39 protein-coding genes and 1 pseudogene (1 of these 40 running past the window's edge) are annotated in these 47,362 nt (G+C 59.1%); 16 read left to right on the top strand and 24 right to left on the bottom strand.

Annotated features, from left to right (window positions below; translation table 11 throughout):
* Positions 1-45 precede the first annotated feature (45 nt).
* The 3 genes from CMG77_RS09375 to CMG77_RS09365 form a co-directional block, all read right to left on the bottom strand.
* Complete coding sequence (locus CMG77_RS09375) at positions 46-537, bottom strand: AHH domain-containing protein (protein ID WP_286904249.1); 492 nt, start codon at positions 535-537, stop codon at positions 46-48.
* A gap of 219 nt (positions 538-756) precedes the next feature.
* On the bottom strand, positions 757-972 hold the full coding sequence (locus CMG77_RS09370) for a helix-turn-helix transcriptional regulator (RefSeq protein WP_265367032.1): 216 nt from the start codon (positions 970-972) through the stop codon (positions 757-759).
* A gap of 71 nt (positions 973-1,043) precedes the next feature.
* Positions 1,044-2,219: a hypothetical protein gene (locus CMG77_RS09365; protein ID WP_286876347.1), complete on the bottom strand. Its 1,176-nt coding sequence runs from the start codon at positions 2,217-2,219 to the stop codon at positions 1,044-1,046.
* Between the two features lie 401 nt (positions 2,220-2,620).
* Between CMG77_RS09365 and CMG77_RS09360 the strand changes: the two genes are divergently transcribed.
* Positions 2,621-3,217 (top strand): hypothetical protein, encoded by a 597-nt coding sequence (locus tag CMG77_RS09360; RefSeq protein WP_286904247.1) that lies wholly within the window; start codon positions 2,621-2,623, stop codon positions 3,215-3,217.
* Positions 3,218-3,491: 274 nt separating this feature from the next.
* Here CMG77_RS09360 and CMG77_RS16195 read toward each other — a convergent pair whose 3' ends face one another.
* Positions 3,492-4,253 carry a GTPase gene (locus CMG77_RS16195; RefSeq protein ID WP_502691824.1) on the bottom strand — a complete coding sequence of 254 codons (762 nt, stop codon included), beginning with the start codon at positions 4,251-4,253 and terminating at the stop codon, positions 3,492-3,494.
* Positions 4,254-5,009: 756 nt separating this feature from the next.
* Here CMG77_RS16195 and CMG77_RS09350 point away from each other — a divergent pair.
* The 3 genes from CMG77_RS09350 (at position 5,010) to CMG77_RS09340 (ending at position 9,488) form a co-directional block, all read left to right on the top strand.
* Complete coding sequence (locus tag CMG77_RS09350; protein ID WP_286806334.1) at positions 5,010-5,789, top strand: hypothetical protein; 780 nt, start codon at positions 5,010-5,012, stop codon at positions 5,787-5,789.
* 168 nt (positions 5,790-5,957) lie between these two features.
* Positions 5,958-7,664 carry a DUF5666 domain-containing protein gene (locus tag CMG77_RS09345; RefSeq protein WP_286904244.1) on the top strand — a complete coding sequence of 569 codons (1,707 nt, stop codon included), beginning with the start codon at positions 5,958-5,960 and terminating at the stop codon, positions 7,662-7,664.
* 117 nt (positions 7,665-7,781) lie between these two features.
* A complete protein-coding gene (locus CMG77_RS09340) occupies positions 7,782-9,488 on the top strand; it encodes a S8 family serine peptidase (RefSeq protein ID WP_286904243.1) in 1,707 nt (568 codons plus the stop codon).
* A gap of 11 nt (positions 9,489-9,499) precedes the next feature.
* Here the strand turns inward: CMG77_RS09340 and CMG77_RS09335 are convergent, their stop codons facing one another.
* The 4 genes from CMG77_RS09335 to pbpG form a co-directional block, all read right to left on the bottom strand.
* Complete coding sequence (locus CMG77_RS09335) at positions 9,500-10,462, bottom strand: hypothetical protein (RefSeq protein WP_286806328.1); 963 nt, start codon at positions 10,460-10,462, stop codon at positions 9,500-9,502.
* 5 nt (positions 10,463-10,467) lie between these two features.
* Positions 10,468-11,175 carry a hypothetical protein gene (locus CMG77_RS09330; protein WP_286806327.1) on the bottom strand — a complete coding sequence of 236 codons (708 nt, stop codon included), beginning with the start codon at positions 11,173-11,175 and terminating at the stop codon, positions 10,468-10,470.
* Positions 11,176-11,241: 66 nt separating this feature from the next.
* Positions 11,242-11,754, bottom strand: a complete 513-nt coding sequence (locus tag CMG77_RS09325; RefSeq protein ID WP_286806326.1) for an RNA polymerase sigma factor — start codon at positions 11,752-11,754, stop codon at positions 11,242-11,244.
* Positions 11,755-11,902: 148 nt separating this feature from the next.
* On the bottom strand, positions 11,903-12,862 hold the full coding sequence (gene pbpG, locus CMG77_RS09320; protein ID WP_286806325.1) for a D-alanyl-D-alanine endopeptidase: 960 nt from the start codon (positions 12,860-12,862) through the stop codon (positions 11,903-11,905).
* Between the two features lie 110 nt (positions 12,863-12,972).
* Here pbpG and CMG77_RS09315 point away from each other — a divergent pair, with 110 nt between their 5' ends.
* The 8 genes from CMG77_RS09315 to CMG77_RS09280 all read left to right on the top strand — a co-directional run bounded on the left by CMG77_RS09315 (position 12,973) and on the right by CMG77_RS09280 (position 25,012).
* Positions 12,973-14,211 (top strand): bifunctional alpha/beta hydrolase/OsmC family protein, encoded by a 1,239-nt coding sequence (locus tag CMG77_RS09315; protein WP_286806324.1) that lies wholly within the window; start codon positions 12,973-12,975, stop codon positions 14,209-14,211.
* A gap of 201 nt (positions 14,212-14,412) precedes the next feature.
* The gene (locus tag CMG77_RS09310) at positions 14,413-16,419 is read left to right on the top strand and encodes an alkaline phosphatase PhoX (RefSeq protein WP_286806322.1); all 2,007 of its coding nucleotides are present in this window, start codon (positions 14,413-14,415) and stop codon (positions 16,417-16,419) included.
* A gap of 146 nt (positions 16,420-16,565) precedes the next feature.
* Positions 16,566-18,248: an Aq_1262 family (lipo)protein gene (locus CMG77_RS09305; protein ID WP_286806320.1), complete on the top strand. Its 1,683-nt coding sequence runs from the start codon at positions 16,566-16,568 to the stop codon at positions 18,246-18,248.
* A 7-nt stretch (positions 18,249-18,255) separates the two neighbouring features.
* Positions 18,256-19,938: a protease modulator HflK family protein gene (locus CMG77_RS09300; protein ID WP_286904240.1), complete on the top strand. Its 1,683-nt coding sequence runs from the start codon at positions 18,256-18,258 to the stop codon at positions 19,936-19,938.
* Positions 19,939-19,942: 4 nt separating this feature from the next.
* Positions 19,943-20,833, top strand: a complete 891-nt coding sequence (gene hflC / locus CMG77_RS09295) for a protease modulator HflC (RefSeq protein WP_286904239.1) — start codon at positions 19,943-19,945, stop codon at positions 20,831-20,833.
* Positions 20,830-21,717, top strand: a complete 888-nt coding sequence (gene hflK, locus CMG77_RS09290; protein ID WP_286806316.1) for an FtsH protease activity modulator HflK — start codon at positions 20,830-20,832, stop codon at positions 21,715-21,717. The genes hflC and hflK overlap by 4 nt, the downstream gene beginning before the upstream one ends.
* A 196-nt stretch (positions 21,718-21,913) precedes the next feature.
* A complete protein-coding gene (locus CMG77_RS09285) occupies positions 21,914-24,052 on the top strand; it encodes a TonB-dependent receptor family protein (protein ID WP_286806315.1) in 2,139 nt (712 codons plus the stop codon).
* Between the two features lie 258 nt (positions 24,053-24,310).
* Positions 24,311-25,012 (top strand): PEP-CTERM sorting domain-containing protein, encoded by a 702-nt coding sequence (locus tag CMG77_RS09280; protein WP_286904238.1) that lies wholly within the window; start codon positions 24,311-24,313, stop codon positions 25,010-25,012.
* A gap of 104 nt (positions 25,013-25,116) precedes the next feature.
* On the opposite strand, the gene CMG77_RS09275 is transcribed toward CMG77_RS09280, so the two are convergent.
* The 5 genes from CMG77_RS09275 to CMG77_RS16190 form a co-directional block, all read right to left on the bottom strand.
* Complete coding sequence (locus CMG77_RS09275) at positions 25,117-25,503, bottom strand: DUF6746 family protein (protein WP_123639095.1); 387 nt, start codon at positions 25,501-25,503, stop codon at positions 25,117-25,119.
* Between the two features lie 101 nt (positions 25,504-25,604).
* The gene (locus CMG77_RS09270) at positions 25,605-27,128 is read right to left on the bottom strand and encodes a cryptochrome/photolyase family protein (RefSeq protein WP_286904236.1); all 1,524 of its coding nucleotides are present in this window, start codon (positions 27,126-27,128) and stop codon (positions 25,605-25,607) included.
* A gap of 60 nt (positions 27,129-27,188) precedes the next feature.
* Positions 27,189-28,319, bottom strand: a complete 1,131-nt coding sequence (mnmH, locus tag CMG77_RS09265) for a tRNA 2-selenouridine(34) synthase MnmH (protein ID WP_286904234.1) — start codon at positions 28,317-28,319, stop codon at positions 27,189-27,191.
* 112 nt (positions 28,320-28,431) lie between these two features.
* Positions 28,432-29,796: a sigma 54-interacting transcriptional regulator gene (locus CMG77_RS09260; RefSeq protein ID WP_286904232.1), complete on the bottom strand. Its 1,365-nt coding sequence runs from the start codon at positions 29,794-29,796 to the stop codon at positions 28,432-28,434.
* A 514-nt stretch (positions 29,797-30,310) separates the two neighbouring features.
* Positions 30,311-31,174: a HAMP domain-containing sensor histidine kinase gene (locus CMG77_RS16190; RefSeq protein WP_502691823.1), complete on the bottom strand. Its 864-nt coding sequence runs from the start codon at positions 31,172-31,174 to the stop codon at positions 30,311-30,313.
* A gap of 968 nt (positions 31,175-32,142) precedes the next feature.
* Between CMG77_RS16190 and CMG77_RS09250 the strand changes: the two genes are divergently transcribed.
* The 3 genes from CMG77_RS09250 (at position 32,143) to CMG77_RS09240 (ending at position 33,513) form a co-directional block, all read left to right on the top strand.
* Complete coding sequence (locus CMG77_RS09250) at positions 32,143-32,412, top strand: EF-hand domain-containing protein (RefSeq protein WP_123639101.1); 270 nt, start codon at positions 32,143-32,145, stop codon at positions 32,410-32,412.
* A gap of 77 nt (positions 32,413-32,489) precedes the next feature.
* Positions 32,490-32,873: a BON domain-containing protein gene (locus CMG77_RS09245; RefSeq protein WP_286806304.1), complete on the top strand. Its 384-nt coding sequence runs from the start codon at positions 32,490-32,492 to the stop codon at positions 32,871-32,873.
* 73 nt (positions 32,874-32,946) lie between these two features.
* Positions 32,947-33,513: a porin family protein gene (locus CMG77_RS09240; RefSeq protein WP_024462261.1), complete on the top strand. Its 567-nt coding sequence runs from the start codon at positions 32,947-32,949 to the stop codon at positions 33,511-33,513.
* Between the two features lie 42 nt (positions 33,514-33,555).
* On the opposite strand, the gene CMG77_RS09235 is transcribed toward CMG77_RS09240, so the two are convergent.
* The 3 genes and pseudogenes from CMG77_RS09235 to CMG77_RS09225 form a co-directional block, all read right to left on the bottom strand.
* Complete coding sequence (locus CMG77_RS09235) at positions 33,556-34,233, bottom strand: gamma-glutamyl-gamma-aminobutyrate hydrolase family protein (protein WP_123639103.1); 678 nt, start codon at positions 34,231-34,233, stop codon at positions 33,556-33,558.
* Entirely contained in the window at positions 34,218-35,201 is a 984-nt protein-coding gene (locus CMG77_RS09230) for an amidoligase family protein (RefSeq protein ID WP_286904228.1), read from the bottom strand. The genes CMG77_RS09235 and CMG77_RS09230 overlap by 16 nt, the downstream gene beginning before the upstream one ends.
* 155 nt (positions 35,202-35,356) lie before the next feature.
* Positions 35,357-38,038: pseudogene (locus CMG77_RS09225) on the bottom strand (TonB-dependent receptor).
* A gap of 581 nt (positions 38,039-38,619) precedes the next feature.
* Here CMG77_RS09225 and CMG77_RS09220 point away from each other — a divergent pair.
* Positions 38,620-39,423 carry a tRNA threonylcarbamoyladenosine dehydratase gene (locus tag CMG77_RS09220; protein WP_286904227.1) on the top strand — a complete coding sequence of 268 codons (804 nt, stop codon included), beginning with the start codon at positions 38,620-38,622 and terminating at the stop codon, positions 39,421-39,423.
* Positions 39,424-39,455: 32 nt separating this feature from the next.
* Here CMG77_RS09220 and CMG77_RS09215 read toward each other — a convergent pair whose 3' ends face one another.
* The 8 genes from CMG77_RS09215 to CMG77_RS09180 all read right to left on the bottom strand — a co-directional run.
* Positions 39,456-40,226 (bottom strand): TatD family hydrolase, encoded by a 771-nt coding sequence (locus tag CMG77_RS09215; protein WP_286806295.1) that lies wholly within the window; start codon positions 40,224-40,226, stop codon positions 39,456-39,458.
* Positions 40,226-41,080 (bottom strand): NHL repeat-containing protein, encoded by an 855-nt coding sequence (locus CMG77_RS09210; protein WP_286806293.1) that lies wholly within the window; start codon positions 41,078-41,080, stop codon positions 40,226-40,228. Before CMG77_RS09210 ends, CMG77_RS09215 begins: the two co-directional genes overlap by 1 nt.
* Before the next feature lie 26 nt (positions 41,081-41,106).
* A complete protein-coding gene (gene acs, locus CMG77_RS09205; RefSeq protein ID WP_024462254.1) occupies positions 41,107-43,044 on the bottom strand; it encodes an acetate--CoA ligase in 1,938 nt (645 codons plus the stop codon).
* A 244-nt stretch (positions 43,045-43,288) separates the two neighbouring features.
* Positions 43,289-43,669 carry an aspartate 1-decarboxylase gene (panD, locus tag CMG77_RS09200; RefSeq protein WP_024462253.1) on the bottom strand — a complete coding sequence of 127 codons (381 nt, stop codon included), beginning with the start codon at positions 43,667-43,669 and terminating at the stop codon, positions 43,289-43,291.
* Between the two features lie 27 nt (positions 43,670-43,696).
* On the bottom strand, positions 43,697-44,551 hold the full coding sequence (gene panC, locus CMG77_RS09195) for a pantoate--beta-alanine ligase (RefSeq protein ID WP_286806291.1): 855 nt from the start codon (positions 44,549-44,551) through the stop codon (positions 43,697-43,699).
* A 176-nt stretch (positions 44,552-44,727) separates the two neighbouring features.
* The gene (gene dnaB, locus CMG77_RS09190) at positions 44,728-46,068 is read right to left on the bottom strand and encodes a replicative DNA helicase (protein ID WP_286904251.1); all 1,341 of its coding nucleotides are present in this window, start codon (positions 46,066-46,068) and stop codon (positions 44,728-44,730) included.
* A gap of 188 nt (positions 46,069-46,256) precedes the next feature.
* Complete coding sequence (gene rplI / locus CMG77_RS09185) at positions 46,257-46,703, bottom strand: 50S ribosomal protein L9 (RefSeq protein ID WP_024462250.1); 447 nt, start codon at positions 46,701-46,703, stop codon at positions 46,257-46,259.
* Between the two features lie 45 nt (positions 46,704-46,748).
* A protein-coding gene (locus CMG77_RS09180; RefSeq protein ID WP_123639107.1) for a YybS family protein crosses the window boundary here: on the bottom strand, positions 46,749-47,362 show its 3' portion. 235 nt of this gene lie beyond the right edge of the window; only the last 614 of its 849 coding nucleotides appear in the window; its start codon lies off the right edge, out of view; its stop codon occupies positions 46,749-46,751.

The following is a 47,362-nucleotide window of genomic DNA, read 5'->3' as shown; positions in this document are numbered from 1 at the left end:
CAGCAGCAATTGCAGCAAACCGCCGCCACTTAAACCGGCGACAGCTCAACCGGCCAGGATAATTGACGCGGACCGGACAAAGTAATTGACGTTAGACAGGTAATAGCCATTCCGGTGAATTCTGCTATGGGGGACCGCCTGACTCAAGTGTTTGGGCATATGGGGCTTTGCAGCGGTGTTGTGAGGAAGCCAAGCCCCGTTCAACGGGAAATCAATCCTCATCTTCACCCAAGCCATAACCGCCCGTAAAGGCACCGATCTGGGGTCCTTACCAGCGATAATGGCATGGCAGTCACACTTCTGGCTGGGCCTCGGGTCCCCACTCGCCGTCATATGGCGAGCCAGGCGCTTACAGTCGTGACTCTCATTCATGAGCTGCTCGAAGGTCATACCCCGGCCCTTGGCCTCATATTCCGCCAATCCTCGCTGTATCTGGGAAAGGGTTTTCAGGTGGTTCCAGTCCAGCAGGCTGGGCTGCTCCAGACGGGCAAACTGGCTGATGGCGTGATTGACGACGTGCTCGTGAGGTAATGACATACGCAGGTCCCTTTTGTGATCTCCAGAGATCCGAAGTGTGTCGGAACCGTGCCATAGACGCAACGGGCCATAATCCGCTAAATCCAGGAATGTGACTGCCGTCACACTGCGCTTTTGAGCAACACAGCCCGTGCCAGAGGGTGAGGCTGCGCCCCACCCCCTGACGCCTGGCCAGACGCTCGCTTACCGTTTCGCATACGGAAGGAAAACCACGCCTTATCAGGCGACGGCGCGGTCGGAGAACGCCGGCTTCTCTTGGTCCCGCTCCTCAATCCGAGCCAGTATCCAATCGTGAACTTCTTGCTCAACCCAGGCAACAGCCCGCCCGCCGAGGGAGACGGAGCGGGGAAATAGCCCGTCTTCGATGTATTTGTAGATGGTGGACCGGCTCAGGCCGGTCAACTCGATTACCTCTTTGAGGCGTAAAAATCTCATGGTGGACTCCTGTAGATCCGTTCATGAGATGTGCCCTATAAGTAAACTATTACCCACGTTCCAGCAGAACTCTACTTCCTCGTGGCCACTATCACTCGTTTATAGTCGTCCTTGCCGCAGTTCGGCAGTACGGTGATCGCGTCGAAACGAGACGTAAGCGTTCCGTCCTGCTTCTCCGGCTTCCCCGTAGCGGGGTCTATCCTAATAGCGAGAGCAGAAATCACCTCAGCTTCCTTGACAGATGCCCAGTAGATGAAATTTGCAACCTTCTCTTTCGTTTTATCACCCTGCGTCTCTACATTTTCGATATCAGCTTCGATACGCTCACGGATAAGTTCGTAGTCCTCCCTTACAAACCCACCTTGCGTATCTTTACCTTCCAGTAGAAGCGCACACGCATAGTCACTAACCTTGCGTCGCAGAAGATCGACACTGGTCTTACTGGCAGATTGCTTTAAGGGATTGCAGACAGGGCTCTTGTCGAGATCAATATCCAGGATGCCGCAAAGTTTAAGCTCCAAGAGCCTAATTTTTTGGTCATTTACTGAAGCCCTTCGCACCCATTTTCGGCCGGAGACCAAGTCTGACGGCTCTTCCGAGGCCAATCGGCGAATCTTAGTATTTATCCTGGTTAGCCTCTCAACCTCTCGAAAAAGTCCGAGAGTCATCGAAACGATATCGGAATCTGAGTAGCGAACAGCGTACATCCGAACCCTGTATAGCTGGCTGCTTTCGTCAATATTCATTCTGACGTAAAGGCTCTTAAGGTCGAGGATATATAGCGACTTCACCTTACCAAATAAACTCGGGCTGGTCCCTCCCGGTGATCTAGCCAGTAAGAGCTTATTTGCCTGGAGCGACTCCAGCATGGCTAGCACCTTACTTCGGCTCGCACCAATTAAGCCCTTCAGGGCGGAAAGGCCCAAAGTCCGAACTGTTCCCGACATATCAGCAAATCGCAGCAGTACAGCTAGAAGCAATGTTTCCTCTGGACCTAACTCCTCGGAGCACCGAGTGTTCATCAGAGTTTCAACCAAGTCTTTATGATAGTCGGTAGCCCCAAGCACCACCTCCTTTTCAAAGCTCCCGTCAAAGCCCTCTGTATATTGGTAATGATACTTCGGCCGTCCTCTACTAGCTTGCCCAGGAAGATGGGGCACTGGCTCTACATACTTGGCTAAGTATCCCCTCCGGACCAAATATCCGGAGATTACCGACCTCAATACATGCGGTTTGACTCCAATCATGGTGCTTAGCTCGGATATAGAATAGTGAACTGCACGTACGTTTTTACTTAGCGTCACCAGCCGACACAAAGCGTACTTCTGGGCTGGAGATAGCCCGGGTGTTTTAATCGTCAATAGCTGAAACAAAGTTAATCACTACCATAGCCGCTGAAAAATTCGGTCTATTCTACACAGATAACAGCTGTTATAGTCTAATATAATTGGTAATATTACTTGTAATGTTTCTTGATGCAATCAAAATATAGATTAACAAAATGAATCAGAAAAATACTTATGATAGCTATAGGAAATGGGAGAGATGGGTAAAAAAAGAGAATGCCCCCGGAACCTCCCAGTGCGTCTGGGCACACAATTATCTTGATGAACGAGGGATACCCCGAATCGCGGAGGCACCTTCCCAGATGGCAATGAAAGAAGAGACTGAGACGGAGGTACTGCTCCAGCGGATACTCCAAGTTGCTGAGCGTGGGTCCTTCGGCCAACAGGAAACGCTGAGAAAAATGTGTCTCGCGTGGAACTCAGTGGCCAAGCGAGCAAGAGATCTCAAGAGCCACAAAAAGCCGTACTCGTTTACGTTGGGCACCCATATCGAAGCGAGACTGAGACGAGTCGCACAGCAATTGAACTTCACGTCTTTACACGAAACCCTGGAGTATTTAATTGACCACGGAGACCAACTAGCGGCACAGATGAAAAAAGATACGCAGGCAGCAATTGAGGCTGAGAAATCCCATCTTCGGCAAAATTACAAGCCGAAGGGAAAGTCAAAGTCGATCAAGGATGTGATGCAGAAAGATGACTCAGCTAAAATCCAAAACTTGGAGCACAACATCCAGTCGCTTGAAGCGCATGTCCAGCACTACTCCGAAATCATTATGAGACAAGAGGTGCTCTTACGTCGCTTTCAGCAACAAGCTGGACTAACAGATGCAGAGATTGAGGAGGAGGCCAAGAAAATAGTGGAGGATGATTTGAGGCAACGAAAAGAAAGCCAGTAGCCGACCATGTCAGCACCGGCGTTAAAGCCCCCAAGGGAGTGAGGAAGCAGTACCTGTGCTACCCATCTATCCAACCAAACCATTATTGGCCACCTTGAACCGCCGGTTCACGGATGTGACAGGTATTCCAAGCGGTATTCCAGAGATTAGTTGAACCAACATTTATACTATAAAATTCAATATCTTATTAATTCTTTTCAGTTTCCCCCGGCACCAATAAACAACCCTCAGATCGCAAGATCTGGGGGTTTTTTATGGGTGGCTCTGCGTCGGCTTACTCCTTGGGCCCCTGACGAAACAGCCCACGCGCCGCGCGCCATGCCGTGCCGGCGGCGCCACGCAACTGGCGGCCCGACAGTTCTCTATTCTCCGCCTGGCGGCGCCGGTGCAGGTATCGCCAGTAGTGGCACCGCTCCGCTTGGGCATAGTATTGGTTAAAGGCGGCCTGTAATGGCTCTCGGGCCTGCTCAGAGTCTGGGTCCGCCAGTGAGAGAGGAATGATCTGCTCGGCCGGAATCGACAGTTGCTCTGCCACCACCGCCAACGAAAGGGCTTCTCCCTTCCGCTCCAGGTGCGTCAGGGCCACCAATAGTGGCGGTTCCGGCTGTCCGGCGCGGCGCCCCAACCAGCGTTGCAGTCGCGCCAGTTGCTCGGCATCGTCTTTCATACCCTCGGCGCCGGCATCGCTGACCCAGATGATGAGATCGGCCGCTGCCACCGCCGCGCGCGCTCGGCGCCGGGGCAACTTTGGCCACGCCGGGGTATCCCACAGTTCGAGCTCGCCCCAGACCGGTGACGTGATTCGTTGGGCGTTGATCCACTTATCACTGGCGTTCGGGTTGATGTCGGACTGGCCGCCGGCCAGTGCCTCGAGCAGGCTGGTTTTACCACTGCCGGCCGGGCCGAGCACCAGCACCTGTAGCGGCTGCCCCGTGCCGGCGGTCAGCTCGCCGCTAAGCAACAGGTTTCCGCTGTACAGCTCAATAGCGTAGAACCCCACTTTGCGCACATATTCCTGCAGCAACCAGCGCTGCATGCGCTCGCTGCCGTAATCCAGAATATGGCCGCCCACGGCGCGGCTGAACTCCTGGTACAGTGCACTCGCCGGGCTGATCAGCGCCCGCCCCATGCGGAACGCATTGTGGTAGCGCGTGGCGGTCTGTTGCAGGCGCCGGGCCCGCACCAGGTTGCCCAGACTGAGGCGATGGCTGAAGGGTACCGTATGCACAATTTCCTGACGCAACTCTCGACTGGCACGCTCGATGATCAACAGTGCGTGGGGTACCGTCAGCTCAAGCAGCGGCCGTTCCTTATCCGGGAAAAAGTGCCCGGCCACCCGCTCCAGCGCATGCTGTCCAAGCAGCCAGAGTGCGGAACCGTCGCTGAGGGCGTATTCCGCGGGGTCCGCGCTCTGCGCCAGAGCCTCCACCTGGGTCCAGGCGCCTTCGGCCGTCGTGGACCAGTGGCCGCTGGGACCGGTGCGCGCGTCCGGAATCCGGCGCTTGTCGGTGCGCGCCAGCCACAGCTGNAGCATCAGCGCACAGCCGCCGCAAATGGCCAACAGCAACAACCAATAGGCCAGGTACCCCGTTTGCCAGAGCCAGACCACGCCGGCCACCGGAACCGCGGTCAGCGGCAGATAGGTCAGCACCAGCGCCAACAGACGCAGGCGACCGAATTGGCGGATCAGGTCTTTCATACCGTCACTATATCAAAGGAGCTTTCTTCACGGTTTGGAGTCGAAGCGTCGTATAGTACTCACCGACCTACGACCGTTTTTGAGGGATGACANATGCCGCTGCTTTCCGGATTCCTGCGCCGCACTCTTGCGCTGAGCGGGCTTACCTCCGCTCTATTGATGGCGCTACCCGCGAGCGCTTCGCAGCCGGAAGACCTGCTCCAGACCCTCGACCAGCTGGAGCACAACCGCCCCGTTCGCGTACAACTGTTATCGGCGCTCTGGCGTGCCGAGGGCAAAGGCGACGACCGGGAGGAAGTCGAGGTGTCGGTGAACACGGTCATCAACCGGGGCACTGATGGCATCAGCGTGACCTACGGCTGGCCACTGCTGGATCGGCTCGATGCCGAAGCGAACCGCCTACTGGAGGACCCGGATGCCCGCACCCCCACCACTGATTTCATGTGGCGCCTGGACCTGAACGAGGTTCGCCCGCTTCTGAATGCCGCCGCCCCGCTGCGCCGGGAAATCCAACGATCGAGCTTTCGGACCCTCGTCACCGACCGCTGGCAGGGCCGGCCTGCCCGCCGTCTGATCTTTGACCGGGACAAAACGGTGCTCGACGAGCGAGCCCGGAAATACGTCAAACAGTTCCACTCCACCCTGGAAGTCTGGGTGGACGAAGCCGGGAAGCCCCTGGCCAGCCGTCTCAATCTTCATGCCAAGGGAAGCCTGCTGTTTGTCATCCGCGGCGAGTACCGGGAGGAGTCCACCCAACACTATCAGGTACTGGATGGTCATCTGATCGTCCGCGAGCGCCAACGCTGGCGGAAAACCGATATTCCGGGCGAGCACCATGAGACCCAACTGACCCAGACGCTCCAGCCTCTGTGAGCGAAGCCATCACCAACCCCCAATATTGTGTGACGCCCCGCACATTTTGAGAAACCGATCCGTCTCGAGGGAATAAAATACGGCGCCAAGCGTTGTCGCTAATGAAACACACGGAAAGGTGGCGCCACGCCGCCTTGGTAATGCGATCAACGACGAAGAGGTCTCGCCATGAAACATCTGAAAAAAAGTGCATTGGCCACATCCATCGCTCTGGCTCTGACAGGCTGCGGCGGCGGCAGCAGTGATTCCGCCCCGAACGCCAACAACCCCGGCGGCAACAATTCAAGCGACAAAGTCAGCTCCTCCGGTGTCATTACCGGGTTTGGCAGCGTTTACGTCAACGGGGTGCGCTACGACACCGCCAACGCCGAGATTGAGTTTGAAGGCGAAGGCCGCATGTCCGAAGACGATCTTCGCCTGGGCATGCGGGTCGAGATCGAAGCGGAACAGGACGGAGACGACCGCCGCGCTACCCGCGTGATGTTCGACAAAGACCTGAAAGGGCCGGTCAGTTCCGTCTCCCCCAACGCCGAGGATCCCACCCTGGGCACCCTGGTGGTACTCGGTCAGACCGTGACCGTGGATGCGAACACGGTATTGAGCAGCGACATTGCCGACACCAATATGGACGGCAGCATTGACCTGAACGACCTGGACAGCAGCCAGGGCCGCGTGGTGGTCGAGGTCAGCGGCTTCCCGACGGAAGAGGGCTTTATTGCCACCCGTCTGGAACGTCTCAACCAGAATGACGACGACAGCGACGACGATGGCAACGAAGCGGAGGTCAAAGGGGTCATCGCCGATCTGGATACCACCAATGGCACCTTCATGATCCGGGATCTGCTGGTTCATTACGACCTGTCCGCCCTGGACGATGACATCGAAGACGGTGAGCTCAGCAACGGCTGGTTTGTGGAAGTCGAAGGCGAGGTTCAGGCCGACGGCAGTCTGCTGGCCAGTAAAATCGAACGNGAAGACGATCGCTGGGACGATGACGATGAGCGCGAAGGTGAGTTCGAAATCGAAGGCATCATTCAGGCCGTCGATACCGACAGCACCCCGAACAGCGTCACCATCAACGGGGTGGTGATTCCCATGGCAGACGCCAGTGCGCTGGTCAGCCTGGTGGGCGTCAAAGTGGAAATCGAGGGATCCTTCAACGCAGAAGGCCGCCTGGAAATCGACACCGATGACGATGGCATCAAGCGCGAGTGGAACAACAATGTGGAGATCTCCGATCGGGTCGAAACCGTCGGCGCCACCAGTTTCACCACCCGCCTGGGCGTGACCGTCACCCCCACCGGCCTGAGCCGGGTGGAAGACGACGATGAGGACGACGGCGATCGCCTCAACCCGGAAGACTTCATGGCTCGGCTGCAAGCGGGCGACAGTATTGAAGCCCGGGGTTATTTCGCCGAAGACGGCACNCTTACCTGGACCCGGATCGAGCGCGATGACGATGAGGACGATCAGGANTGTTCCCTGCGCGGCCCGGTAGACGCCGACAGCATTGATGCCTCCGCCGGCACCTTCACCATCCTGGGTGTGACCATCGATACCNCCAGCATTGTGGACGATGACGCCTTTGGCGATGACGACGACAGCATCCTCGGCCGGGCGAGCTTCTTCACGACCCTCAGTGGCNGTGCGGTGATCGAAGCCGAGAGCGACGAAGACAATGCCGCCGCCTGCTCTGACGGTCTGCTGATTGCCGAGGAAGTGGAGTTCGACTGGGATGACGACGTCGAAACCACCTACGATCGTGACGATGATGACGATTCGGACGATGACAGCGATGAAGATGAAGACGACGATCAGGACGATGATGACCAGGAAGATGACGATCAGGANGATGATGACAGCGCCGAGTCATAAGGCGTAACCACTCGCCGGGCCACAGGGAAAGGGCCCGGCACTTTGCCATCGATTGCCAAACCTGTCGTCCCTGCTCTATTCTGCTTCNCCCCTTCGACGTGAATCGAGCCCATAACCATGCCTGCAAACGGTCTCCTACCCAGCCCTCGCCTGCTACTCGCCAGTCTGCTGGGCGTTGTGTTGGGTGCCGGAACGGTTCAGGCGGACTCGCCCTTTTCCTTCACCAGTTCCTCCCAGACACTCTATCTGGCCCAGGTTGATGACGACGACCTGGATGAACTGGACGACGACATCGACGATGAGCTTGAAGACCTTGAGGACGAGCTGGACGATCTGGATGATGACATCGAAGACGAGTTGGAAGATGACCTGGAGGACCAACTCGACGACGAACTGGAAGATGAACTGGATGATCTTGCAGAAGACGCTGCCGAGGACGCCATGGACGACGATGCGGAAGACCTCGCCGAGGAGCTGGCCGAAGAAGCGGCCGAAGATGAGCTGGAAGACAGCCTGGATGACGACGCCGAGGACCTTGCCGAAGACCTGGCGGAGGAAGCCGCTGAAGATCGACTGGACGAGGATGATTGGGAAGACGAGCTCGACGACATTGACGACGACCTCGAGGATGAGCTGGACGATGATGACCTGGACGATCGCTTCGATGAGGACGATGAACTGGCCGACGCTCTGGAGGAGCGGCTGCTGGACGCGCTGGAAGAGGATCTGGACAGCCTGATCGAGCTCAATACCGGCGACCTCATCGTCCGCAACGAAATGCTGGTNCTGGCGGACGANGAGTTGCTGNAACAGTTAAGCCGCCACCCGGCACTGGACCTCAGAGAGCGACGGCCGCTCTCTGCACTGGGAACCAATCTGGGNAGTTTTGAGGTCAAAGGCGACGTGCCGCTGGAAGCACTTCGCACCGAGTTGCGCGAACGCTATCCGGGGCTGTCGGTCGACTTTAACCACGGCTACGAATACCACCAGGGCCCGACAACCGCGTCCGATGCCCCCCTGACCCTGTCAGCGCTTTACCGCCCCGGCGCGCCCTCCCGTTCGGGTACCGCCATTGGCATGCTGGATGGACCGGTGAATACCCGACACCCTGCGTTTGCCCGTGCGCGCCTGCAACAGAAAGCCTTCGCCGNACGCCCCTCTGTCCGGGATCTGGAGCACGGAACCGCCNTTGCATCGCTGTTGGTGGGGCGAACTAAAGACTGGGAGGGCCTGGTACCCGATGCCGAGCTATACATTGCCTCGGTATTTTCCGAACAGGCCGAGTNTGGCTCTATTGCTACCACCCAGACCCTGATTACGGCNCTGGACTGGCTGGCGTCCCGGCCGGTGGAGGTTATCAATATCAGCCTCTCCGGTCCCGCGAATCAGACGCTGGAAACCGTTCTGGAACAGATCCGATCCCGCGGCATACTGCCCGTTGCCGCCGTGGGCAATGCCGGCCCACTCGCCGACCCGCAGTATCCGGCCGCCTACCCCACCGTGGTGGCNGTGACCGCCGTCGACCGGNCGCTCGACCTCTACCCCTATGCGGTGCGTGGTGATCACCTGGATTTTGCCGCCTATGGCGTCAACCTNACCGNCGCTTCNGGNGANNANGGTTTTACCCNGGTNTCCGGCACNTCNTTTGCNNCGCCNGTGGTCACNGCNCTNNTGGCCCGGCANNTNGCCNATANCGGCTCGCCGGGGCAGGCGCTTCAAGCGCTGAGTGAGGACACGGTGGATTTGGGTGAACCCGGTAAGGACCCGCTGTTCGGCCTTGGACTGCCGGGGAAAAGCCAACTGATAACGCCGGCCTCCCCCTGAGGCCCGACGCCTCAAAGCAGCTCAAAGGTAAAGCGCGCTTCCAGGCGGTTGTCGGTGTAATCCACACTCTCGAGATTGGAGCCATAGTCCCGATGCTCATAGCGCAACTCAAGCTCCAACCGCTTACCCATCGGGATTTCCAGGCGCGCCCGCCACCGCTCACGCTCATCCAGGCGCTGGCCACTGGCGGGAGTCGAGGCACCACTGAGGTACTGCCGTTCCTCGTAGCGCCAATCCAGCTTGAGCGTCGCCCAGTCTGAAAGGCGACGGTTATACAACACACCAAACCGGTGCCCGTCATAATCAAACCGGAACTGTTCGGCGCGCTTGGCATTGAACCGGTAGTTGGCGCTGAGGTAGTGCGCCGTTCCGTCCAGAAAATAATAGCCCGCGAACTGCGCCCGGGTATCGTCGTTATTGCGCTCTGGTGCCTGCAATAAATCGGTCTGTTTGAACGCCAGCTCCCCGCGCAGATACCAGACGCGGTTAAACAAACGGGACGCCTCCAGAGCGATCTGCCGGTTCTCCAGCAGGCGCACGCCGCCCAAATAGGCAATGCTGCCATCGAGGCGCGTGGTCCAACGCACCGCCCCCAGCCGCTGACTCAGGTTGCCGTAACCATAGTGCAGGTCCAGATCATAATCCGGGTGCTGGTCGAAGCGTCGCTGCTCCATAAAATAGCCGGCACCGATCTCGCGCCCACCGCCCAACTCCTGCTCCAGGTCAAGGTCCACCGAGCCGACCCAGGCCGAGCCCGACTCCCGGGACACCGAGTCGAGCTCCTCGACCACCAGATTGTCTTCGTGGCGCGCACCGGCCGACACCGACAGATCCACTGCGTCCCGCAGGCTATTCCACGGGGATTCCTCGGCGAGGGTCGCCGAAGCGGCAAAGCCCAGCAGACACGAACCTATGACATTGAGCCAAGTGGCACCGAGCCAACCGGACCGGGGACGCCATGCGGCGGCCGTCACAGCCCTCATTGCCCCGCCCGGCGCAAGCGGGCCGCCTCTTCCGCCTCGGTCAAAGGCTCACCGGCCTGCAGCCCCGCAAGTACTGCCGCCACGGTATCCGTGGGTCCGGCCGCGGGCCGATAGCCCTCCGGCACGGCGCGGGCTTCAGACACCAGGGTTTGCCACTCTTCCCCGTCGACCCGACAGGCCAGCCCCGACAACGTATCGGCGCCCACTCGCCCGGCGTACTCGCGGCACCATCGGCCCTCGGCGGTCTCGTAGCTGGCCAGCGGCATTACCTGCCAGCCGCGATCAGCGTCCGTTCGGCGCTCACCGCTCGGGGTCTGCTCCAGGGTCTGATAAACAAACCGCTGCATGGCCTCGGCATCCGGTTCTGGGCTTGTCGCCCAGAACAGAACCGCGCTCAGCGCCACGACCACCGACGCGGCCATGGCCCAGTGAGACGGCGCCACCCCCAGACGCCCCGGGAACCGAAGCAGGCGTCCCCGGGCGGGGGCCTTCGCCGTAGCGGTACGGGTCAGCCGCTCTGGAACCGGCTCGTTCAGAACACCGTCCAGGCTGGTTTTGATCCGATCATCCAAGGCGCGCAAACGCGCGAGCGCTGCGCGCGCTTCGGCACTGTCCGCCAGCAGCGCTTCGGCCCGGGCCGTGCCTTCCGGTCCGGTCTCACCGTCGGAATAGGCCATAATCAGTTGAAAATCGGCGTCGTTCATTGTGCTGTCCTGTTTTGTGGTTGAGCTCAAGACAGCCTTGTGGTTCGGCTCAAGGCTGCTTATGGCTCAAGGCTGCTCGTTTGCCTGCTCCGTGGGAGCCAGAAGCTCCTGCACTCGCAGGCGGGCGCGCGCCAAACGGCTCATGACCGTGCCCTGTGGAATCCCCAGTTGCTCCGCCACCTCCCGATAGGAGTGGCCTTCAACGACTACCAGCAGCATCACCGCCCTCTGCTCCTCGGGCAACTGTTCCAGGGCTTTCAGGGTGTGCCTGAGCAGGTCTTCGTTCTCGGCCCGGTCCGCACTTTGAGCATCTTCCCAGTCCGGCATAGCATCCTCCGGCACGCTGACCGGTGAGCGGTTTGCACGACGCAGGTGATCAATCCGCTGGGTCTGGATGATCCGGTACAGCCAGGAGTCCAGTCGGGTGTCCGGCTGCCACTGATCCTGTTTGACCAACGCCTTTTCGCAGGCGGCCTGCACAAGGTCATCTGCCTCCTCCCGACTGGCCGTCAAGCCCAGGGCAAACCGCCTCAGGCGCGGCAACAGCGCCACCAGCTGCGAACGAAAATCCAGTGTCATTCAGGCCTCATATTCCAGACAACGTACCGGGGCGGGTTTTATTCCCCTTTGGCGTAGAATAAAAACTGTGACGCCAAATAGCCAGACAAACAAAAAAGCCACCGGACGGTGGCTTTGAGCGCTGGTATCGAGCCGACACCGGCGGCGGTCAAGGCGATTGAGCGGCACCGCTTTCCGCCACTTGCTGCCCGCTCAAGCGTTCGGCGGTTTCCTGTTCGTAGCGCAACGCCGCCTGAGCCACGGTACTGGCGGTGCCGTTTTCGATCCACCGACGGATCCGACCGGCATCGCCCAAGGGCGTGCGGGTACCGAAAGAGTTCAGCAGAACCACCGCGGTCGGTTCACCATTCATTTCCGTCACCATGACCAGACAGCGCCCGGCCGCCGTCAGGTAACCGGTTTTGGTCAGGTCCACATCCCACCGACCACTGTGCACCAGCGGATTCGTGTTACCAAAGTGCAGGGTGTAGCCCGGCTTGCGAAAACGCACACTGTGGCGCCCGTCGGCACTGAGCTCTCGAAGGGTTTCATTTCCGTAGGCGGCCTGCGCGAGCTTCAGCAGATCGCCGGCACTGGAGACGTTGTCATCCGACAGGCCCGAGGAGTCGACAAAGCGGGTGCGGGTCATGCCAAGGGAGCGGGCCTTCTCGTTCATCGCCTCAATGAAGGCGTCATAGCCCTCAGGGTGATGGCGGGCCAACAGATAGGCGGCATAGTTTTCCGAGGACATCAGGGCAATACGCAACAGATCGCCGCGCTGGGCTTCAGACCCGGGACGCAAGCGGGAGAAGGCATTGGCCGCCGGTGGAAAATGCCGCTCCTCGACCGTCAACCACTCATCCAGAGATGCGCCGGACTCCAGGACCACCAGCCCGGTCATCAGCTTGGTGACCGAGGCGATCGGCATGCTCCAGTCGGCGCGTTTGGTGTAGAACGGGGTTTCGGCACCGATAGGGGCCACCGCCGCACTGACCGAGGCCAACGTCAACCGCTCGGGGTCCGGGGCCTCCTCGGCCAGGGTCACCGGGGCCAGGGGCAAGGTCAGTAGTGTCCCACGGAGCAGGAAACGTGCGATTGACGACGATCTGACTTTATTGATTAGGGTCATGAATCGGAAGGTTCTCTTTTCGTGGGTTCTCGTAACCGGGGTTTATATTAAGGTATTCTAACGTAAGTTTGGCCATCGCGCCGAGCACTCAATCCCAGAATGGAGGTTCCATGCCACGCCAGAAAGTTGAATTCACCAACGCCGATGGCCACAGCCTGGCCGGCGCTCTGGAACTGCCCGACAGCGGCAGCCCCAAGGCCTTCGCCCTGTTCGCCCACTGTTTTACCTGTGGCAAGGATGTGATCGCCGCTACCCGCATCGCCCGTACCCTGGCCGACCAGGGCATCGCGGTACTGCGCTTTGACTTCACCGGCCTGGGCAGTAGCGAGGGCGACTTCGCCAACACCACCTTTTCGAGCAATGTGTCGGACCTCGAGGCGGCGGCAAAGTTTCTCGCCGAAGAGCACCAGGCCCCGGCCCTGCTGATCGGCCACAGCCTGGGCGGCGCCGCGGTTCTGGCGGTGGCCCGAAGGCTGAAGTCGGTACAGGCGGTGGTCACCATCGCCGCCCCGGCGTCCCCCAAGCACGTGGAGCACCTGTTCGCCGATCAGGCCTGCGACATCCGTCAGGAGGGCCGCGCGCCCGTGACCATCGCCGGGCGCACCTTTGAGCTCGGCGCCGAGCTGCTGGAAGACCTGGACAACTGGCCACTGGAAGAAACCGTCGGCGCTCTGCGCAAGCCGCTGCTGATTTTCCACTCCCCGGTGGATCAGGTGGTCAACGTGGATGAGGCGGCGAAAATTTTCCAGGCCGCCAAGCACCCCAAAAGCTTCGTTTCCCTGGACGACGCCGACCACCTGCTCAGCGACCAGAGCGATGCCGACTACGTTGCGCTCACGCTGGCCGCCTGGGCCAGCCGTTACCTGAGACTCGAACCGGTCCAGGCGCAGAGTCACGACCGCCCGAGTGTCGAGGCCGGCGAAGTGTTGATTACCGAGCAGGACGCACACTTCCTGCGCGGGCTGTACACCGCTGACCACCAATGGCAGGCCGACGAACCGAAAGACAAGGGCGGCAGCAATCAGGGCCCCAACCCTTACGACTTCCTGTTGATGTCTCTGGGGGCCTGCACGTCCATGACCTTGCGCATGTACATCAACCACAAAGAGTTACCGGTGGAAAACCTGGAGGTTCGCCTCCGGCACCAGCGCATCCACGCCGAAGACTGCCGGGACTGCGAAACCAAAGACGGCATGGTCAGTGAGATTCATCGGGAACTCAGTTATGAGGGCTCGTTGAGCGAAGAGCAGCACCAACGGATGCTGGACATTGCCGACAAGTGCCCGGTGCACAAAACCCTGAAGGGCGAAATCCGTATTCGCACCACCAACACCGCCCTTGACCAATAACAGTAAAACCCCGGTCCTGACGGACCGGGATCCGCGTTTGATCACAATTCATCAAAACTTCACCCTGCTGTCATTTTTATTCCCGCCAACCGTCATATTTCCCGTTTAACGTTATCGCGTCCGCCAGAGCACCGCTTTCCATTCTGAAAGCCTGCGGGCGCCAAATTCGAAGATAACCCCACAAATAACGGGAGTAACACAATGATGTTCAAGCTGAGTAAAAAAGGACAATTGTTGGCTCTGATTGCCATGGCCTCCAGCCTCGCCGCCTGTAGCGGCGATGACGGCGAGCAGGGTCCGGCGGGCGAACAAGGTCCGCAGGGCGAAGCCGGTGTCGATGGCCAGAACGGCGTTGATGGGCAGGACGGTACCGACGGTCAGGCCGGAGCAGACGGCCAGAATGGTCAGGATGGCGTCGACGGACAAAATGGTGCTGACGGTGAAGACGGTATTGGCGCCGGTCTGATGACACCCGGCCTGACCCGGCTGGCCACCGTGCCACTGGGTGCGGAAGTCACTGGTGCCTATGTGACCGAAGACGGTGACCTGTTCTTCAACGCCCAGCACCCCAGCGGCAGCAACACCGCCCAGGATGCCGACGGCAAAACCTTTCACACCGGTACTGTCGGGGTCGTGCGTGGGGTTAACGTACATCAGCTGCCGCGCAACCTGATTTCCTCGCCCGTACCGCGCACTCAGCAGGAACAGGAAACCATTCAGGTCGCCTACGGTGACTACCAGGTACTCGGGCAAACCGGCGACAACTTTGGTGGCGCGCTCTCTCAGGGGCTGGGCCACGTGCTCGCCACAGACGACACCACCGTCAGTGTTGAAAGCGACATGCCGGATTTCAATGGCTACCTGGCCACCGGCGAAAACGAAGGTTACCTGTTCACCAACTGGGAATCCATTCCCGGTGGCATGAGCCGCATCAAACTGAACAAGGATGCCAACAGCGGTCACTGGTCGGTCGACAACACCGATGTGATGATGCTCGACTTTGGCGACTGGGGTACCATCGCCAACTGCTTCGGCTCCATGTCTCCCTGGGGTACGCCGCTGACATCCGAAGAGTGGGGTAATGAAGGCGACAACACCCACCGCTGGAACAACCCCGAGCGCGCTGGTGAAGGTTCATCGCAAACCGCGCTGGCCCGCTACATTGATTCGTCGGTCAACACCGCCAACGACGCGGCCCAATTCCCGAACACCTACCGCTACCACTACATTGTGGAAATCACCGAACCGACCAGCGCCAACCCGGTTCCGGTCAAGCATTACTCCATGGGTCGCTACGAGCATGAAAACTCCATCGTCATGCCAGACGAGCGCACCGTGTATCTGTCCCAGGACAACTCTCGCGGTGTGTTCTTCAAGTTCGTGGCCGACCAGCCGGGCGATCTGAGCGCGGGCACCCTGTTCGCCGCCAAACTGACTCAAGACGCTGGCAGCAGCGAACCGCTGACCACCGGCTTCGATATCGAATGGATCGAGTTGGCCAGTGGCAACAACACCGAGATCGAAACCTGGATCGCCGAATACGATGGCATTGGCAGCGACGACTATGTGGAAGGCAAGAGCAGCTACCTGAGCGATGCCGACGCCATTGCCTGGGCGAACGGTGACGCCAACTATCCGAGCTACGATACCGCTTACCAGCCAGCGATCGACGCTGGTTACACCGACGCCAACACCTTTGGCGGTCTGGTGACGGCGGGCGAAACCATGGACGATCGCATCGCGTTTCTGGAGTCACGCAAAGCGGCCCGCGCCAAAGGCGCAACCGCCGAGTGGCAGAAGTTCGAAGGTATCAGTGTCAACCACAAGCGCGCCGAAGAGGCCGTGGAAGGTACCGACCTGATCCCGGATGAAGTCGTGGAAGACGCTTACGTCTATTTTGCCATTGCCGATATGGACAACGGCATGGTCGACGATGAGGGGGATATCCAACTGTCGGCCCGCGTTAAAGATTGTGGCGGTGTCTACCGTATGCGTCTGCTGCCCGGATACGATACCGACCGCATTGAACCGGTTGTGATGGGTTCTACCTATCGTTCCACCGCCGACGGCGCGGAGCGTTGCGATGTCAATGCACTGTCCCAGCCGGACAACGTGATTGTTCTGGACGACGGTCGCATCCTTCTGGGTGAAGACGGCTTCCAGACCAACAACACCCTGTGGATGTATGACCCCAAGATCAATAACTAATACACAGCAATAACGATCCGACCCGCTGTCGCGGTCGGCTCAAAGGGGGTGCGATTTTCGCACCCCCTTTTTTATGCACTGTAACAAACCGTTCACACTCCCGGGGGTACCATACGCCACGTAAAAAAAACGGGAGCCGTGACTCAATGATAAGACGCTTTCTCAGCTTGATCTTGGTAAGCAGCCTGACGTTGCTCGTCGGGTGCGATTCGAACACAACCAACGATCGCTCACCAGCCGAAACGAACACCATCGAGTTTGCCGCCGATGCGGTGCAACAAGGCGGCGTCAACGCACAGGATTACCTGCACGCGGGAGAAGCCTACAACCGCGAAGCCCCCATTCCATCCCAGTGCTACACCAAAACCGACGGACGACATAACCCCTGCTACACCTGCCATCAGACCTATGGCGACCGCCGCCCTAACCAGATGCACGACGGTTTTCTTCAGGGCAGCTACGCCTTTTCTGAATTTGGCGAACGCAATCACTGGCAGAATCTGTTCAAGGACCGACGCCCCTACATCGAGCAAGTCTCCGATGAAGCAATCATTGAGTACGTTCACCAGGACAACTACACCGACTTAATTCAGTGGATGCGCTCGGATCAGTGGTCCGGCGAGGAAGCCATCATTGAGGACCTCCACAGAGGTGCGGACGCCTTTGATGAACACGGGCTGGCCAAGGATGGTTCCCGTTGGGTTGCCTTCAACTACAAGCCCCTGCCTAGCACCTTCTGGCCCACCAACGGCTCCACCGACGATGTCATGATCCGCCTGCCAGCGGCTTTTTCTGAAATCGACGGGCAGTTTTCCCGGGATGTGTACTTCGCCAACCTCAGCCTGCTGGAAATGGCCGTTACCGGTACACAGGAGCTGGACACTCCGCCCCTGAACGAAGCGGCGCTGGATATCGACCTCGACGGCGACGGCGTGCTCAGTGTTGCCAGCCACCGCATCCGCCACCGTCCGTTTTACCTGGGTGATGCCAGTGAAGTACCACTGACCCACATGCTGTACCCGGAGGGGACGGCCTTTTTGCACACCGTGCGCTACCTCGGGGTGGACGATAGCGGTCGCATTTATAACGCACCGCGTATGAAAGAGGTACGCTACATGGTGAAAGACCGGTTTCGTCCCGCCACCAGTTTGACCAGCAGCTACTATATGGAAGCCAAGGAAAAACACTTTGGCAATTTGCCTGGGGTGGCGGACCACGCCGACCGGGGCATGGACAACAAATTCGGTTGGCGGCTCTGGGGCTTTATTGAAGACGCTCAAGGTACCCTGCGCAAACAGCATCACGAAGAACAGTTTTTCTGCATGGGGTGTCATAAAAGTGTCGGCACCTCCATAGACCACACCTTCGCGTTTCCGCGCAAGGTCGCTGGAGCCGACGGCTGGGGTTATATCGACCTGACCACCCAGCAGGATACGCCCAGCCTGGGCGAGTACGAAGGGGAATTCCTGCAGTACCTGGAGCGTGTGGGTGGCGGTGATGAGTTCCGGCAGAACGAGGAAATGCTCGAGCGCTGGTTCCACCCGGACGGCCGGGTCAACCGTGAGAAGGTCACCTCGGTACGCAACCTGTATGAGCTGATCACACCATCGCGCGAACGGGCCCTGGCGCTTAACAAGGCCTACCGGGCCATCGTGGAGGAGCAGAGTTATATCTTCGGCCGGGACGCGACCATCAAACCGGCCACCAATGTCTTCCAGAGTGTCGACCCAAGTACCCCGCCCCTGGAGCCCGAACACCGGCATCAGTGGGACATTCGCCTCGCCTGGCCAGACACCTCCACCGAAGACTACTGGTCCTGGCAGGAATGATATCGTGATGCTCAGTGATCGACGCATACGCACCTCGCTGATCGCAATCGGGGCGGACCTTCTACTGACCGGCGCCAAGGTGGGGCTGGCTCTGCTCACCGGCAGCGCAGCATTGCTCGCCGACGCCTATCACTCGGGCACCGATCTGGTGGTGTCACTGGTGCTTCTGGTCAGTCTGATCATCCGCTTTCGTCAGGAGCGCAAAGGCGCGCAGGCGGGACAAAAGGCGCGGATGCTCGAATCGCTCTTGGCCATCGCGGTTGCCCTCTTGATTCTGTACATTCCGGTGGAAATTCTGCTGGAACTGAACGCCCGAAGCGCCGAGGATGTGCGCTTCCTCTGGGCGGGCATTCTCGGTGTGCTGGTGATTCTCGCCCTGGTGCATTTCATGGCCAGGCTGAAAACCTATGTGGGCCAGGAAACCGATTCGCCGGCATTGGAAGCCGACGGTTATCACAGCAAAATCGACCTGTTCACCACCCTCGCCGTACTGGCCTCGCTGGTGGGGCTGCTGGTCGGTATCAATATTGACGAGCCGGTCGCGTTGATCATTGCCCTGCTGATTGCCGTCGCCGGGATTGAGCTGCTGATCTCAGGTATCCAGGGGCTTCGCTACCGGCAGGAGCTGGATCCCATTTCCCTGCTGGAGCCGGCACTGGAATGGCTGGCCCGACGCTCGTTCAGTCAGCCCCTGGCCCGACTGGGACGGCAGCTGGCTCGCCTTCTGTATCGATTCCGCTGGTTGCCGATGGCGGCCCTGCCGATGCTCTGGCTGAGCACCGGCGTGCACACCATCCCCGCCGGCTACACCGGCATTCACAGCCGCTTTGGTGCACCGGTGAACACCGGCCTGCCACCGGGGCTGCACCTGACGCTGCCCTGGCCGGTAGATCAACTCAAACAGGTCGACCATGGCCTGGTCTATACCGCCCGGGTCGGCAGCCGCCACACCTTGCCCAAAGAGGATCGCCAGGGAGCGCTTTGGCGGGAAATCAAAACGCCGCAGGCTCATGAAGATGTGACCGATTATCTGGTCACTCAAGACGAGAATCTCATCGACCTGCAATTCGCATTGCATTACCGCATTGAAAACCCGGCACAGATGACCTTGCGGGTCCAGGACTTGCCGGCACTGATCACCCGAACCACCGAGGCGGCCCTGTGGAAGGAAACCGCCGGGCACCTGTTTTTTGAATTGTTAAGTCATGGCCAGCACGAATTTGCCGAACGGGTTGCCAGTGAGGCCCAACGGCAACTGCGGGCGCTCGGCATTGGCATCCAGGTTATGGACGCCCAGGTATTGGTGGCCCAGCCACCGGCAGTAGCGGTACGCGCCTACCGCGATCTGCTCAATGCCGAGCAGGAAAAACGCCAGTATCAGACCCGTGCCGAAGCACAACAGATTCACGACCGACTNATGGCCCAGGCCGAACGCACGCAACAGAAAGCCCGGGTGAGCGCGGAAGCCAACGAGCGGATTCTGCAGGCCGAAGGCGACGTGGAACGCTTCTTGTCGCTGGCGGAGGTNTACCGCGAGAACAGCAGCGCGGTCGGCTTCGAGCAGCAATTGCANCACACCACCGACACACTCAGGGGCCGTCGCCTGTGGTTGACCGACCCGGCCCTGGACACCGACGACATCAGACTCTGGGGGCCCCAGAGTCTACTGGGGACTGACGACAGGAAATAACGCCGTGNAAAAACTGCTCTGGACACTCGCCGCGGTNATTCTGCTGGGNTACTTGGGCATCAGCTCGGCGCTGGTGGTCCCGGAAACGCACATGGCCATGGTCACGCAATTCGGTAAACCCACCCGGGCCATTCATCAGGCGGGGTTGGCCTTCAAGTGGCCCGATCCGATTGAAACCGCCGTGTTCTTTGATAANCGCCAACAACTGCTATCGCTTGAGCCGACGGAACTGGTCACCCTGGACCGACGCAACCTGGTGGTCAGTGCCTTTGTGGTCTGGCGCATTGTCGATCCCGGCCAATTCCTGACCAGCCTGCGCAGCATGGACACCGCCGAGCAGCGCCTGACCACCCTGGCCAGCTCGGAAATCGGCGCGGCTTTGGCGGCCCGGCCGATCACTCAGATTTTTACCCTCAACGAGCAGGACTTTCAGCTCAATGAGATGTTCGAGCAGATTAGCCGCTCCGCCAACCGTATAGCCGAGCGGGAGCTGGGCATCGAGGTGGTGACCGTACGCCCCAACCGGTTCGGCTTTCCCAAGCAGAACCTGCTGGCCATTTACAAGCGTATGGAATCCGAGCGCGATCGTATTGCCCGTCAGTATCGGGCCGAGGGACAGGAGCAGGCCGCCACGCTGCGCGCAGAGACCGAGCGGGAGGTCCGACAGATGCGCGCCCAGGCGCAGCGCGAAGCCCAGGCGCTGATCGGGCAGAGCGAAGCCGAGGCGGCCCGGCGGTACGCCGACGCCTATCAGACCAACGCCGATTACTATCGCTTCATACGTACCCTGGAAGCCTACAACCAGATTCTGGGTGAGGACACCCGACTGGTACTCTCGGCGGAGTCCCCTCTGTTCGACTTACTGTTCAACCCACCGGAGTTCGACCAGCCGTGACCCTGCACGAGGATATCCGCCATATTTTCCAACAGATTCGCCCATTGCTGATCACGGGCCTGGCAGTGCTCTTGCCGGCGTTGTATGTACTCAGCGGGTTTTATTCGGTGGGCACCGAAGAGCGCGGCGTCATTTTGCGGTTTGGAAAACTGGTCGACGACCAGGTGCTTCCCGGCATGCACTACCATTGGCCCTGGCCGGTGGAGTCCGTGCGCACCGTGCCGGCAACAACCCTGAGAACCCTCGAACTGGATTTTTCCAACTCGGCGCCGCCTCAACTGCAACCGGAGCTGACCACCGGCGACGAGGATCTGGTGGACCTGGCACTGTTAGTGCAATACACCATCGGCTCCCCCGGGCGTTACTTGGACAGTGCCAAAGCGCCGGAAGCATTACTCGAAGAGCTCACCCGGGCCCATACTATTGCCTACATCGGCGCCCACGCCATTGACCCGCTACTGACCGTGGGACGCACGCGACTACAGAACCAACTGACACTCGACCTGCAACGCAGCGTCGAGTCCCTGGCGCTGGGACTGAGGGTGACCTCGGTACAGCTGCGCCGCCTGGAACCGCCCCCCTCGATCAAGGCCGCCTTCGACGACGTGGCCCGAGCGCGCTCCGAGAAACAGAAATTGATCCAGGAGAGCGCCGGCGAGCGCAACACCCAATTGGCCAGAGCCCGCAGCGACATCAGCGCGCTCCGGGCGAACGCCCAGGCTCAGGCCACAGAGAACCTCGAGCGCGCCCGGGGATACCAGGAGCGCTTTATCGCTAACTGGCAGGCGCATCAGGAAGCGCCGGCCCTATCGCGCCAGCGCCTCTATCTGGAACACCTCGAAGCGCTGCTGGGGGAAATGCAGGTCACGGTCCTCACCCCCTGAGCCCCCCTCCCCCGCATGACCCACTCTTATTCTCACCCATCACTATTGAGAATTGTTATTATTCATGATAGATTTCCCCAAAGTAACTGATAGTCAATCTCATTATTTTTAGCAGCCACACCCATTATCAAGGTCAGCATCCGCCCTCAAGGGCAGACTCGCTCTGAAGACCACCATCATTCGGAAGGATAGCTTCATGTTGAAACGCTCTACTGCTCTGTCTCTCGTCATTGCTAGCCTCTCAGCGCCCACCCTTGCTCAGGATCTGGCGCTGAACAGCCTGCCCAAACTGGAGACCGTTCGAATCATCGGTACACAGGTGGAAGCCCGGGAAGTCTCCGGCTCCAGCGCCGTGGTGGAGCCCCAGCAAATGCAGATTGAAGTGGTCACCGATATCAATCAGGTACTGAAAACCGTGCCTGGTGTGTATGTGCAGGAAGAAGAGGGTTATGGCCTGCGCCCGAACATTGGCATCCGCGCCGCCTCCTCCGGCAGAAGCAGTAAAATCACCCTGATGGAAGACGGCATCCTGATGGCGCCGGCGCCCTACTCCAATCCGGCGGCCTATTACTTCCCCACCACCGCGCGTATGTCTGCGGTGGAAGTGCTCAAGGGCGCCCCTCTGCTGCGCCACGGCCCACAGACCACCGGCGGCGTGGTCAACCTGGTGAGCACCCCCATTCCGGAGCGTCGTGCCGGCAAGGTCCAGGCCACCCTGGGCGAGCACAACCAGCAGGACACCCATCTGTATTACGGCGAAACCAACGGCAACTTCGGCTGGCTGCTCGAAACCGTGCAACGCAGCACCGAAGGGTTCAAGGACATTGACCGCAGCAACCGCGACAGCGGTTTTGACATTGCCGATTATGTCGCCAAGGCCCGCTGGACCGGCGATCGCCACGCCCTGGGCGTCAAGGCCCAGTACTCCGAGGAAGTCTCCAACGAAACCTACCTGGGGCTGACCGATGAGGACTTCGCGGCCGATCCGAACCGCCGCTACGGCCTGTCCAGCATCGACCAGATGAACAACAGCCACAAAGGCTTCAGCGCCAACTACCAGTTTGATCTCAACGACGCGGTGACCCTGAACGTTATCGGCTATCACAACGAATTCGCCCGGGACTGGTTCAAGCTTGGTACCAGTCTGGTGGATCAGGCCAATAGCGGTGACGCGGCGGCGCTGGCTGTGCTGCGCGGCGAACAGGACGCTGAGGACCTCGGTTACAAGCACAACAATCGGGTGTACGAATCTCAGGGCGTTGAGGTCAACTCGCGCATTGCCTTGAACGATCACCAGATCGAAGTCGGCCTGCGCCGGCACGAAGATGAAATGGACCGCTTCCAGCCGGTGGAAATTTACGATCAGATCAACGGCAGTCTGGTGTTCGATCGGATAATCGAGCCCACCGGCGGCGACAATCGTCTGGAAGGCGCCGAGGCGCTGTCCTTCTGGGTCACCGATGCCTGGTCACTGACCGATGCCTTGAAACTGGACTTGGCTCTGCGCTATGAAGACGTGGACAGCTATCGCAACCAGTACAGTACGCCCGAGCGCTCGGACGAACCCAGCTACCGCAGCAACAGCTCCGAGGAGTGGCTGCCCGGCGTGTCGCTGACTTACGACCTCTCCGATCAGTGGCAGTTGCTTGCGGGCGTTCACAAGGGCTTCTCGCCCCTGGGCGGGGGCGCCACCGAACAGCAGGAGCCAGAAACCAGTACCAACTTTGAAGCTGGTGTCCGTTTCGGACAGGATCAGCTGTTTGCCGAAGTGATCGGTTTCTATAGCGACTTCTCCAACCAGACCGAAAACTGCTCCATGGCGACACCCTGTAGCAATGGCGCCGAGTCGGGCACCTTTACAACCGGTGAGGCGGTGGTCACCGGCCTGGAGTTCCAGTTGAGCAACACCTATGAGTGGGGCCGCTTCTCCGTACCGGTGCATTTGACTTACACCCACACCCAGGCGGAAGTGAGTGCGGACAACGCCGTCAGCGGTGCTCGGGACGGTGACGAGCTGGCCAGCATTCCGGAAAACCTGCTCAGCCTGCGGGTCGAGCTGGACAACAACAACGGCTGGCGGAACTATGCGGTCGCCAAGTTCATGGACGAGACCTGCGTGTCCCTGGGTTGCAACCGCTCCGGCGATGAGCAGGATCGGACTGAGTCACTGTTCGCCGTCGATCTGGTATCACGCTACGACCTGAACAGCGACACGGCGGTTTACCTGAAAGTGGAAAACCTGTTTGACGAACAGGTAATCATCGCCCGTAGTCCGCTCGGCCCTCGACCCAACAAGCCACAAACCGCCTCAGTCGGTATCGAATACACTTTCTGATTACTGAGCGTCGTGGAACACTCTCCAAAGCCCCGGTGACGGGGCTTTTTTGTGGCCGGAGCAAAGCAGTCGAAGAACTTGACAGAGACCACCAACCAGACTCTACCTAAGAGCCTAAAAAACTCATATCCTATTGTTTTAAAATAACTTTTATTTTCTGGCGCACTTCCTGCTTAAACAGGGTTGTGATTCGCCAGCGCTGAAGATATCGACATCAGCTCTGGTCAGCCTCAACCTAACAAGTGCACGGGAACTGCTATGAAAATGATCCATTTTTTGCGTCTGGCAATGGCCGCCGGCTTACTGACTATCGCTTCAGTAGCCACCCAAGCGGCTTCCATTACTCTGAAATACGACAACAATCTGGCCGCTGAAGGCGCTCCGACGGGCCGCATTTACTCGTCGTACGGCACACCGAACGTCTACGCGGGTGAGTTCGANTTCTCCACCAGNAACAACACNAGNGGCATCGCCGAGTGGGATGACGGNCTGAGTGCGTTCTGTGTGGAAATCGGNACGACGCTGAAAACCACCGCCACCCAGTACACGGTGAACAGCGGTGTCAACCTGATGGATTATTTTGGAACGGCCGGGTCGCACATCAATCGCCTGTTCTCCAACTACTACGACGATGCGCAGACCAGCAAGTACAACGGAGCCGCGTTTCAGCTCGCGCTCTGGGAAATCATCAACGAATGGCCGAACAGCGCTTACAGCATGACCAGTAACGCGTTCAAGTCGGACTATTTCTCTGGCGCCCGCACTACCGCCCAGAACTGGTTGAACACTCTGAGCGACACCAATCTGGCAACGGGCAAGTACGACTTCCACCTGCTGGAGGCGGGCAACTCCCAGAACCTGCTGACAGTGACCACCGCCAGTGTTCCCGAGCCGGCTTCCCTGTTGTTGCTCATGACTGGTCTGTTTGCGCTATTCCGGGCCCGCCGTCGGGTGCGTTAACAGAACGCAATACGCAGTCGGCGCATCGCTGGTGCTGACTGCTCGCATAAAAAAACCGGCCAGGGACAGGGCCGGTTTTTTTATGGCCGGAGCAGGACCAGTTTTCAGTCGGCCTGCCCCAGAGTTTCCAGGGTATTCGCCATATCCAGATACGCCCGGCCACTGGCACTGACGGTATCCTGATTGAAGCGCTCGGAAGCAATGTGCACATCCTCCAGCACCACCGCCAACACGTTCATCTCCCGGCGCAGCGTGGCCACGGCATTCTCAATGGTGTAGCTGAGCTCGTGAATATCCGCCATATCCTGATTGCTTACCTCGCCGGACAGCAGCTCGCGCAGACGGGCATTGCCTTCGGTAAAGTTTTTGACCGCCTCTTCAAGCGTCTCCGAGGGCTTGCCCGCATAGTGGTCTACCGGGTCATCGGCCAGGGCCGGCCAGGACAACAGGGCGCACAGTGGCAGTAGGCATAGGGCTCGGGTCAGTTTCATTGGCAACTCCTCGTCGCGTTACAGGTGGGCCTCAATCGCCCAATATGAATGAGAATTGTTTCCATATAATCCCACGATTGGCTCTGCCTCACAAGTCCTACTTAGAGGGTATTCAGCCGGGCGAGGTAGACCTCGGCAGTTGCCAACACGTCCTTGCGCTGGGCTGGCGCCTGGCGATCCCAGTTGGCATACACCAGCTTCATCCGCGGGTTATCGCCCAGGCGGTCCCGGTGACGGTTCAGGAAGTGCCAATAGAGACTGTTGAACGGGCAGCTCCCCTCCCCGGATTTCGCTTTCACATCGTAAGCGCATGTTTTGCAGTAATGGCTCATTTTGTTGACGTACTGCCCGGAGGCGGCGTAAGGCTTGCTGCCCATCAAACCGCCATCGGCGTACTGGCTCATCCCCCGGGTATTGGGCAGCTCCACCCATTCGATGGCATCAATGTAGATACCGAGGTACCAGTCGTCCAGTACATCCGGATGAACACCGGCAAGCAGCGCAAAGTTTCCGGTCACCATCAAGCGTTGAATGTGATGCGCGTAGGCGTACTCCAGGGACTGTCCGATCGCATGGGCCATACAGGCCATGTCGGTTTTTCCGGTCCAATAGTAGTCCGGTAGCGGGCGCTGCGCGGACAGGTGGTTGCGCTGGCGATAGTCCGGCATATGGTGCCAGTACAGGGCCCGCACATACTCTCGCCAGCCGAGTATCTGCCGGATGAAGCCTTCCACCTGCGCCAGGGTGATCTGCGCCTGGTTCGCCTGCCAGTGGGCTTCGGCGGCGCGAATCACTTCGAGCGGATGCAGCATCTTGGTGTTCAGGCTGAACGACAGACGACTGTGGTACAAGCTCCACCCATCCGGCGTCATGGCATCCTGGTAGCGGCCGAAGGCCGGTAGTAAATGCTTCAGAAAATACTGCAACAGCTCCCGGCTCTGGGCCCGGTTTACCGGCCAGAGCAGCGCACTCGGGTCCGCCACCCCCAGAGTCTGCACGTCGTGACGATCGAGCATCTGATCAATGTCGGTGACATCGGTGGCAAACACCAGGGGCTCCGGCAGGGCCGCTTCGCGCGGCAGTCGGGCGCGGTTGTCGGCATCGAAGTTCCACTGCCCGCCCAGGGGCTTGCCGTCATCGTCCAGCAGCACCTGATATTCACGGCGCAGTGCCCGATAGAAATACTCCATGCGATGGGTCGAGTAGTGCTCCCAGGCGTCACGGGCGGTCAGAAAGTGCTCCGTGTCCGCGACACTCACCGGCAGGTCCAGCGTACGAGCGAAGTCGGCCAGTTGTTGATCGAGTCGGTATTCATCCGGCCACTGGTAGGCGAACGCNTCCGCCGACGTCTCGTTCAATACACGGCGAAGCAANTCGGGCAGGTCCGNGTAGGCGGCACTGTCATCCAGGGTGAAATAGCGCACCCGGTGGCCCGCCCGNTCCAGCGCCGAGGCGAACCGCCGCATGGCGGCAAAAAACGCGAGTACTTTCTGGCGGTGGTGCACCACGTAGGCCGTTTCCTGGGGCAGCTCGGCCATGACAAACAGCACGTCNTCATCCGGCNACTGGAACCAGGAGTGNGANGCGTTGAGTTGATCTCCGAGAATCAGTCTGACCTGAGTCATGGGCNTTCGAACCTTTCCGGTAAGGNGTCCGGTTAAGAACGCGCCCGAGGCCGATTCAGATCATCGCGGGGTGTCGGGCCGGCGTTCGATACCGTAGTGCTCGGCCAGGTAGGCGAATACTTCCTCGGGGCCACCGCGAACCACGACTCGATCGGACTTTTTACTCAATTGGTAGCGGTACATCGGGTCATAGTAATCCTCCAGCAGGCGGCGAATCCAGACNCGATGCANCTNCGGATCACCCCGGCNGTGCGCNCTNAGGGACTGCTCCANNAGGTGCGCCATTTCCTCGTAGCGCACGCCGCCGAGGCGCTTGCGAATGCGCCCGAGGGACACCCGCAGGTCCTCCGCAAAGCGTTCAAAACCGNCTTCCTCGCCCTGATCCTCGGACCACTCCGCCAGCTTGCGCAGGATATAGTTGGTGTAGGTGTGCTCAACCCGCTCTTCCAGCGACACCTCCAGCAGGGCCAGCGGGGCGCGCTCCATGGCCTCCTTCAGTGGCATGGGTAANACGCAGCGACCGATCAGATGGCTTTCATCCTCCACCAGAATCGGCGTATNCGGTGCTCGATGGTGGCAGCGCAGTAGATCAACGGCCACGGCGTTCTCAAAATTGATCTGGCTGGGCTGGCCGCCCACCCGACGTCCGAANGCGCTGCCGCGGTGATTGGCTCGCCCTTCCAGGTCGACNCTCTGGGGCAANTGGACCAGCAGGTCGGTNTTNGCCACACCGGTNCGNCCGGCCAATACGATCAGGGGGTGNTCCCGNCAGATTCGCTCCATCTGATCAATCAGAAACCAGCGCAGTGCTTTGTAGCCGCCGGTGACCCGAGGGTAGTCGCAGCCGGCCTCNCGCAGCCACTGCTGACAGATCTGTGAACGCAAGCCGCCCCGGAAGCAGTACAGCACGCCGTCGGGGTNCGCNCGGGCAAAATCCAACCAGGCCTNNACCCGCTCGGCTTTGATATCACCCTGCACCAGCTGATGACCCAGCTCAATGGCCGCATCCTGGCCCTGCTCCTTGTAGCAGGTGCCCACCCGGGCCCGTTCGTCATCGAGCATCAGCGGCAGATTGACCGCGGCGGGAAACGCCCCTTTGGCAAACTCCACCGGAGCACGGGTATCGATCATCGGCGTGTCCGANAGGAAGAGCGCTAGGTAGTCATCAATATCCTGGGGGCGATCGGCCATGTGGGCTCCGCTGTGTGAGGCAACATTCAGTTGCGCCGATTATACGGGCTCCGGCCGGTAGTGACTATGTGCGACAAAACGTGCGACAAAAACGTGTGACAGCGACGGTTCGCTAGGCCGACCGAAAGCGCTCGCTGTCGAGCTCATGGCGTTTCATGATTTTATGGAAATCCGAGCGGTTTCGCCCCGCCAGCCGCGCCGCCTCAGTAATGTTGCCGCCGGTCATTCGCAGTATGCGCACCACATAATCCCGCTCAAACTGCCGCTTGGCTTCCTTCAGAGGCACCAGCGCCGGCGCCCCCTGCTCGGGCAATACCTCCGCGATCAGCGACTCGGCGATCAGCGGTGCTGGTGATAACGCCACCAACTGTTCAATGACGTTGCGTAACTGGCGGATATTACCGGGCCAATCGAACTGCAGTAACATCCGCTGCCCACCGGGCGACAGCTGGCGCACCGCGTCGCCGGTACGCTGGGCAATATCATCGAGGAAAGAGCGGGCCAGCAAGGGAATATCTTCCTTNCGCTCGCGCAGCGGCGGGAGCGCCAACTGGGCAACGTTCAGCCGGTAATACAGATCTTCCCGGAAGTCCTGGGCGGCGATGGCCTGCTCCAGATCCCGGTGGGTTGCGGAGATGATCCGGACATCCACCGGCTGATCGGCCGATGACCCCAGAGGCCGAACCTTGCGCTCCTGTAACACGCGCAGCAGTTTGACCTGCAGGTTCAGGGGCATATCGCCAATCTCGTCCAGAAACAGGGTGCCGCCATCGGCCGCCAGAAAGAGACCATCCCGATTATGGGTCGCACCGGTGAACGCNCCTTTGACGTGACCAAACAGCTCGGACTCCAACAGGTCCGCCGGAATGGCTCCGCAGTTGACGGCGATAAAGGGCTGCTCCGCCCGGGCGCTGGCGTTATGGACCGCCTGGGCCAGAAGCTCCTTACCGGTTCCGCTCTCACCGCCGATCAGTACATTGATGTCACTGCGCGCCAGCCGGCGAGCCTGCTCCAGGCGTTTGAACATCAGCTCACTGCGGGTAACGATGGCATCGGACCAGCCCGCTTTGGGGGCCGCTCCCAACCCGCCCAGCTCAAGCGCCTGATCCAGCACCTGGCGTAACTCCCGATTATCGATCGGCTTGGTCAGAAANGAGAACANACCCTGCTGGGTTGCCTCAACCGCTTCGCGAATGGAACCGTGGGCNGTGAGCATGATAACCGGCACGTTGGGCCAGTTCTGCTGTATGTGCGCGAACAGGGCCATGCCATCCATCGGCTCCATGCGCAGATCGGTAATCACCGCNGCGGCCTGTTCGNGATCCAGGCTGGCCAGNGCNTCCTCNCCCGAGCTCGCGGTCGNCACCCGGTAGCCGGAGGCATTCAGTCGCATACTCAGGAGCTGGAGAATGTCCGGGTCATCGTCCACCAATAAAATCAGNGGTNGTTCTGTCGCGGNTGTTCGGGCTTCACTCATCGCAGCGNNTCCTCATCCGTCGACTCACCCATTTCCGCCTCAATGGCTCGAATACCGTCAATCATATCGTCGAGTTTTTTCTGGGTGTTTTTCAGCCGTCTNTCCAGCAACGCATAAGACTTCGCCTCNGCGGCCAACAGCTCCAGGAATGCNGGAAAACCGGGCGGCGGACGCTCGATACTCCGGGCGGCGACCAACGAGTTGGCCAACAGNCCCGGCGTCTGATCCGGCTCACAGGTCGCNAGCATAAGCGAACCCAATACCGCTTCATCCGACGTCATTTCGCGATAGGCGTTGAGCAGTTGATCCCGCTCTTCNACCGGCAGTTGGCAGGCCTGATGACGGAAGGTTACCAGGGCTTCCAGATTGTGAAACGTATGGTGGCTGGTGACTTCTTTAGCCGGCGCCTGCGGCGAAGGTACCGGCTGAGGGCGCACCGCGGAGTCGNCCGCACGGNCCTCCCAATGAACGCATCCACTGAACAGTAACAACAGGNATACCAGCCGAAGTTTCATCATGTCGATGCCTCACTGATCGGTAACGCCCGGGACGCNTCTGACACCGGATAGCGAAGCAGAAAACAGCTGCCTTCCCCCGGGGCCGACGTCAGCTCAATACTGCCTCCGAGNCGGGCCACTGACTCTTTGACAATCGCCAGCCCCACTCCGCTACCGTGTACCGANCCGTGCCGACGGACACGTCCCTGCACAAACGGCTGAAATATTTTGTCCTGATCGTNCGGGTGAATACCCGGCCCCTGATCGGCGACGGACAACCAGGCGCCACTCTGGTCAACTCCCCAGCGCACGCGCACGACGCCGCCATCGGATGAATAGTGATAGGCATTGGACAGTAAGTTGGTCAATATCATTTCCAGCAGGTGAGTGTCGCCGTTCAGGCTCCCGGGGCTGCCCTGGNAATCCCAGGTCACCCGATGACGCAGGTTCTGTTGATCGAGGCGCTGGGTAATTCGCGCNCACAGCGGTTCCATAGCCACGNNTCGATCCTCTACCGTGACATTGTGGGTTATGACGTTGTAGTTCAATAACTGCTGAATAAGTTCCTGCAGATTTTGTGAATTCTCGAGCAGAATTCGCAAAACATTCTGTTGGCGAGCATTGATCGGCCCCGGCACTTCATCCTGCAGTAAGGACCCCGCTTCCACGATCGCGGACAGTGGTGTTTTCAGTTCGTGCGACACATGGCGCAAAAATATCTGCTTTTGCTGCTCGACCGCCAGCAACTGGCCCCGCAACCATTCCAGCCGCTCGCCCAGCGCCTGCAGGTCCCGGGGGCCNGTGACCCGGATAGGGGTTTCCCAATCGCGGTGGCCCAAATGACGGATCGCCGANGACAATCGGCGCAGCGGGCGAATCATCTGCCAGAACCCCAGTGCCATAAGCGTCAAGGTCACCGGAAGACTGATCATTCCCAACAGAGACAGGCGCCACAGAATCTGTTGAAGCGCCGCCTCGTTACGATCACTGAGCACCGCAACATATTCACTGACGGCCTCATCGAGTGCGGAGCGACGCTGGGAGAGAACGGCAAGTTGCTCGGTAAATTCTTCGTCCTGCCAGGATTGAATTGCTTCATCATTNAGNGCATGCAGCGTATTTTCAAGCGCGACAAGCGCGCCGTAAACCACGCTCTGTTGCGGTTTGGCAACACGTTCAATACGCCGCGAAGTACCGCCCTCAAACCACTGGGTCAGTTGGTCCAGCTCGGTCAAAATTGCATCACGCTTCTGTTGATAGGGTTCGAGAAACGTCACATCACGCAGCAGGCGATATTGCCGGGCAAAGCGCTCCAGATCACGCACCTGGGCATTCAACCCCGACTGCCGGCTGACCAGCGCGTCGGAGTGATCCACCAGCAGGCGCTGGGTGTGCATTTGCTGATAAAACGACCAGGACGCATAGGCCACCAATGCCAGCATCGGCACCAATGTCACCACGGCAATCAATAACCATTGCTGGGACAGTGACAGGCCTCTTCGGTGCGGCATGAATTTTTCCTCGTAGCGATGGCGACCACCCGGACCGTTCAGAACACGGGCGCACTGTTGCCAATAAGAAACACCCTCGCCCACCGATCATAGCGGGCCTCGCGCCCAATAAACCAAAACTCCGTCGCACTTTAGCAACACTGTATCGGTGGAAAAATTCCACCAAACGGGTAGCAATTTAGCTAAGTGATTGAAAATAAATATTTTTTGAAAGGTGGCACGACCTTGGCAATACACCTCGGCGTCAGGCAAAAAAGACTCAGCACCGTTGCCTGACATGCTTCGGTACCGGCGCGTCAATAGCTGGTAACACACCAACAGGAATGATGAGGTGAATTATGAAAATTGTATCTGTGATTGCAACCACCGCACTTCTGTCTTTGGGAACCCTGAGCGCAGTGGCTCAGGATGACACTCAGACTCAGGGAAGCGGCGCCGACTCCGCGTTCTCGGTGATCGACCAGAACGGTGACGGCAGCATCAACAAGGACGAAGCCAAAAACAGCGGCATCAGTGACCGCCGCTTTGAGTCCATGGACAGCGATGGAGATGGCGAAGTAACCCAGTCCGAATACGAAGGACAGGGCAGTGGAAGCGGCTGGCAGTAATTGCCATGCCGAACCGGAGCGGCCCCGCGCCGTTCCGGTCACTTTACTGAAATTTCCGAACCGTTGGGGAGCACACAATGACACCGCTAGCCCGTCTGGGACGTTACAGCTACTGGATTATTGGCATCAGCCTGACGGCTGCCACCATGACGCTGCTGACTCAACAGGCCAGCAGTGAAGAACAAGTGAACCCCCGTTTGACTGAGGACCACCACTCATCGTCGGCCTGGAGCGAGCAACAGTCTGATAGCGCGCTCCTGGCCAAGGTCAAAACCCGGCTGCTGGCCAACATCAACCTGCCCGGCGCCCGCATTGCGGTCGACACACAGCAGGGGCACGTCACCCTGAGCGGGGAGGTTGATCACCGGGACCAGCAGGAACTGGCGTATTACACGACGCTGAATACGCAGGGGGTGCGCTCGGTCGAGAGCACCCTGAATGTGACACCGAAAGAGGAATGAATTCCGGACTCACCGGACCGTTTCAATGTTCACTGACATGCTTTGTCAATCACAACCAAAGAGGAATGATCCTATGAAACAGTCAATCATGTACGGTATCGCAGGCGCACTGGCGCTGACCTCCGGCGCCGCTCTGGCACAGGACAGCGTCTCCCACAACGAGAACGCGGCCCATGTCTACGTCGGTGGCAGCTACGGTGGCTTCAAGGCCCGTGGCGGAGAGTTTGATGATGAAAAGGATTTTTTTGAATTGAGCTTCGGGGGCTTTTTCAACCCCTATGTGGGCCTGGAAGCCAGCGCGACCTATTTCGGCGAGTACGGCAACGACCTGGCGACCGCAGACGCCGAAGGCTACGGCATGGCGGTGATCGGGCGCCTGCCGCTGTCCGACAGCTGGGGCCTGTATGCCAAAGGCGGGCAGTTTTTCTGGGAAGCGGATATCGACACCCCCGTGGGTTCGGGTGATACCGACGGTGACGATCCCTTCTACGCAGCGGGCATGGATTTCCGCCTGGCGCAGAACCTGAACATGATCGTCGAGTACAGCCGCTACGAAATCGATACGCGCCTCGAGGAACTACCGAACGTTGAGGACACCGACCTCGACACCGTCAAGGTTGGCCTGCGCCTGCGCTTCTGATTACTTAACTCCACCCACGTGCGTTTGCACAGTTTGCCGGCCTCACCCCAGGGCCGGCTTTTTTATGCTCGCAATCAAAGCGCGAAACAGGTGCCGCTGCGAACGGCGGTACAACAAAAATTCCGGGTGCCATTGAACGCCCAATAAATAACCGTAAGCGGGATCCTCAACCGCCTGCACGATACCATCGTGGTCCCGCCCAGCGATGTGCAACCCCCGCCCCAAACGATCGATGGCCTGATTGTGCAGGCTATTGATTCTCTGGGCCCCCTGCCCCAGTAGTTTCAGCAAGAGCGTTCCCGGAACGACGTCCAGTGTTTTAAGAGGCAGAATGGTACGTCGATGCGAGGTTTTGCGCCGATGCAGACGAAGATCCTGCACCAGTGTACCGCCGAGGCACACGTTCAGTAGCTGTGCCCCCCGGCAAATCCCCAACAACGGACGATGTTCCGCCAGGGCTTTGTGAATGACCCGCTTTTCCAGCTCATCCCGTTCGGGATCATACTTGGGATGGACCTCGGGCTCCGCACCGTACAACACCGGTTGCACGTCGTGTCCGCCGGTCACCACCACCGCATCAAAGTCCGGCAGTGCGTCGACATCACTGGGACGCACCTGTATCGGGCGGGCACCATACAGACGCAGCACTTGAGCGACCAGAAAACGGGGGCCGAATGCACCTCGCTGCGGCCCGGTCACCGCCACTAACGGCGCAACCATCGATCCTCCACCTGCTGGACCCAATCACCAAACCAACGATCCAGCGGATCGGCCAGAAACTCGTGGTACGACCAGCAACAGTCCGCCAGGCGTGGCGCATCCGCCGCCAGAGCTTCCACTTCCAGCCAGTCATTCCAGGCCAACGCCAGGGTCCAGTCCGGACGATGGATTTCACAGTCCGGCAAACGGTAATGAAACGCCGGACGCGCCTTGATCAAGGGGTCATNCAGCTGCTGTCGCACGCGGGGTTCATCCAGGTGAGCAAACAACGGCAACATGTCCAGCGCGCGATTTCGCGAGGGATTGTGAGCGAGATAGTCATCGATCAACTGACTCTGATCAGGCCAGTAATCCGCTCTGGCCAACAGGCGTCGATAATCCGTGGGATAGGGATCAATATAGTGAGTGACCTGACGGGACAAATTGATGTCCGCCCGCGCATAAAGCCAGTCGTACAGACAGGAAAACGCTTTGAGATAAGCGGTTATCGTTCCGNTTTTTTCGTCGGGCACCTCCGGGTTCAGCTGCATACCGAAGGCGTTGATCAGACGATCCGAGGTCCCCTTGGCGCCGGCCGCGCGCAAGCGTCGGATGATTTCCTCTACCTCATCGAGCCGGGTCATGGGCAGCGGCGGGCTGACCAGCTCCATCGGCACCAGTGAGTCGGCCAACCACTTCAGAACCTCTTCGGCCGAGTCTCCGAGTTCACCAGAGAAGGTGCCCCGATCACGCTCCTCCCGCCCGAGCTCCTTGAGCAGGCGGAAATCCAGTTCCACACCCCAGTCCCCGGCAGGGTCGCCACTGAGCACCCGTTCATAGCGCCCATTCGGCTTGACGGTCAGAGACAGGTAATCCGCCACCAGCTCACTGAGCTGATCCAGCGTCAGACCATTCATTTCCAGCTCGACCCCAATACGGCGAGGCTCGCCTTGGGCATTTTCGGCTCTGGCGGGCAGTCGTAGTCCCACGGTCTGGACACCTCCTGAGTATTGGCAATAGTCGTCAAAAACCCCGTACTCAATAGCATGACACAGACCCGCCCACTTTGCCTAATGCATAAAAAAACCCCGGAAGCCTGGCGGCTCCCGGGGTTGATCAAAGCGCACCCGAAGGTGGGATTCGCTTAGTACTGGTACTTCACACCGACTTTGAAGACACGACCGGTATGGTCGTACTCNTAGCGACGCTTCTCGGAGATGTCGGTCCAGCGATCCTGGTAGTCATCGGTGAGNTTCAGCGCTTCAAAGTTGATGTCGAGGTTGTCGTTCAGCTCGTAGCCTGCNGAGAAATCGACATTGAAGGTACCTTCGTAGCCTTCAAAACGGTTNCCGGTACCGCTGGTNCCNGTGATGTAATCATCACGATANGCCGCGGANATACGNGCGTTGAANCGNTCNTTNTCNTAGTANACNGTNGNGTTGTAGGANTTGTTGGACAANCCGAACAGACGCTCGCTGACCACNTCNTCNCCAAAGGTNTAGTCTACATCNGANTCNACNTAGGTNTAGTTGGCAATAAANCCNAAGTCCCGCANCAGCTCCGCATCNGTAAAGGTNGAGAANGGAGCCTGCAGNGCCAGCTCAAAACCTTTCACTTCTGCGCCCGGGCCATTTTCCAGTGANGAAATGGTCCAGGGACGACCTTCCGGATCCGCCTCGGCCGGGGAGGTNGGCGCCAGCAGGGACAAGGGCAGACCGGTAGAGGCATAGGTGCCCTCNCGCTCTACGCCAATCGGACGTGACTCGATATCTTTGGTAAACAAGGCAATAGACGCGATCGCCTCGTCTGCAAANTACCACTCCAACGAGGTATCAAAAGAATCTGCACGNGTCGGATCCAGTTGCGGNTTCTGGAACGATACGCTGTAGTTGAAGCTGTCAACGCTACCACCNGGACTCAGGTTGCCCAGTCCCGGACGGGTCATCACACTGGCACCGGACACGCGCCAAATCAGGTCTTCGGTCAGATACATGGCGGTGTTGAACGACGGCAGTACGTCATCGTAAGTATCACGCTTTACGGTGACAAACTGACCGGAGTTGTAACCGGAAGATGTCTGATCGGTTTCGGCGTAACGAACACCAACGTCAAACATGAAGTCCTTGCCGGCCAGTTGCGTCTCACCGTTCAACTGCACAAACAGAGAGGTGCTTTCTTCTTCAACGCTACGAATGTTGCCCTGGTCCTGACGCGCNTCCTGATTGAACAGGTCAATTTCGTCGGCCCAGGCCCACAGGTCGGGAATCACCCACTGGCTGGTAGAGCCAGAACCCATTTTGTCGTCGAAAGTAAAGACTTCGCTCAGAGCGTCGGTACCGGGAATTCCGTAGACGTCATCGCTGGAGCAATCAATCAATTCAGCTCCGCAAACACCGGTATCGCGACGGTAGCCTTCGGTATCNAAGGTGAACTTCTTGTAGCTAGCACCAAAATCGACNGAGTACGCNTCGTTCAGGTAGTAGGTGAAATCACCCGCGACCGTATCNAAACCNTGTACGGTGTTTGTCGGACGATCACGGAATTCGGACATCTGGAAGTTGGTCGGATCAGTCACATCCGGTCCGTTGAACGCGATGACCGGGAATTCATCATCGGTATAATCGTAGCTGAANCCCTGATAATCACGATCGTCGTACATGAACGTGATTTCGTAGGGGAAGTCCAGCTCGGATTCCGAGGTGCCCGCCAGGAAGTGACCGGTCAGGTCTTCATTGAACTCATGCTCAACATCCAAAGACACCTGGTTGAACTCGGTGGTCCAGGCTTTCAGGAAGTTTTCATTCCGGACCCAGGCGTTGTTCACGGTCATGGANTTCAGGTTGTTGCTGGCCGCGTCGTAGGTGTAATCGACCACGTCCATACCACCTTCGTTACCGCGGAACAGGACTTCGCCCCATTTTTCCGCACGGGANGCGTCCAGCTCGGAGTACAACAGATCCAGGCTCACTGTCGTGGCATCGGTCGGACGGAACTGCAGACCACCGGTAATACCCAAGCGCTTGCGATCGACATCGATCAGACCGTAGCGGGGAATACGCGGGTGGAAGCCGTTACCGACTTCAACACAACCCGAATCATCCGGATTGGCGGTACAGTCCACGCCTTCAACACTGGCAAAATCCGCAGCTTGCCAGCGAACGGTGTTCTGCCCCATTTCGCTGGTGCTGTTATCTGAATAAGCGACTGACGCTGATACACCCCANATACCTTCCGGATCGTTATAGGCGAACAAGCCAGTGACGCGAGGACCAAAATCTTCATTCAGGTCGTTNTACTGACCTTCAACNGCACCNACCAGAGTCAGGCCTTCGTCATAACCAAAGGGACGNCCGGTATTCAGGTCGACCACGGCCCCCAGTGAACCTTCGTCCACNTTCGCNGATGCCGTTTTGCGCACGACGATGGAGTTGAACAGCTCAGAGGCAAAGACGTTGAAGTCAAAGCTACGGCTGCGGTTAGGACCACCTTCACCGCCGGTTGCGGCAATCGCTTCCATACCGTTGATACGGATACGGGTAAACTCACCGGACAGGCCTCGCACGGAAATCTCGCGGCCTTCGCCGGAGTCACGGGTNATGGCAATACCGGGGATACGNTGCANNGATTCGGCCAGGTTCTGGTCCGGGAAGTCNGCGATGTCTTCGGCCANAATGGCATCGACAGNACCAACANTNTCACGTTTCACATCCANNGCCTGAGCCAGACTCTGGCGGAAACCGGTCACCACCACTTCTTCCAGTACCGGCTCATCCGCAGGCGCCTGGGCCTGGGCGGCGCCGGCAACAGCCAGTGCCAGAGCGGTCATGGATGTGTTGGCCAAGAATTGCTTACCAAACTTGTAGTTAAATAGGGACATGGTGCCTCCTGGTTTATTATGTAGACTAATGTCTTTGACTCTCACTACTGGAACACGCTGGCCTGCAAGGATGCACAAACCAGATGCGACTCTAACGTACAGCCACAGCAACTCCCTTCGGGGAAATCACCAAAGTGAAAACGAAAAGCCCGTACCAACGCTGGCACTTGACTTAACACAGATATCGTTACAAAGGATTTGCTAACGCAGGTATGAAACGCGGGGCAATCGAGTCCGACTGGCTATAGACAGCAGGAAACCCGACTGGAAGAACGTCGTTTGAATGGTTCATTTCTCCCTATCCTCTCTCACTTTATAATTTGGCTGATCGCCTTTTTGCATCNATCGCGTCCTTTATCAAACGACGGACAACGGACCCTGCTTAAGGCTTATATTAGATTCCAGCGGACTAATAGTTGCACAGCTTTGGAGATATCTCAAGGTTTAACACGGCTTTATTTAGGCCAAAGTGCTCAAATCTTTTACAATGGCACATTATCCAGCCTACCCCTGCACTTGAGGAGCACTGCATGACTCTGACGCCCGCTTACCGGCAACGCTTTGGCNCCCTGGCGCGGCTTTATGGCGAACCGGCCCTGGAGCACCTGGCAGGCGCTCACTTTGCCGTAGTTGGGCTGGGTGGCGTAGGCAGTTGGGCGGCGGAGGCCNTGGCGCGTACCGGCGTCGGGACCCTGACCCTGATCGAGCTCGATGGCGTGTGCGTGACCAACACCAACCGGCAACTGCACGCTTTGGAGGGCTATATCGGCGCGTCCAAGAATCAGGTGGTGAGCGATCGCCTCAAGGCCATCAACCCGGAGATGACGGTTCACAGNGAGGAAACCTTTCTGACCAGTGACAATATTGAACAACTGATCAATCGGGACCACGACGTTGTGATTGATGCCATCGACTCCGCCCACATCAAAGCACACCTGGTGGCCTACATCAGTCGCCTCAAGGGCCGCCTGATCACCGTGGGCTCTTCGGGTGGGAAGCGGGACCCGAAGCAGATTGTCTGTTCCGACCTGGCACAAACCGCTTACGACCCCATGCTGCGCAAGGTACGCAATCTGCTCTTTCGACATTACGGATTTCGCAAAGACGCCAAGCGACGCTTTCGGGTGGACGCCATTTATTCCAATGAGCAGATGCACTTCCCTCAGTTGGACGGCAGCGTGTGCGTGGGCGATAAAGGCAACCGGGACCCGGACAGCGGAGTCAAACTCGACTGTGGCGGTGGACTGGGCTCGGCGGTTATGGTCACGGGCAGTTTCGGGTTCGCCGCNGCCAGTCAGGCCGTGGAACGCTATCTTCAGGACCGAGGCTGTTGAGCCGACGCTTTCGCATCAAATTGAACCGCCATTCAGATACCGAAGAGCTGCCGGGTATTGTCGGTGGTCTGACGGGCCACCTGCTCCTCAGAGCAACCCCTCAAATCGGCGAGCGCCTGGGCAATCAACGGTAAGAACTCCGGACTGTTGCGCTCGCCCTGCCGGCCCGACAACGGCATGTCCGGTGCATCGGTTTCCAGTAACAGTGCCTCAAACGGCACCCGGCTGACGGCGTCCCGGGTTTTGCGGGCGCGCTCATAGGTGATGACACCTCCCACGCCGAGCCGAAATCCCATCTGCCAATAGGTTTGCGCCATGTCGGCACTACCGCTGAAGGCATGAACCACACCACCCCGAGGAAAGCGGTGGCGCTTGAGCCGCCGGATCAGTTCATTGTGGGCTTTGACGCAGTGAAGAATGAGCGGTTTGTCACAGCTCCGGGCCAGCTCAAGATGGATGTCCAGCAGGGACTCCTGCTCGTCCATGGGCGTATCGATATGCTTGTCCAGACCACACTCCCCCACCGCCACGCAGCGGGGGTGAGCCAGGAAATCCCGGCACACCGCCTCCCAGCCTTCAACGGCCCGGCTCTGCCACCAGGGATGCATACCGGCGGCGAAGTACCAATCGGAGTGCGGTGCGTCACAAAGCGCCCGGGCTCGCCCCCACTGCTCCGGATCCGTCCCCGGAATAATCAGCTGATGAATTCCCCCGGATCGACACCGGGACCAGAGTGCCTCCCGGTCCCGATCAAAAGCCTCAAAATCCAGGTGACAGTGGCTGTCGATCAGTGGAGTCGTCATCAGCGCCAACGGTAGGCAATGACCGAGTCGGTAAAGAATGTGGGAATATAGGTGACCCCATCATCCGGATTCCACCCCAGGTCGGCGGTATTCATGCGCGGATCACGGGTATCCATCAGGCGGGTCACCTGGCCATCACGGACGTGATACACCAGCCCGACCCAGCAGGTCACCAGGAACTCGTTGGAACCGATTTTCTCAACGCCATCAATGCCGGACTCAAAGCCTTCGGCCACGGTTTCCAGATCGCCTTCGGGATTCGCTCTCAGCAACCGGTTTCCAGCCCCGATATAGATATCGTCGCCGTCGATGTAAAGACCGTTCGGATCTTTCAGGCCCTCCAGAAACAGCTCAGCACCGTCACTTAGAATGCGGTGGACCTTGCCCGTGCGGGTATCGGAGACATAGACGGTTCCCCCATCATCAATGGCGACATCGTTCAGGAACACCGAGTCCGCCACCGGAATCCGGGACATGATCTGCCCGGTTTTCAGGCTCACCGCCAAAACCTCGGTCAGGTCGGCGACATAGAGAGTGTTGCGCAGAACGCCCATGCCTTTCGGGGCGCTCATACCGCGGGCCCAGTCCTGATCAATAATTTCGCCGTCCAGGGATAGCTTGGCAATCCCCCCTTTACCGTCGGCCTGATTGCCTTCGCCTTCGATTTCGGCCACCAGCAGATAGGCTTCGCCATCAACCTCATGGTAAAGCACAGACTCCGGAGTGCGGAGCCCCTCGGTTTCCCACTGCTGTTCGAGCCGGGGTGACTCACCGGCCCCGGCATTCAGTGCGGCCGCCGCCAACGCGGTGGCCAGTACCCCCATGCCGAAACGTTGCTTCCAAAGCTGATTCATTGGTCTCTACTCTCCCACAATTGGTTTTATTGATTGGCCCGGTTATCGATCAGATCATCCACCACGGCCGGGTCCGCCAACGTTGAGGTATCCCCGAGATTATCGAGCTCGTTGGCGGCAATTTTGCGCAGGATGCGGCGCATGATTTTACCCGAGCGGGTTTTCGGCAGGCCGGGCGCCCACTGAATAATATCCGGTTTGGCAATGGCGCCGATTTCCTGTACGCACAGGTCAATCAGCTCCTTACGCAGCGCATCGCTCGGCTCTTCACCGCCCATCAGGGTGACATACGCATAGATGCCCTGGCCCTTGATGTCGTGGGGATAGCCAACAACTGCGGCCTCGGAGACTTTCGGGTGCAGCACCAGCGCACTCTCCACTTCCGCGGTCCCCATCCGGTGGCCGGAGACGTTGAGCACGTCATCCACCCGGCCGGTAATCCAATAATAACCATCCTCATCCCGACGGGCACCGTCGCCGGTAAAGTAGTAACCGGGGTAGGCACTGTAATAGGTATCGATACAGCGCTGATGATCGCCATACACCGTGCGAATCTGGCTTGGCCAGGGCGCCTTGATCGCCAGGTTACCGGAACCGGCGCCCTCTATTTCATGGCCCTCATTGTCCAGCAGCACCGGCTGCACCCCGAAGAAGGGCAAAGTGGCGGAACCGGGTTTCAGGTCGGTGGCACCGGGCAGCGGGGTCAGCATATGGGCACCGGTTTCGGTCTGCCACCAGGTATCCATGATCGGGCAGCGGCTCTCGCCCACCACCCGGTAATACCACTCCCACGCCTCGGGATTGATTGGCTCCCCCACGGTTCCCAACAGCTTCAGGGACTGACGGGAGGTCTGGGTGACCCACTTATCGCCCGCCCCCATCAGAGCCCGAATGGCCGTGGGCGCGGTGTAAAAGGTGTTGACCATATGCTTGTCGACCACCTGCCAACAGCGGGAGGCATCCGGGTAGGTGGGCACCCCTTCAAACATCAGCGTGGTTGCACCGTTCGCCAGGGGGCCGTATACGATGTAGCTGTGGCCAGTGACCCAGCCCACATCCGCCGTACACCAGTAAACGTCACCTTCCTGGTGGTCAAATACATATTTATGGGTCATGGCCGACTGCAGCAGATAGCCACCGGAGGTGTGCAGCACCCCCTTGGGTTTGCCGGTAGAGCCCGAGGTATACAGAATGAATAGGGGGTCTTCGGCATCCATGCTCTCCGGCTCACAGTGATCGGATTGGCGCTCCACTTCCTGTTCGTACCAGATATCCCGACCTTCCTTCCAGCCGACATCGGCACCGGTACGCTTGACCACCAGGCAAGTATGCACACCCGGGCAGGCGTTCATCGCCTTGTCCGCATTGTTTTTCAGCGGGATGTGTTTGCCACCGCGAACCCCCTCATCGGCGGTGATCAGCACCTGGCAATCCGCATCCAGAATCCGGTCTTTCAGTGCATCAGGGGAGAAGCCACCAAACACCACCGAGTGGATGGCGCCCAGACGGGCACAGGCGAGCATGGCGTAGGTGGCCTCGGGAATCATCGGCATATAAATGCACACTCGATCGCCTTTCTTGACGCCGCGCTCACGCAACAGATTGCCCAGCCGGCTGACTTCGGTGTGCAATTCCCGGTAAGTGATCATCTGGTCTTCCGAGGGGTCATCCCCCTCCCAGATGATGGCGACCTGATCCGCCCGCTGCTCCAGATGGCGATCGACGCAGTTTACGCTGACATTGAGCTTGCCGCCCTTGAACCAGGCGACTTCCCCTTTGCGCAGATCGCTCTCACACACCTTGTCCCACTTTTTGTCCCAGGTCAGAAAGGCGTCGGCCTGCTCCGCCCAGAACCCATCCGGGTCCTCTACTGAGCGCTGGTACATCGCCCGATAGCGCTCCGCATCAATGGCCGCATGCGCTTTGAAGGAATCGGGAACCGGGTGGATGTGGTGTTCGGACATGAGAAGCCTCGCTGACAGTTGTTATTGCAATTCGTGGTTGACGCTAGTGTTCAAGATCCGGGCTCGGAGCCGCAAACTCAAGCTTAACAGCAGTTTCTGAAATTGGCCACAGACAACGTTGTCCAAAGCGGCCAAGCCGTAAATAATCGTTAAGCGGATGATGTCGATCAAAGGAGCTCGAAAGCGCCGGAGAGGAAGGAGAGCCACACCCGCCGGATTGGAGGCGGGTGTGGGGCAACCCGGGTCAGGCGACCTGGGTCGGAATGGTATTGGTCGTGCGCTCTACCCGGTTGTTCTCATCGAGATACACCAGGCGAGGCTTGTGATTGAGCAGCTCGGCTTCGCTGTACTGCCCGTAACTGGCGATGATGACCCGGTCGCCGACCTGCACTTTGCGGGCCGCGGCGCCGTTCATGGAGATGGTTCCCGATCCGGCTTCCGCCAGGATCACGTAGGTGGTGAACCGCTCGCCATTGTTGACGTTGTAGATATCAATCTGTTCAAACTCGCGCAGCCCAGCCAGCGCCACCAGATCGCTATCAATGGCGCATGAGCCGTCGTACCAGAGCTCGGCCTGGGTGACCGCCGCCATGTGCAATTTGCCTTTCAGCAGAGTAGAAAGCATAGGCTTCTCCCGTGTTTGGTGCTGACGTCAAGCGTCCAGCACAAGGGATACATTGTCAATCAGGCGCGCACCCCGAGTGTACATCGCGCCGAGAATCGTGATTTCGGCGTCATCGTGGGCCGCCGGGTCGAGCGTATGACTGTTGCACACACTGACATAGTCGGGTCGGAAACCCGCGTTTTCAATCTGTTCCTTCGCTTCTTCCGCCAGCACGAGATAGTCGCGCCGACCGGACTGAATCTGCTCGCGCACCCAACACAGGCTCCGATACAACTGAGACACCCGCGGGCGCTCATCCTCACCAATAAAGCCATTTCGGGAGCTGAGCGCGAGGCCGTCGGCTTCGCGCACAATGTCTCCGGCGCTGATCCTGACCGGCATGCACAAGTCTTCCACCATCCGGCGGATCACGGCCAATTGCTGGAAGTCTTTGGCACCGAACACCGCCTCATCCGGCTGAACGATGTTGAACAGTTTGGTGACAACCGTCGTCACGCCTTCAAAATGGCCCGGGCGACTGGCACCACAGAGCACGTCGGTCATGGTGGGCACGACGACCCGGGTCTGTTCGGCCATGCCGTTGGGGTAAATCTCGGTTTCGTCGGGGCAGAACAGGAAGTCGCAGCCGATGGCTTCCAGTTTGGCCGTGTCGGCCGCCAGTGTCCGGGGGTACTTGTCCCAGTCTTCGTTCAGCCCGAACTGCAGCGGGTTGACGAAAATACTGGTAACGACACAGTCACAGCTGGCCTGAGCCTGCTGCACCAGAGCAAGATGTGCCTGATGCAGGTTGCCCATGGTGGGCACAAACCCAATACGCTTGCCCTGGCGACGTTCCTCAGCCAAAGCGGTGCGCAGCGAGTGAATCTGATGAAATACCTGCATGGCTGGCTCGTTTCAGGCGACAACGCGGTGCGGACCCTAACGCCGTGCCANGCACAGCGTTACCTAATTACCCAAACTTGGGGGCGGGATAATACACGGTCGTTTCGGGATGTACAATCTTTGTGCANCNTGGCGCCTGATTCATGCTTTCANNGGCAAAAGCGTCACCCTATGCATCAATATTCCCCTTGNTGCATATATTCCGGCGCCAGGTTTTCGAAGCGGGTGAACTTGCCAATAAACGCCGCCCGACAGGTGCCGATTTCACCGTTACGCTGCTTGCCAAGAATCAGCTCGGCAATCCCCTTGTCCGGGCTGTCCTCNTTGTANTANTCATCCCGGTAAATGAAGAGAATCACATCGGCATCCTGCTCGATGGCACCGGANTCACGCAGATCCGAGTTCATGGGCCGCTTGTTGGGNCGCTGCTCCACCCCCCGGTTCAACTGGGACAGCGCAATGACCGGGCAGTCGAATTCCTTGGCCATGGCCTTGAGCGAGCGGGAGATTTCNGAAATCTCCTGGGTCCGCCCTTCGCTCGGACCGGAGAGCTGCATCANNTGCAGGTAGTCCACCATGATCATCGCCGGATTGCCGTGCTCGCGGGCAATGCGNCGCACCCGGGCACGCATTTCGGTGGGCGANAGNCCCGGGGTATCGTCGATGAACAATGGCTTGTCTTTCATCTTACTGACCGCGGCGGACAGCTTGGGCCAATCCTCCTCGGTCANCTTACCGTTGCGGATCTTGCCCTGATCAATCCGCCCGATGGAGGACATCATCCGCATCACCAGTGCCGCCGAGGGCATNTCCATACTGAACACCAGNGTCGGGCGCGTCTGGGTAAAAATGGAGGANTCGACAAAATTCAGCGCCAGGGCGGTTTTACCCATGGAGGGTCGGGCGGCCAGAATCACCAGTTCGCCGGGCTGCCAGCCGGACGTGCGCTGATCCAGATCCTCCAGGCCGGAGCTGACCCCGGTCAGATCACTGCCCGAACGGAACAGTTCGTCAATGCGCTGTACGGTATCCTTGAGCAGCGCGTTCAGGTCGGTCAGCCNGCCTTCTTTGGGGCGATCCTCGGCAATTTCCGCCACCCGCTTTTCGGCGATCTGCAGCAGGTCGTCGGCGTCGAGCCCCAGAGGGTTGTAACCGGACTTGCTGATCTCCTGGGCGACACNGATGAGCTGGCGCAGCGTCGAGCGCTCGCGCACGATATTGGCGTAGGCGAGGATATTGGCCGCACTGGGGGTATTGGCCGCCAATTCTGTCAGATATCCCAGTCCGCCGACCCGCTCCAGCTCCTCGTGCCGGTGCAGCTCTTCCGACAGGGTAATGACATCCAGTGGCTGGTCTTCTTCGGCCAGCTCGCACATGCGCAGGAAGATCTGGCGGTGGTCATCCCGGTAAAAGTCCCGTTCGGACAGCACTTCGCGCACCGCTTCCAGGCGCATATTGTCCAGCATCAAACCACCCAATACCGCCTGCTCGGCTTCTACCGAGTGCGGCGGGGGCATTTTCGCCGGGGAGGTCTCTTCCTCCGAGGGCAGATCCAAGGGTAGATCAGACATGGGCTCTCAGTACAGGTAATTCTCGGACAAAAAAACGGGCACTACCGATCAGTCCCCGAGGGGTCGATAGTGCCCGATTTCGTCAGACTTGTCACCGCCGGCCATGGAATCAGACCGGCCCAGGGTAGTGCCCGTTACTCGGCCACTACGCTGACTTTGACCGCCTGAATGACTTCAGCATGCACTTGCACGTCGATCTCGTACTCACCGATTTCGCGCAGCGCACCTTCCGGCAGTTTGACTTCAGCCTTGGTGACTTCAACGCCAGCCGCAGTAATGGCATCGGCGATATCGCGAGTACCGATAGAACCGAACAGCTTGCCTTCGTCGCCCGCGTTGGCGCCGATGGTAACGCTGACTTCCGCCAGCTTGGCGGCGCGCGCTTCGGCTTCGCTCAGCTTGGCGGCAGCAGCGGCTTCCAGTTCAGCGCGACGCGCTTCAAACTCAGCCACATTCTCGGCGGTGGCCGGAATGGCTTTGCCCTGCGGCAGCAGGAAGTTGCGGCCGAAGCCGGCTTTAACAGCAACCTGGTCGCCAATGCCACCGAGCTTGCCTACTTTTTCCAGCAGAATAACGTCCATCTCGTTTACCCTCTAAGTTGTATGATCCGGCGATCGGGCGGGGCCTCAGGCCCGGGGTGTTGCCCGCTCGCGAAAATTCAGCCAAGTATCCAGAAATGCCAACACGGCCAACAGCTGTGTCGCAGGTTCCAGCAGTATCAATACCGCGTAAAACACAAACAGCCACTGAACCCCAAGCCCCTTGATGGCTACCAGGCGGTGCACCATTGCCACCCCCTGCAGCACCAAAGGCAGCAGAAACAACGCTGACCACAGTGCGTAATCCAACCCCTGGAACAGGCAATACACGGCGGCGGCCATACTGGTCACGGCCTGTATCGGGTGAAGTTTCAGAGCCTGAAACTCCGCCCCGAACCCACCGGGGTTGTCCACCAGCGAGTGCCACCAACGCCCGAGCATCAGGCCGAGCGCGGCTGGAAAGGCCATCCCGTAGGCCAGCATTCCCAGCACAAAGGTTGCACTGTAGGACGACACTGACGCGTCTACCGAACTGGCCAGCTCTTCGAGCAGCTGATTCCAGCTCTGCAGCGCAGCCTGCACGGCGTCTGGGGCCAGAGCGCCCAGCAAGACCGCCATCAGGGTCGCTACGGCCACTATGCCCATCAGGCAAGTGGCCCACCCGCTGCCGCGCCGTAAAAACAGCGCGGCGCCGTAAGTCA

Source organism: Marinimicrobium sp. (assembly GCF_002695945.1).
GTDB lineage: Bacteria > Pseudomonadota > Gammaproteobacteria > Pseudomonadales > Cellvibrionaceae > Marinimicrobium > Marinimicrobium koreense.
This window is presented reverse-complemented; position numbering and strand designations above follow the sequence as displayed.

Bases quoted from the DNA above. Each gene is read 5' to 3' on its own strand.
- CMG77_RS09330 (WP_286806327.1), bottom strand. From the start codon at position 11,175: ATGAACGACGCCGATTTTCAACTGATTATGGCCTATTCCGACGGTGAG.
- CMG77_RS09325 (WP_286806326.1), bottom strand. From the start codon at position 11,754: ATGACACTGGATTTTCGTTCGCAGCTGGTGGCGCTGTTGCCGCGCCTG.
- CMG77_RS09250 (WP_123639101.1), top strand. From the start codon at position 32,143: ATGAAAATTGTATCTGTGATTGCAACCACCGCACTTCTGTCTTTGGGA.
- rplI (WP_024462250.1), bottom strand. From the start codon at position 46,703: ATGGACGTTATTCTGCTGGAAAAAGTAGGCAAGCTCGGTGGCATTGGC.
- CMG77_RS09245 (WP_286806304.1), top strand. From the start codon at position 32,490: ATGACACCGCTAGCCCGTCTGGGACGTTACAGCTACTGGATTATTGGC.
- CMG77_RS16195 (WP_502691824.1), bottom strand. From the start codon at position 4,253: ATGCAGCGCTGGTTGCTGCAGGAATATGTGCGCAAAGTGGGGTTCTAC.
- pbpG (WP_286806325.1), bottom strand. From the start codon at position 12,862: ATGACCCTAATCAATAAAGTCAGATCGTCGTCAATCGCACGTTTCCTG.
- acs (WP_024462254.1), bottom strand. From the start codon at position 43,044: ATGTCCGAACACCACATCCACCCGGTTCCCGATTCCTTCAAAGCGCAT.
- CMG77_RS09370 (WP_265367032.1), bottom strand. From the start codon at position 972: ATGAGATTTTTACGCCTCAAAGAGGTAATCGAGTTGACCGGCCTGAGC.
- CMG77_RS09315 (WP_286806324.1), top strand. From the start codon at position 12,973: ATGCCACGCCAGAAAGTTGAATTCACCAACGCCGATGGCCACAGCCTG.
- panD (WP_024462253.1), bottom strand. From the start codon at position 43,669: ATGCTTTCTACTCTGCTGAAAGGCAAATTGCACATGGCGGCGGTCACC.
- CMG77_RS09285 (WP_286806315.1), top strand. From the start codon at position 21,914: ATGTTGAAACGCTCTACTGCTCTGTCTCTCGTCATTGCTAGCCTCTCA.
- CMG77_RS09275 (WP_123639095.1), bottom strand. From the start codon at position 25,503: ATGAAACTGACCCGAGCCCTATGCCTACTGCCACTGTGCGCCCTGTTG.
- CMG77_RS09310 (WP_286806322.1), top strand. From the start codon at position 14,413: ATGATGTTCAAGCTGAGTAAAAAAGGACAATTGTTGGCTCTGATTGCC.
- CMG77_RS09360 (WP_286904247.1), top strand. From the start codon at position 2,621: ATGGCAATGAAAGAAGAGACTGAGACGGAGGTACTGCTCCAGCGGATA.
- panC (WP_286806291.1), bottom strand. From the start codon at position 44,551: ATGCAGGTATTTCATCAGATTCACTCGCTGCGCACCGCTTTGGCTGAG.
- CMG77_RS09240 (WP_024462261.1), top strand. From the start codon at position 32,947: ATGAAACAGTCAATCATGTACGGTATCGCAGGCGCACTGGCGCTGACC.
- CMG77_RS09235 (WP_123639103.1), bottom strand. From the start codon at position 34,233: ATGGTTGCGCCGTTAGTGGCGGTGACCGGGCCGCAGCGAGGTGCATTC.
- CMG77_RS09210 (WP_286806293.1), bottom strand. From the start codon at position 41,080: ATGAATCAGCTTTGGAAGCAACGTTTCGGCATGGGGGTACTGGCCACC.
- CMG77_RS09375 (WP_286904249.1), bottom strand. From the start codon at position 537: ATGTCATTACCTCACGAGCACGTCGTCAATCACGCCATCAGCCAGTTT.
- CMG77_RS09365 (WP_286876347.1), bottom strand. From the start codon at position 2,219: ATGATTGGAGTCAAACCGCATGTATTGAGGTCGGTAATCTCCGGATAT.
- CMG77_RS09350 (WP_286806334.1), top strand. From the start codon at position 5,010: ATGCCGCTGCTTTCCGGATTCCTGCGCCGCACTCTTGCGCTGAGCGGG.
- CMG77_RS09305 (WP_286806320.1), top strand. From the start codon at position 16,566: ATGATAAGACGCTTTCTCAGCTTGATCTTGGTAAGCAGCCTGACGTTG.
- CMG77_RS09215 (WP_286806295.1), bottom strand. From the start codon at position 40,226: ATGACGACTCCACTGATCGACAGCCACTGTCACCTGGATTTTGAGGCT.